This is a genomic window from Amycolatopsis sp. lyj-109, from assembly GCF_046548995.1.
Lineage (GTDB): Bacteria > Actinomycetota > Actinomycetes > Mycobacteriales > Pseudonocardiaceae > Amycolatopsis.
The window spans coordinates 57,672-115,342 of record NZ_JAJPWR010000026.1; the positions used below are offsets into that span (position 1 = coordinate 57,672).

Below are 57,671 nucleotides of genomic sequence, written 5' to 3' on the forward strand. Positions count from 1 at the left end.
GTGCTGCTGGTGCTCTGGGCACTGGCGATGGGGACGGCGGTGGGCCGGCCTGGCGGGCGTCATGGTGATCACCCGCCGCGCGCGGGGCACCCGCACCCGCCGCTGGGCGAAGACGGGCGTCTGGATGCAGGGCCTGCACGGGCTGGAGCACCTGGTCCTGACGCTGTCCATCGACTTCGGCGCGCCCCGGGCGATCGGGCTGTCCACGTTCTTCGGTCTCGTGGCCCCGGGCCCGGGGCTGACCACCTGCCGCGTCTGGTGGCACTTCACCGCTCCGGCCGCTGCCCGCGGTCACCGGGCGGGCGGCGTGACGCAGGTCAGCGTCGGCACCGCCCAGTCCGCGTGGTCCTGCCCGTTGCCGTCACCGCCGTCGCCCACCACCAGGTCGAGGACCTGGGCGCCGGTGACGTCGACGTCGATCGGGACGGCCGGCTGGCCGCCGCGGACCACCGGCGTCGTCACCCGCGTGACGCCGTCGGCCGAGACGCTGAAACTCACGCTGCCGCCGGTGCCGGTTTCGCCGTCGACGCCCACCGAAGCCGTCAGCCGGGTGCACGCGCCCGCCAGGTAGAGCTGGACGTCGCCGGCCGCGTGGACGCCGAGGCCCTGGGCGTAGGCCACCCCGCCGATGGTCATCGGCTTGCCGTCGCCCGCGTTCGCTTCGCCGTTGCTCGTGTCGCGTTCGACCGGGCCCCAGCCGTTCGTGGCGGTCAGGAACGGCAGTGAGCTGACCGCCACCTGTCCCGCGGGCGGCGCCGGGGGAACGGCCCCCACGATCCGTTCCCCGGTCACCGTCCCCGGCCGCCCCGCCTGCCGGTAGGCCACCGCGACCTTCAGCGCGGCGGTGTCCACAGTGGCGGGTGGCGTCACGGTCCACGAGAACGTCGCCGCCTTGCCGCCGTCGATCCGCGGCACCGAAGGCGGCGAGGCGGCACCGATCGTCCACCCGGCCGGCGCGGTCAGCACCGGCTTGATGTCGAACGCCGGAGGCGTACCCGCCGGGACCTGCACGGTCGCCGACGCGGTGAACGCCAGCCCGCCCGACGCGGTGTCCGGCGCGGTCAGCGACACCCCGGCCGTGGGCGCCGGCGGCATCGCGTACCGGGCGGGGTCGTAGCCGGGCGAGGCGTTCTGCCGGACGGTCAGCGGCGAGCGGTAGCTGCCGTAGTTCGTCCAGGCGATGGTGCCGAGGCCGCCGGTGCTGCCGTCGAGGTTCCACACCGCGACCGCGATCGTGTTGCGGCCGTTCGGGTTCAGGATCCCGTTCGGGATCGGGAAGCTGTGCTGCGGCCCGAGGTAGTTGACGTACTGGCCGAGCTGCCAGCCGTTGACGAAGATCAGCGCCCGGTACTGCCGCGCCGGGTCGTCGGTGATCGTCAGGCCGAGGGAGGTGTCCTGGCCGCGCGGCAAATCCAGCTCCGCGGTCGTGCGGTACCACGAGACGCCGGGGGTCGTGTCCTTCGCCGGGAGTGCGGCCGGTGCCCAGCCGCGGTCCGGGAACCCGGGCAGCGACCAGCCCGCGCGTTCGCCGTAGAGACCGCCGGTGTTGAGCGGGCCGCGCACCGGGTCCAGGCCGGTTTCGCCGCCGCGGACGCCCTGCAGCCGCCAGGTCACCGACGTCAGCGCGGCCCCGGTCAGCCGGGCCGCGGTGAGCCCGCGGGCGGCCTTGTTGCCGTTGCTCGCGCCGTAGTCCTCCTCGTGCCCCATGTTCACGGTCAGCACGGAGATCTCGTTGTCGCCCTGGTGCAGCGTCCCGGCCGGGAAGGTGAAGGTGTGCTGCGGGCTGGTCGAGCTGCCCAGGAAGACGCCGTTGAGCCACGCCGAGAAGGCGCCGGCCGGGCCGCCGCTCTGGCTCGACAGGGTGATCCCGGTCTGCTTCCCGTCGCCGGTGAAGTGGCCGCGGTACCAGGTGTTGCCGGTGTGGAAGCCGTAGTCGTCGGCGAAGAGGACGGGTTTCGTGCCGAGTGCCGTCGAGCTGTTGGTGGTCTCCTTGTCCGCCACCGGCCACGCCGAGTCGTCGAAGCCCGGCAGGCTCTCCGGAGACTCCTGCTGGTGCTTCCAGCCGGTGAGGGCGGGCAGGGCGACGGACTTGGCGGCCGGGGCGGTCCCGGTGAGGCTGCCGCTGGACGTCGGCTTCGCCGGCACCCAGGAACCGTTCCACAGCACCGCTTTCGCCGTGCCGAAGACCTCGAACGCGCCGTCGGTGCCGGTGTCGCCGGTCAGCGACAGCACGCCGTACCCCTCGGCCGCCGTCCGCACCAGGTGGGTGCCGCGGACCAGCACCGGGCCGGCCGCGGTGTCCTGGCGCCAGAACGTCGCCGCGGTCGCCTTGTCGGTGAGCAGCAGGAGCAGCGGCCGCGCACCGGGCGCGGTGACGAGCACGCGGGTCAGGCCGTCGTGGGTGTAGTTCAGCCGCAGGTCGCCGCGGGCGGCGTCCCAGGTGCTCGTCGCGGCGCCGTCGAGGACCTGCACCGACGGCTGCTTCGCGAACCGCAGGACGGTCTCGCCGGGTCCGCCGTGGTCGCCGTAGAGCACCGCGACGTCCCGGTTGCCGATGGCCGCGTTCGTCATGAGCTCCGACGTCGAGTACTGCATCCGGGTGGCGCCGAGGTCGTAGCCGGCGACGAGGATCTTCGACTGCCGTCCGTTCAGCGTGATGCCGGTGCCGGGCTGCTGCGGCACGACCGGGTAGTAGTCGGTGCTGGCCGACAGCAGGTCGACCGCGTCCACCACGACGTACGGTCCCGTGGCCTTCGCGTTCTTCTGCCCGGTGACGACGATCTTCAGCGTGTGCGGCCCGGCGGGGAGGTCGCGGACCTCGTAGCCGGTGATCTGGTTCTGCTTGCCCGCGGCGTAGAGGTCGACCGACGAAACTTTGGCGTCGTCGAGGTAGACGTCGGCGATGCCGTGGCTCGGGTCCTTCGACGTCACCCAGCGGATCCCGGTGCCGGTGAAGGGAATGCTCACGCTGTCCCCGGCGACGTTCGAGAACGACTCGGTGTGCTGGTAGTCCCCGCCGGTGTAGTTGACCTCGGGGCCGACGTGGCTCCAGGTGCCGGTGTAGCCGACCTCGGCCGCGCGGTCGTCGTAGGTGTAGCCGGCGTGCGCGGCCAAGTCGAGCGCGACGCTCGTGGTGTTCGTGGCGGTGGACGTCGAGTCGCTGTGGCGCAGGGTGTGGAACTGCGTGCGGGTGTCGGGGTTGATCCGCGCGGTGTCGGTGATGGCCGGGTCGGTCAGCGGGGCGCCGGCGAGGCCGTCGGTCTTGGTCAGCGGGGCGACGGCCTGGGTGAAGTAACCGATCAGCTTGTCCTCGGCGTACTTCGGGTCGAACTGGCGGCCTTCGGTGATCGCCGCGCCGTAGTCGTAGGAAGTGTAGTTCTGCGGGATCGCGCTCCAGCCCCAGGACGTGCCGCCGTGCAGCATGTAGAAGCTCTGGCCGGTGGCGCCGACGGCGATGTTCTGCTTGTAGAAGACGTTCGCGAACTGGTCGTTGATCAGCTGGGCGCACTTCTCGTAGCCGGGGCCGCCCCACGGGTCGAAGGCGCCGCCCTGGAACTCGGCGGTGATCAGCGGCTTGCCGGGGACGTGGTCGTAGCTGATGTCCGGCACGCCGTTCCACTTCGCCGGGTTCGAGCAGTCGAAGCCCTGCGGGTAGGAGTCGGCGGCATCGACGTCGAGCGCGGCGTCACCGGCGTTGAAGGTGCCGTTGTTGTTGCCGACCAGCGGGACGGTGATGCCATCGGCGCGGGCTTTGTCCTCCAAGTGCTGCATGTAAGCACGACCGTCGGCATTGCCGTTGTAGTACTCGTTTTCGACCTGGTAGGCCAGCACGCTGCCGGTGCCGTTGGTGAGCTGGTGGCGGGCGATGATGCGGTCGATCTGCGTCTGCCACTCGTCGGAGTACTTCAGGTAGACCGGGTCGGCGCTGCGGGTGTGGCCGGGCGTGGTGGACAGCCAGGTCGGGAACCCGCCGCCGTCGACCTCGGCGTTGATGTAGGGCCCGGGCCGCGCGATCACGTAGAGACCGGCCTGCTGCGCCACGTCGAGGAGCTTGTCGAGGTCCCGGATACCGGTGAAGTCGTAGACGCCTTGTTTCGGCGAGTGGTAGCCCCAGTCGAAGTAGAGCGAGGTCGCGTTGAAGCCGGCGGCCTTCATCTTCTGGAAGATGTCGAGCCACAGGTCGGGGCTGGGGAGCCGGTAGGAGTGGAACTCGCCGGACCACAGGTAGGTCCGGTTCCCGTCGACCAGGAAGGAATAGCCGTCGTAGGTGACGGTGTGCCCGGCCCGCGCCGCGGGAGCGGGTGCCGCGGCCTGCGCCTGCGGGACGGCGATTCCGGCGAAGGCGAAGAAGAAGGAGAGCAGGACGGTGAACAGCATCCGGCGACGGCGACGGGAGCGCATGCGGGGGCCTCCTGGAGCGGCGGGGACCACAATCGAACACGAACCTTTGCCGACCGCACAGAAGTCGTCAAGATACAACACCAAGATGGATCAGTGCAGGAGTCTTGTTAGCGCTAACACCATGTCCCAAGTGTCGTGAATGAGTCATTGGGGACCTCCCACGTCCCGAATGAGTCATTGAGGACACTCGGGTCAGCGCCGCGCAGTGCTCTCCCGGACGACCAGCTCCGCCGGCACCAGGTGCCGTGCCCCGGCGTCCCCGCCCGCCATCCGCTCTTCGAGGAGCCCGAACGTCCGGCGGCCGACCTCGATGAAGTCCTGGCGCACCGTCGTCAGCGGCGGGGTGAAGTACTCCGCCTCCGGCACGTCGTCGAACCCGGCCACGTGGACGTCTTCCGGCACCCGGATGCCCGCCTCGGTGAACGCGCGCAGCAGACCCAGGGCCATCTGGTCGTTGGCCGAGAACACCGCCTTGAGTCCCCGCTTGCCGACCAGGGCCCGGCCGGCCTCGTAGCCCGACCGCGGGCTCCAGTCGCCGCGGACCACCGCCGGGACGCGCAGGCCGCGCTCCTCCAGGGTTTCGCGCCAGCCTCGTTCCCGGTCGCGGGCCTCCAGCCAGTCCTCCGGACCGGCCAGGTGCCAGACCGTCCGGTGGCCCAGGGACAGCAGGTGCTCGGTGACGCGCCGGGCGCCGTCGTACTGATCGACCGAGATCACCGGCACCGGCGCCGCCTCGCCGCCGCCGACCGCCACCAGCGGGATGTCCCAGGGCGCCGCCGCGAGCGCGCGCCCGGCCGTCACGTGCGGGGCGATCACGACGATCCCCTCCACCGCCTGCCGCCGCAGGCTCTCCACCGCGTCGCCGATCGACGTCCGGCCCGGCCGCGTCACGCTGCAGATCGCGACGCCGTAGCCCGCCTCGCGAGCCGCGTTTTCGATGCCGTAGAGGGTGCTCGCCGGTCCGTAGAGATTGGACTCGAGCGCGACCACGCCGAGCGTGCCGGACCGGCCGGTGACCAGCGCCCGGGCGGCGGTGTTGGGCCGGTACCCGAGCTTCTGGACGGCGGCGAGGACCCGCTCGCGGGTCTCCGGGCGCACCGGCCCGCTCTCGTTGACCACCCGCGACACGGTCATGTGCGAAACCCCGGCCATGCCGGCGACGTCGGCCAGGCTCGGCTGCCGCGGCCCCGGCGGAGAGGTCCTCGTCTGCTCCCCCGGCTTCGCCCGGTCCACCACCCTGGCCCCCTCCACGTCGTACTGCCTCACTCCCGAGACGGTACCGCCGAACCGGCGCTTTCCGGACGCCCCGCGCCGCGTCAGGACCAGCCGAGCGGATGAGAGAGCGCTTTCACGACCGCCGTCACGCGGCGGGCGGCGTTCGCCCAGCTCACGACGGCCGGCTGGGCGCTCAGCACGACCACGACGTACCGGCGGTCGCCGACCACCCCGCTGGTGTGCAGGTCACGGCCGGGGTCGCAGCAGGACCAGCCCTGCTGCACCGCCCAGTCGGTGGCGGTGACCGCCGCCGGGATGCCGAAGAGCCGGTCGAAGCCGTCCGCGCCGCGGCGGGCCGTGCCGCCGAGGGCACGCAGGACGATCTGCCGGGTGGTGGCGGGCGCGGCGTCGAGGAGGTACCGGTAGCACCGCACGACGTCGGCGGCGGTGACGACGGTGCTGCCCCACCGACCGGGATCGGCGGGCGGCCGGATCGAGGTCATGCCGATCCGCGCGGCCCAGCCGGTGACGATCGCGGGCCCGCCCAGCTTCGTCCACAGCCGGTCGGCGATCTCGTCGTCACTGCGCGAAAGCAGCTCCGCGACCACGCCCGCCGGCTCGCCCTGCCGCAGCGCTTCGAACGCGATGAGCAGCTTGACCAGCGACGCCGCCGGATAGGGGGCATCCGGCAGGTGGGAGACGAGGTCCCGGCCGATCCGGCGGTCGTGGACGAGCACGCTGAGCCGCCCGGGCGCGAGGTCCGCGAGCTCGGCGCCGGCGGGCAGGCCCGGCACGGGAATCACCGAGGGCGCCGACGTCGCCGTGGTGGCCACGCTCGTCGTCAGGGCCGGCGGGGTCGTGGGCAGCGGAACCGGCTCGGCCGGGCCGGGCGGCCGCACCGCGGCGGCCAGCGCCGGCATCGCCACCACCGCGGCGGCACACACGCCGGCGAGCAGCATCGCGTTCCCTCTGCGCATACCGGGTGTTGTCCCCAGGACGCCGGACCGTTCCACCACTGTGGCGTGCGTCTCATCCGGACGGCGGCCGGGGACGCGGGCGGCGGGCCGCGACAACCAGTACCGTGACCAGAATCGTCGAACGGCTGGACCGGCCCGACCTCGCCGCACGGGATCCGAAAGAGATCTTCGCGCGGCTCTTCGACGAGTACGCCCCTCCCCTGCGCGGGTATCTCGCGGGCCGGGTGGGCGTGCACGTCGCCGACGACCTCGTGGCGGAGACGTTCGTCGTCGCGCTGCGAAGACGGGCGAGCTACGACCCGGAGAAGGCCCCGATCCGCGGCTGGCTCTACGGAATCGCGACCAACCTGCTGCGCAACCACCTGCGCCAGGAGGTGCGCGGATTCCAGCTGACCGCGAAGGCCGGTGCCGGAGACCGCCCGGCCGAGAGCCACGACACCGCGGTCGCCGGCCGGGTCGACGCGGCGGCACGGCTGCGCGTGCTGGCCGCCGAGCTCGCCGCACTGTCCGAACAGGACCGTGACGTCCTGCTGCTCACGTCCTGGGCCGGTCTCGAACCGGCCGAAGTCGCCGAGGCGCTCGGCGTGCCCGCGAGCACGGTGCGCTCGCGCCTGCACCGCGTGCGCCACCGGCTCCAGGCCCTGCTCGTCCCCACCGAGGAGAACCAGTCATGAACGAGCTCGACGAGACCCTCGAGCTGCTCCACCGCGAAGCCCGCACCGCGCCGGCCGACCTGTCCGCCGCCCGCGCCCGGCTGTTGGCCGAGTTCGACACCGCAACCGTGCACCCCTTGCGCCCGAAGCGTTTTCGCCGGTTCGCGCTGCCGGTCGCGGCCGCCGCGGCGGGGGTGGTGGCGGTGACGGTCGTCGTCGCCCAGCAGCGCCCGGTGGCGCCGGCGCCCGGCCCGGCCGCGGCGCCGCCTGCCGGCTCGGCCGCCACCCCGCCCACCGGCTCGAGCCCGAAGGCGGCGTCCCCGGACGTCCGGCTGATGTCGGCGGTCCAGGTGCTGACGCGGGCCGCGGACCTGACCGTCGGCGCGTCCGACCGGCCCGTCGCTCCCGGGCAGTTCCGCTACGTCGCCGAGCACACGTGGGTGCAGCGCGGCGTCCAGACCGGCGACCGCACGGGCTACACCTACCTGTGGGAGCAGGAGGTCGACCGCTGGATCCCGGCGGACGAGCACGACGTCTGGCAGGAGACGCGCAGGATCCTGGGCACCGGGAAGTTCCTCGGCGGTTCGGTGCCGCAGTCGCAGGCCCCGGAGCCGGAGATCACGGACACCGACCAGGGCCAGTGGCAGGGCCGCTGCGGCGACTTCTTCCCGAAGGCCAAGCCGGCGAAGAAGTGCGGCGACGCGAGCGACTGGGACAGCCCGGCGTTCTACGCGGCACTGCCGCACGATCCGGCGGCGCTGTACGCGAAGCTGCAGCAGCTGACGAAGGGCCGCGGCTCGACGCCGTCGGTGATGTTCCACTTCGGCATCGAGATCCTCCGCGCGGGGCAGATGCCGGCGCAGCTGCGGGCGCAGTGGTACCGGGCGCTGGCGAAGATCCCGGGCATCACGGTCCTGGCGGCGGAGGCCAACCTCGACGGCCGGACCGGCGTCGCGCTGGGGTTGACCGACCGCCACGAGATCCGGCAGCTGATCATCGACCCGGTGACCGGCGGGTTCATCGGCGAGCGCACGATCGCGGGTGCGGAGCCCGATCAGCCGTGGATCAAGCCGGGCACGGAGCTCGGCGCCGGCGCGATCACGACGGCGGTGGCCGGGCGGCTCGGCGAGGTCCCGCCGAAGTAGCACCCCCGCCCGCAAGCGCCCCAAGGCGGCCTTCGGTGCGTCTGACGCACCGAAGGCCGCCTTGGGTGCGTCAGACGCAACCAAGGCCACATTGGGGCGCTTGGGGCCCGGCGAGCCTGCGATGCCGGGCTCAGTTCGCCGTCAGGCGGACGCAGCACGATCCCGGTCGCGGGTCCAGCCGCGCCCGCAACCCCTGCTCCCCCACCCCGGCCAGCATGCCCTCGACCAGGCCCAGGTTCATCTCGCACACCAGCCGTGTGTGCGCCTGGGCCAGCCGGTGGAACGGGCAGTTCGCGAGGGACACCTCGCCGCCGGCGGTACGCGGCTCGAAGCCGTTTTCCTCCAGCGTGCTCACGATGTCCTGGCCGCCGGCGGCCAGGACCGCCCCGTGCTCGCGGGCGCGGCGCGTCAGGATCTCGCGCGGTGAGCCGCCGGCTTCGTCGGCCTCCTCCACCGCCGCCGCCAGGAGGCGGCCCGCCAGCTCGTACTGGCGCTCGGGCAGGGAAATGCTCACCTGCCGGTCCGAGCGCCGGTACAGCTTCGCCGGGCGGCCCGCTCCCGGCCCGGTCCGGCCCGTCCGGCGCTCGTGGCCCACCACCAGCAGCTGCTCTTCCACCAGGCGGTCGAGGTGGAACGCGACCGTCGCGCGGGGCACGCCGAGAGCGGTGGCCACGTCGTCGCGGCTGACCGGCTCCGGACAGCGGACCACGTACTCGTACAACCGGCGCCGGGTCGGCTCGTCGAGCGCCGCGACCGCGGCCAGCGCCTGGGATTCCTGCATCACCGCACTCTAAAACAAATACCTGTTGACGAAAACCCCGGGGAGCTTCTAACGTCAGTCTGACTTGATTTTAGAAGGAGGCACCTCCGTGACCGTCGAACCCGTCAGCCTTCCGGTCCCCCTGCGGCACCTCGGTGTCGTCCACAACCGCGACACCGTCGACCTGCGCGCGGCCGAACGCGCGGTCGCCGACCTGTTGCGGGCGCTCGGGAAGGATCCGTCGTCGGAGCACCTCGGCGACACGCCGCGGCGGGTGGCCCACGCCTACGCGGAAATGCTGCAGCCGCGCGACTTCCAGCTGACGACCTTCCCCAACGACGAGGGCTACGACGAGCTCGTGCTGGCGAAGAGCATCCCGGTGCAGTCCCTGTGCGAGCACCACCTGCTGCCCTTCCGCGGCGTCGCACACGTCGGCTACCTGCCCGGCGAGCGGATCCTCGGGCTGTCCAAGCTCGCCCGCGTCGTCGAGATGTTCGCGCGCGACCTGCAGGTGCAGGAGCGGCTGACCAAGCAGGTCGCGGACTGGCTGCAGGAGCACCTGGACCCGAAGGGCGTCGGCGTGGTGATCGAGGCCGAGCACCTGTGCATGTCCCTGCGCGGGGTGCGGGCGAGCGGCGCGCAGACCGTGACGTCGTCGCTGCACGGCATGCTGCGCGAGGAACCCAAGACACGGCAGGAGTTCTTCGCCCTGACCGGCGTCATCTCCTGATGGACACGTTCGTCGTCGCCGGCGCCGGGCTGACCGGCGCGAAGGCCGCGGAAACCCTGCGCGCCGAGGGGTTCGGCGGGCGCGTCGTGATCGTCGGCGCCGAGCCGGACCTCCCCTACGAGCGACCGCCGCTGTCCAAGGGCTACCTGCTCGGCCAGGACGACCGCGCGTCGGTCTTCGTCCACGACGAGAAGTGGTACGCCTACCAGGGCATCGAGGTGCTGACCGGCCGGCGCGTCACCGTGCTCGACCGCGCGGCGCACGAGGTGGAACTGGCCGGCGGCGAACGCCTCGGGTACACGAAGCTGCTGCTGGCGACCGGGGCGTCGCCGCGACGGCTGCGGGTGCCCGGCAACGACCTCGACGGCGTCCACTACCTGCGCCGGCTCGCGCACGCCGACCGCCTGCGGGACGCGCTGGCCTCGGGTGGCCGGGTCGTCGTGGCCGGCGCGGGCTGGATCGGCCTGGAGACCGCCGCGGCCGCGCGCCACCACGGCTGCCCGGTGACGATCGTCGAGCCCGGGCCGGCCCCGCTGCACGCCACGCTCGGGCCGGAACTGGGCGGCTACTTCGCCGACCTGCACCGCCGGCACGGCGTCGAGCTGCGGTTCGGCACCGGCGTGACGGGCTTCGCGGGCGGATCCGCGGTCTCGGCGGTGCGGACCGACGACGGCGAGATCCCGGCCGACGTGGTCGTCGTCGGCACCGGCGCCCGGCCCGAGACGCAGCTGGCCGCCGAGGCGGGTCTCGCCGTCGACGACGGCGTCCTCGTGGACGCGGGCCTGCGCACGGAGGACCCGGACGTCTTCGCGGCGGGCGACGTCGCGAGCGTGTGGCAGGAGCGCTACGGCCGCCGCGTCCGCGTGGAGCACTGGGCCGCGGCGACGAACGGCGGCCCGGCGGCGGCGCTGGCGATGCTCGGTCGCGAGGTGGTCCACGACGACCTGCCGTACTTCTTCTCGGACCAGTACGACATGGGCATGGAGTTCACCGGCTGGTTCCCGCCCGGCGGCTACGACCAGGTGGTCACCCGCGGGGACGCCGAGGCGTTCCACGCGTTCTGGCTGGCCGGCGACCGGGTGGTCGCGGGCCTGCAGGTGAACAAGTGGGACGAGGGCCTCGACCCGGTGCGCGAGCTGATCCTCGGTGGCCGGACCGTGGACCCGGCCCGGCTGGCCGACCCGGCCCGGCCGCTCACGGACTGAGTGGACGGTGCTCGCGCCGGAAGGCGGCGCCGTTCAGCCGGCCGGCGCGGCACGGCCGGCGAACCCCGCCAGGCCGGTGCCGATCAACTGGGCCGCGCTGTGCACGTCGGCGGTGACGGCGTCGCGGATCTGCGCCGGGGTGTGCTCGCCGTCGAGGCTTCCGCGCAGGGCCGTCGACTGGACACGCCACAGCCCCAGCAGGGCCGTCGCCGCGATCTGGCACCGCGGGTCGTCGCTGCCGCGGCCGGTTCGGGTGGCCAGTGCTTCGGCCGCCACCGCGACGAGCTGCTCGGTCATTTCCCAGTGGTACGCGCGGAGCGCGGGCGTGGACCGGATCATCGCGGTGAACGCCTGGACCCGGGCGCTCGCGCCGGCCAGGTCGGGCTGGGCGGCCAACCAGGACAGGAGGGCGTCCAGCTCGCCGGCCAGGATGTCCAGCACCGCCTCGACCGGAGCGCGGCCGGCCCGGGCCAGAGTGGTGCGCAACGCCGCCGCGGTCGCCTCGGGCCGGTCGAGGATCAGCGCTTCCTTGCTGGGGAAGTGGTTGAAGACGGTCTTCTCCGAGACCTCGCAGGCCGCGGCGATCTCGGCGACGCGGACCGCGTCGAACCCGCGTTCGAGGAACAGGGCGGTGGCGGTGTCGGTCAACCGACGGCGCAGCAGCCGCTTCTTGCGCTCCCGCAACCCTTCCGTGCCGGATGCGCCTGATGTGCCGGACGCGGGTGTCCCCCAGTCCACCGTGGGCAGGCTCATGCGCTCACTGTAGTTACGACCACCGGCCGTTGCACGATAAATTCAGTGACGGTAATATTTCAGTGTGAGCAACTTTCTGCAGTACGCGGGCCTCTTCCTGCTCGGTGTCCTCGCCGGCGAGGAGCTGATCGTCCGCTACGGCCTTCATCCGGCACTGTCCCGGTTGGACGATCATGCGCATCTGGTGGCCCGCCAGGCCTTGGTACGCCGGCTGCGAGTGGTGGTACCGATCGTCATGCTCCCCGCGGCCGCCCTCGCGGCGGCAATCCTCGTGACGGTCGCCGGCCCCGGCCTGGCGCCGAGGTGGGCGGCCCTCCTCGCGATGGTCGCGTTCCTGCTGCTGTCGTTCCTCGGTACGGTGCCGATCAACATCCAGGTCGGCGGCTGGCGCGCGGAGGCGCCCCCGCCGGGCTGGCAGGCCGTGATCCGCCGCTGGGCCCGCATCGACGTGCTCCGCTCGGCGGCGGCGACCGCCGCGTTCCTGTTCGCGATCCTCGCCGTCGCGCAGGCTCAGGCAAGCTGACCGGCCCTGGCCGGTGCGAGTGCGGGCGCCACCCGCCAGGACGAACTCGCCGGCCGCCGACCACTCCGTTGCCGGCGCTAGTCCTCCCGCCGGTGCCGCCCGCGCCGCACTCCGGCAAGCCTGCGGACCCGGGTCGCCAGGTCACCTCGGCGCTCCCGGTGGGCGTACTCCAGCAGGGCCTCGGCCTGGTCCCGCGGCAGCCAGCCGCGGTCCGCGCCCGCCTCCAGGCGCAGCAAGTGGGTCACCAGCTCGCGCGACTCCTCGTCGTGGTCGCCCGCGAGCTCCGCGAACCGGCGGGCCGCCTCCGCCTCGCCGTCGCACCACGCCGTCATCGCCAGCAGCGTCGCCGTGGCCGTCATGATGTCGCCGCGGTGGACGCCTCCCTCTGCCGCCAGGTGCTCCGCCAGCTGGAAGCTGCGCGTGCCGACTCCGCCGGCCCCTTCGTGGCGCACCGCGTCCGCAAGTGCCTTGATCTGCCCCGTGACATAGTCCTGCGTGACATAGTCCCCGCCCGGCAACCCCGCCATGTCGTCCCCTCTACCGCGCACGCCACTTCGTGCGTCACCCGACAGGTGTACTCCATCCGGGGCTGGATACGTCGAACGCCCCACCGGTTTCGTCCGATCAGTCGCGAACTCAGCCCGATCGTCCGGGTTCGGCCCGCCGCTGGGACATGTACACCGCCGCCGAGGTGCGCCGCTCGACGTTGAGCTTGTGCAGCACCGACGAGACGTAGTTCTTCACCGTCTTTTCGGCCAGGAACAGCCGCTCGGCGATCTGCCGGTTGGTCAGGCCCTCCGCCACCAGGTCCAGCACCCGCCGTTCCTGCGGGCTCAGCTGCTCGTACCGCGGGTCGGGGGCCGCGACGTTCTCACCGCGCAGCTTGTTCATCACCGACGCGGTGAGCGTGGCGTCCAGCAGGGAGCCGCCGGCGGCGACCGTGCGGACGGCCTCGATCAGCGACCGGCCGGACACCTGCTTGAGCATGTACCCGGCAGCGCCCGCCATGATCGCGCCGAACAGCGCCTCGTCGTCCGAATAGGACGTCAGCATCAGGCAGGCGGGCGGTGGGTCCACGGTGGACCGGATCTCCCGGCACACCGCCACGCCCTCGCCGTCGGGCAGCCGGACGTCGAGGACGGCCACGTCCGGGCGGGCCTGCGGGATCCGCACCAGTGCCTCGGCCGCCGTGCCGGCCTCCCCGACCACCTCGATGTCGGCTTCGGGTTCGAAGACGGTCTTCAGCCCGGTCCGGACCAGCTCGTGGTCGTCCAGCAGGAACACCGCGATCGTCATCGTCCACTCCCCTGCTCGCCGGTCATCGCCGGCAGCTCCGCCGTCCATTCCAGCCGCGCCCCGCCGTCTTCACCCGCCGCCAGCACGCAGTGGCCGCTCCACCGGGCCGCCCGCGAGGCGAGGTTGGCCAGGCCGCTGATCCGGTCCGTCTCCGCCGGCGGCCCAGTCCCGTTGTCGCGCACCACCAGCGTCAGCCGCCGGCCCAACCGGTCCACGGTGACCTCGACCGACGACGACTTCGCCCCCGCGTGCCGGGCGACGTTCGTCAGCGCTTCCCTCAGCGACGCCATCAGGTCGGAACGAACCGCGTCCGGCACCGCGGCGTCCAATGGGCCGTCGAAGCCGACGCGCGGCTCGAAGCCGAGCGCGTCCCGGGCGTCCACGGCCACCCGCAGCAGTTCCGCGCGGAGGCTGCCCTGCGCCTGCGCGGGCGCCTGGAGCGAGAAGATGCTGTTGCGGATCTCCCGGATCGTGCCGTCGAGGTCCTGGGCGAACCCGGCCACGCGCGCGCCGACACCGGCGTCGGCGATCAGCCTGCTGACGCCCTCCAGCCCCAGCCCGGTCGCGAACAGCCGCTGGATGACCAGGTCGTGCAGGTCGCGGGCGATCCGGTCGCGATCGGAGAACACCGCCAGCTGCTGACGCGCTTCCTGCGCCCGCGAGAACTCGACGGCGAGCGCGGCGTGCCCGGCGAAGGTTTCGGCCAACTGGACGTCGGATTCGGTGAACGGCGAGCGGTCGCGGAACTTCGCGACCACCAGCACCCCGAGGGTTTCCTCGCCGACGATCAGCGGTACCGAGATCGCCGAGTCGAGGTCCTTGATCATCGCCGGCATCGGCCCGGCGCGGTCGCGCTGCTGCTCCTGCACACGCTCGCCGTAGTCGCGGACCACGACCGGGCGCCGGGTGGTGAAGGCCATCCCGGTGGCGGTGCCCTCGGTCGGCACGGTCAGGCCGGTGAGGCGGTCGGCGTCCTCGCCCGGCGGCTCGACGACGTCGAACACGAGCCGGCCGGGACCGTCGGGCCGGGCGATCGCGCCGGCCGTCCCGCCGGCGACGACGCGGGCGCGTTCGGCGACCAGCCGCAGCGTGGCCCGCAGGTCCTGGGCCGCGAGCAGGGCGCGGGTGACGTCGTAGGACGCCTCGAGCCAGCGCTCGCGGCGGCGCATCTGGTCGACGAGCAGGGCCTTTTCGACGGCCATCCCGATGGCCGCGGTGAGCGCGCCGAGCACCTCGCGTTCCCGGCGGGCGAACTCCCCGCCCTCGCCGGGCTCGACGGTCAGCGTCCCGAACGTCTGCGTTCCCGCGCGGACCGGCAGCTCGACGGCGCCGGGACCGAGCGGGCCCCGGCCGTACCCGGCGGTCCCGTTCTCGGCGAGGTCCAGCCGGCCGCGCCGGGCGCCGAGCAGCTCGCACGTCGTCGTCACCGCGCGGTCTAGCAAGGCCGGCAGCTCCAGCTCGCGGGCGATGCCGCCCACCGCCGCCAGGATCGCCGGCATGCTGATTTCGTCCGCCACTTCCCGTCGACCCCGTTGGTTCCGCTCGTCTCCCGGGCCTGCCCCGGGCCGTCAAGGGTCCCACAGGCCACTGCCCGTGTCGGCCCAATCCGGTTCGTCCATCCGGTGGGTCGATGACGGAGGCTCTGCTGTTACGGGCGATCGGGGCTGTTACGGGCGATCGGGGCTGTTACGGGCGATCGGGGCTGTTACGGCGATCGGGAGATCACTCCGCGTGGCACGCGAGGCGGTGACCGCTGATGGTCTCCGCCGGGACGCGCAGGAACCGGTGGCCGGCGCGGGCGGGCGCCGGGCACGGGCAGGTGAGGTCGACGGCGACCGACTCGGTGGCGCGCCCCAGCAGGCTGACGTACCAGCCGGCGCCCAGGTCGGCGGCGAACTCGTCGACCTCGAAGGCGACGACGGCATCGCGCGCGCCCGCGTACAGGGGACTGCCGGGCGGGACGGCGAACACCACGGCGTCCTCGACGACCGTGAAGCGCACCGGACGCACCGCCGGCATCGCCCGGTGGGTGTAGATCACCCGTCCGAGGCTTGCCGTCCGAAGCAAGGCGAGGCACTGCTGCCGGTCCAGCAGCAGCCCGAAGCCCACGTCGTCCACCATCTCGTCCCTGTGTTTCTCCTGCGAATTCCCCGGCCACCAGCGTGATCGGTTCACCCGGTGCGCCGATAGGGCCGTTCGGCCCGGCCACCCGCGACGGCGCCGGCCACGCACATCGAGCCGATCCGGACCAGGGCCGGAAGACCCGGTTCGGGACGGCCGCCCGGCCGGTGCCACGGCCACGCGGAGTGACCTAGCGTCGTGACCGTCGGTTGCCGAGTACACAGGTAGAGGGGGTGAGGACCGATGCCGCCGCACTCCGCCGAGGGGGTTCCCACGCCCACGGCGATGTTCTCCCTCGATCCGGCGCTCGTCCGGTCGGCGGTGCAGGGCAACCGCGCCGCGGTGGCCGGGCTGCTGCGCGCGCTGCGGCCGATCGTCTTCCGCTACTGCCTGGGCCGGCTGCGCACGTGGCAGGACGGGTCGTCGGACGCCGAGGACTGCGCCCAGGACGTGCTGCTCGCGATCGTCCGCGCCCTGCCCGGGTACCGGCACTCACCCGAGGGCTTCGTGCCGTTCGTCTTCGGCATCGCCGCGCACAAGGTGTCCGACTTCCACCGCCGCCGGGCACGCGACCGCACCAGCCCGGTCGCCGAACTCCCGGCCGGCCGCACGGGCGGCGCGGACCCGACGGGCGAGGAGGTCGAGCGCTCCGCGGCGCTCGACTGGTCGTCCGGGCTGCTCGACACGCTCCCGCCGCGCCAGCGCGAGATCCTGGTGCTGCGGATCATCCTCGGCATGACGGCGGAGGAGACGGCCGCCGCGGTCGGCCTCGGCAGCGCCGGCGCGGTCCGGGTCGCCCAGCACCGCGCGCTCGCGACCCTGCGGCGGAGCCTGCTCGCCCACAAAGGCGTGTCCTGACGGCTCCGTCGTGAATGGCACCCGAGACCACCATTCCCGCATTTCACAGCAATTCGCGAGCGAAGTCCGCCCTGTGGGCATTCGCCTGGTCTCACCGGGGGATACGGATCCCGGTTCACTTCGGTTCAAAGTTTTTTCCGCGAGCGTCTCAGGCGAGGAGAACCCGCAGGTCAGAGGCCGCTTTCGCTACGGAAACACGAACCCGGCCTGACGGGTTGTAACTGTCGAAAAGAACTTCTTGCCCGGTGTCAAGCGCCCGTGTAGGTTCCATAACGGAACGATAACCAGCCGGTTGACGGCGCGGCCACGGGCAGGTGGGCGCGCGCAATCCACTGATGTCGGGTCAGTGGACCAGCCGGGCATCGTGCCCTGCCGATTGCACTTGCACCAAAACCCGCAAACAAACCCGTGACAGAACCCCGCCTGTTCGGGACGAGCCTGGGCTCGTACTCGTTCAGTGTCGCGCGTTCCCGCCAGCCCGACACCCGGAGGATTTCCCATGTCCAGCACCCAAGGACGGCATCGCCTTTCCCGCCGGACGAAGATCGCGACCGGCGGCCTCGCCCTCGCGATCGCGGTCGGTGGCATCGTCGTCGCGACGACCACCGGCAACACCGGTGAAGCCAGCGCCGACGAAGCGAACCCCGCGTTCTTCGTCGACATCCTGAAGGTGAAGCCGAACCAGTTCGACCCGCGCCCGGTCAGCGGCGCGGCGACGGGCACGTTCACCGTCGACTGCGGCCGCAACGAAAACCAGCACTTCAACCCGGACAACTTCATCGCCCAGCCCGGCGTCCGCAACGGCGCCCAGCACCTGCACGACTACGTCGGAAACCTGTCGACGAACGCCGACTCGAACAACAAGAGCCTGGTCAAGGCCGGCACCACCTGCCGCAACGGCGACAAGTCCGCCTACTTCTGGCCGGTGGTCCGCATCGACACCGGGGAAGAGGAAAAGAACGAGCCCGCCAAGGTGCCCGACGGCGACCGGGCGCAGGCCGACCGCGAGTCGAAGACCGTCCAGGTCGCGTGCCCGGACGTCGCCAGCAAGTTGCCGGACATCCCGGACCAGGCGATGACCGAAGTGGACAACAACCTGGACCAGCTCGACAACCAGGCCGACGAGGCCAACCAGCGCATCGCCGCGACGCAGGGCCAGGGCGGCCAGGACTTCGTGCGCAACGCGATCCTGAACCCGCTCAAGGATCGCCGCGCGGCGATCATCGACCGGATCGCCATCGCGATCGGCCGGTTCGCGCCGAAGCCGGGCGACCTCGGCGGCCTCGCGCCGTGCGGGACGAAGCCGGGCAAGGACACCGGAACGCCGACGCCGCCCCCGAGCACCACAGCCGGCGGCGCGCTTCCGGGGCAGGACGAGAACAACGAGCTGCCCGGCAACGACGGCAAGATCCTGCGCCCGCAGAAGGTGCAGCTCACCTTCCGCGGCAGCCCGGTCGGGAAGGTCGTGGCCATGCCGCGCTTCCTGCGCGTGCTCTACGGCGACGCGAAGGTGTCGACCAACGGGCTCGCCAACGCCAAGGCGAGCTGGACGTGCACCGGCTTCGAGAACCGCCTGATCGACAAGTACCCGATCTGCCCCCAGGGCAGCAAGGTCAAGCGCGTCCACACGTTCCCGAGCTGCTGGGACGGCAAGAACACCGACAGCGCCAACCACCGCACGCACATCGTGTTCCCGGATCAGTTCGGCCGGTGCGGCAAGGGTTTCAAGGCGGTGCCGCAGCTGCAGATCTCGCTGACCTACGACATCCCGCGGGACATCCAGCTCAAGAAGCAGTACAAAGTGGACGCTTTCCCGCAGGAGAAGCACAACCCGCTGTCCGACCACGACGACTTCGCCAACGTGATGTCGCAGCGGATCATGAACGGACTGGTGAACTGCGTGAACCGCGGGCGGACCTGCCGGGCGTGACCCCGAGGACCGGCGGCGCACCGGGGATGGTGCGCCGCCGGTTCCGCGCGCGAGAATGGCGGCATGGTCACCGGTGACGACGTTCGTGCGTTCGCGTCCACCCTCCCGCGCGCCTACGAGGCGGTGGTGCGCGACCGGATCAAGTTCCGGGTGGGCCAGATCGTGTTCGTGGCACTGTCGGCGGACGAAACCCTGATGGGCTTCGCCTTTCCCCGCGAGCAGCGGGAAGCGCTGATCGCGGCGGAGCCCGCCAAGTTCCTGCTGCCCGAACCCTCGGACATGCGCTTCCGCTGGCTGCGGTGCCGCCTCGCCGCGCTCGACCAGGACGAGCTGCGCGAGCTGGTCCTGGAGGCGTGGCGGATGTGCGTGCCGAAGAAGGTCTGGACCGCTTACGTGGAGACCCACCCGTTCTGACGGCCACCCGATCGACCTCGGTGGTGGCCGGGCCCGGGTGTACCTCCGGCACGGGTCATGAGGAACGCACGGGCCGGGTATGTGCACCGCATTCCGGAAGACGTCACGGTGCACACCCGGGAGCCATATTTGTTCACGTCACCCCGACCCGGTGGCACCACCGGGGAACACCCCACGACCCGTCAGGAGGAACCGCACCGTCGGCCGCATCCGCCCAGTAGTCACAGCCAAGCCGGCGTGCCGCGGCCCCCGCTCCCGGGGCCGCGGCACGGCCATGTCCGGCCCGTTTTCCGAGGGGTTCGCCATGCCTGACGACGTCCGCCCGCAGCTGACCGGGATCGAGATCCACGACCTCGAACCCGAGCTGTGCCTGCTCATCACGCCGAACGGCGGTCAGTTCCCGATCACCGCCCCGGTGCGGGAGTTCCGGGCGTGGCTCGGCCGGTGCGACGGCAGCCGCACCCGCGCGGAACTGCTGGCCGGGAGGAACCCCGACTACGCCGAAGTGCTCGACGTCCTCGAGGCCGACGGCTGCCTGCGCGCGGGCCGGGACGAGGAAGCCGGCCGGCTCGCCGCGACCACGGTGCTGCTCGCCGGGGCGCCCGAGCTGACCGGTCCCCTCGCGGACCTGCTCGCTCCGACCGGCTACGCGCGGATCGAACCGCTCACCGGTCTCGACCACTCCTTTCCGGCGGCCGCCCCGGCGCACGCCATGTACCGCCGGTGGGGCCGGCAGCCGATCGGCTCCCTGGCCCCCGGCCGCTCCGAGCTGCTGGTGCTGCCCCTTCACCGCGACAGGATCGTCGCCGCGTCGAGCCTGCCCCAGCCGTAGCGGGGTTCCAGACCCGGCCAAGTGCGCCCCAATGTGGCCTTGGTTGCGTCTGACGCACCGAAGGCCGCCTTGGGTGCGTCAGACGCACCGAAGGCCACATTGGGGCGCTTGGGCCGGCAGCTTCGCCGGGTCTGCGCGAGCCATTTCCGGGCAAGGGGAAATCACCGGGCGAGCACGGATCCGGAAATCGGGAAACGTCACCGTTTCGGGTATTCGCGTGAGCGTAACGCCGCACCGGGTGCCGGCGACTCACGAGGGTCCGGACCGGGGAGGAAGCATGGCGAAACGTCTGGTGATCTGCTGCGACGGGACCTGGAACAGCCTCCGCCAGCCGGCGCCCACCAACGTCGGCCAGCTCCAGAAGGTGGTCGCGCCTGCCGACCCGGCCGGCACCGAACAGCGGGTGTATTACCACGAAGGCGTCGGCACCGGAAAGCTGTGGGACCGCCTCACCGGCGGCGCTTTCGGCATGGGACTGTCGGCGAACGTGCAGGACGCTTACCGCTTCGTCGCCGAAAATTACGAACCCGGCGACGAATTGTTCTTCTTCGGCTTCAGCCGTGGTGCCTACACCGCGCGCAGCACGGTGGGCTTCATCCGCAACTGCGGTGTCCTGCGCCCCGGCGAGCTCGGCCGGCTCGACGAGGCCTACCGGCTCTACCGCGATCGCGACCGGGCCACCTCCGGCCCGGACAGCCCGCGGGCCCGTGAATTCCGCGCGAAGTACGCCCGTGAAGACCGGACACCCATCCGGTTCGTCGGCGTCTGGGACACCGTCGGCGCGCTCGGCATCCCCCTCAGCGGCGGTCGCCTGATCCACCTGCTGAACAAGCGCTGGCAGTTCCACGACATGGAGCTGACGTCGATCGTGCAGGCGGCGTTCCAGGCACTGGCGGTGGACGAGCACCGCAAGTCGTTCAGCCCGGCCGTGTGGGCACCGTCGAAGGCCTCGAACGGCCAGGTGCGCGAACAGGTCTGGTTCGCGGGCGCCCATTCCGACGTCGGCGGCGGCTACCGGCAGCCGGCCTTGTCGGACCTCGCCCTGCGGTGGATGGCCGATCGCGCCGAGCAGTGCGGGCTCGTGTTCGAAAAGGACGCGTTCGAGTACTTGGCTGCCCGCAACGAATTGGGCGAACTGCATAATTCGCTCACCGCGCTCTTCCGGTGGTTCGGCTCGGCGAACCGCGTCATCGGCCGGGCGGACCCGGCGACGGAGTTCGCGGGATCGTGCGCGGTGCAGCGCAGTGAGCAGATGCAGCCGCCGTACCAGCCCGGAAACCTCCTGGCATACCTCACAAATCCGGCACATCGGATCATGAAAACCTGACCCGGTTGCGGCATTCGGCGTAACTTGCCGGAAGCCTGTCACGCGGACCGGAATGCCGCCGATACGCCTCGCGGGATCTTCGTCATGGGGACGGAGAACACCCGCGAGGGGGGCGGATTTCGTGCTGTTTCCGTTACGGTCCCGTGGCCGGATCGCCGTGGTCACGGTATTGACCGCGGCGCTGGCCACCGTGGTGCCGGGCATCGCTCAGGCGGCGGCGCCACCGGCCGACGACGACTTCGACAATGCTGCCGTCGTCACGGCCTTGCCGTTCACGGCGCAGGAGGACACCGGCGCGGCCACCAAGGCGGCCGACGACCCCGGCTGGTGCAGCGGCTACGCCGCGGCCGGCACGGTCTGGTTCCGCTACACCGCGACGCAGGATGGCCTGCTGCGCGCCACCACGGCGGGCAGTGACCACCGGACACTCCTGTCCGCGAACACGGGCACACGCGGCGGCCTGCAGCCCGTCGCCGACGCCTGCGACTACGGAACCGGGCCGGCCGTCACGTTCCGCGCGACGGCCGGGACGACGTACTCCTTCCTGGTCGCCGGGATCGACGCTCCCGGTGGTGCGCTGTCGTTCGCGCTCGACACGGTGGCCCCGGCGCCCAACGACACCTCCGCGAACGCCGAGCCGGTGACCGCCCTGCCGTTCGCGAGGCACCCGGACCTCTCGGTGGCCGCGGCGGAGACCGGCGAGCCCGAATCGAGCTGCGTGGACGACGAGGGCCAGCCTTCGGTCTGGTACTCCTACACCGCCTCCGGTGCGGCGCAGCCGCTCACCGCGCGGGTCGAAGGCACCGACGCCACCGTCACCGTCTACGCCGGACACTCGGGGGCAGACCTGGCCCAGGTCGCCTGCGCACGGAACAATTCCGCCCGCCCGGCCCTGTTCCGGTCGAGCCCCGGCACGGTCTACGCCATCCGCGTCACCGGCGCGCACCACAGCTACGGGACGTTCACCTTCTCCCTGGCGGAGACGCCGCCGCTGAACCCGGACGTGGAGGTCTGGCCGTCGTCCCCGACGGTGTTCGACAACGTCGGCTTCTCCGCGTCGTCGTGGGAGCAGATCGATCTGCCGCTGGGCGGGACGTGGGACTTCGGCGACGGCACGAGCGCGCCGGTGGGTACCGAGACCGTGTACCACCGCTACACCGCCGACGGCGTCTACTCCGCCACGCTCCACGCGACGTCGCCCGACGGGCGCACCGCGACGGTGACCCAGTCCGTCACGGTGACCACGCACGACGTCGGGATCTCGAAGTTCACCGTCCCGTCCTCGGCGCGGCAGGGCGAAAGCAAGTCGATCACTGTCGACGTGACGAACACGCGGTACGCCGAAACGGTGACCGTCGTGCTCTCCAAGCGGTCCACGAGCGGGACCGAGATCGGCCGGCTGACCCTGCAGGTGCCCGCGCGGGCCACCGGCAAGGTCCGCTTCCCGTTCGCCTACACCTTCACCCCGGACGACGCGGCCGCCGGAAAGGTCGCCTTCCAAGCGGAGGTCCAGCTGGCGTACCCGTCGACCGATGCCTTCCCGGGCGACAACGAGGCGATCTCCATCGCCACGACCGTCAAGCCGCCCGCCACGCGCATCGTCGCCGTCTGACCACTTCCAGGGGGAACCACATGAAACTCCGCCCGTTGCTCGCCGGCCTCGCGGCCGTCACGGCCGCGCTGCTGGCGCCCGGGGTCGCCCACGCGGCGGCCCCGTCCAACGACGACTTCGGCTCCGCCACCGCCGTCACCGCCCTGCCGTTCACGGCGTCCCAGGACGTCCGGGAGGCGACGAAGGCGCCCGACGACCCGACACCGTGCAACACCTACACGACGTGGAGCGTCTGGTACGACTTCACCGCGCCCGCGGACGCCTTCGTCCGGGTGACGCCGTCCAGCACCGGGACGCGGCCGTTCGTCGCCGTCTACACCGGTGACCGCGGGTCGCTGACGCAGGTCCCGGGTGCCTGCCGCACGTGGGACAGCCCCGGCTACGTGACCTTCCGCGCCACCGCCGGGACGACCTACCACGTGCTGTTCGCCCAGCAGTACAACCAGGGCGACCTCACCGCGGAGTTCACCACCGTGCCGCCGGCGCAGAACGACGGCTTCGCGGCGGCCACGCCCGTCTCGGTGCCCGGGGACTACGCCGGCGACCTGACCGCGGCGTCCGCCGAGCCCGGCGAGGTGCGGCCGAGCTGCGACCCCGCCGCGGAGAAGTCCGTGTGGTTCGCATTCACCCCCGACCGCACCCGGTCGGTGAGCGCGCTGGCGATGTACGACTGGGGCCCAGGCATCACGGTGTACCGGGGCACGACGCCGGACTCGCTGTCCGAAGTGGACTGTGTCGCCTCCGGCGACCGCCGGGCCGCCGTGTTCACCGCGGTCGCCGGGCAGTCCTACCGGATCCGCGTCGCCGACGACGTCGAGGCCGCTTCGCCGTTCCAGCTGCGGCTCGACACGGCACCGCCGCTGGCGCCGTTCGTGACGCCGTACCCGAACAACCCCACGGTCTACACCGATGTGACGCTGGTTCCGTATTCGGGCGACAGCCTCAGGCGGGACTTCGTCAGCGGCGAGGTGCGCTTCGGCGACGGCGGGTCGGCCCCCATCACCGGTGCGCCCATCGTGCACCGGTACGCCGCGGACGGCGAGTACCGCATCGAGGTCACCGGGGCGACCGCCGACGGCCGGACCGGCACCGGCTTCGACACGGTGAAGGTCGAAACGCACGACGTGTCCCTTTCGGACTTCGTCGTGCCGGCCAAGGGGCGGGTGGACGACACCAAGCCGATCAAGGTGTCGGTCGCGAACACCCGCCACGACGAGACGGTCACGGTCACCCTGTCGAAGCTGAACGAGCAGGGCTACTACCAGGAGGTCGGGCAGCTGAAGCAGTGGGTGCCGGCGGCCGCGGGCCGCAAGGTCGTCTTCCCGTTCGCGTACACGTTCACCGCGGCCGACGCCGCGGCGGGCAAGGCGGAGTTCAAGGTGTACGCGAGCCTCGACCCGTCCTACCGCGAGGACGCTCGCCCGGCGGACAACGAGCTACGCGGTTCGACCGCGGTCCGGGCGAAGACCGCGATCGCGATGTCCTGACGTCCGTTGTGGACGGACGCGAGCGGGCCCCTGTCCGGGAGAGGTGGACAGGGGCCCGTTCGCGGTCAGGGTGTCAGTGGTTGACCTGGAACCACGGCTGCGACCAGCCGAGGTAGGTCTGGCCCCACTTGCTCTTGATCTGCGCGATCGTCGTCTCGGTGTAGCTGCCGTAGCCGTTGATGTCGTTCGACAGGAACTTGCCGTCGCCGATCGAGATCATCGTGTGGCCGGCACCGCTGCTCTTGAAGAAGGCGAGCCCGCCGGCCGGGACCTGGTAGTCACCCGGGTGCTTGAACGACGACGGGATCTGGGTCCAGTGGATGTAGGCCGTGTTCGAGCCCGAGGCGGTCCAGCCGTAGTTCTGCGCGTTGATCCGGTCGCACCAGCCCTCGTAGGAGTCGAGGTCGTTGGTGTGGATACGGGTCTTGGCGTAGGCCACCGCCTGCGCGCAGGTCTTCGGGTCGCCGGTGCCCGCGGTGGAGCAGGTCAGCGTCGAGCCCGCACAGTCGGGGGCGACCCGGCCGTCGGAGCCGGTGTAGACGTAGGCGTCGCTGACGTAGCCGTCGCCCACCTTGTCCCAGATGTCCGAGGTGCCGTACTTGCCGTCGACCGTGGATCCGTTGGTCTGGCAGGTGATGGTCACCGCGGTGCCTTCGGCGATGCTGCCGACCGAGCTCGCGGTGGCGCTCGGGCTGGACCGCACGGTCAGCGGCGCACCCGAGTCGGTGTGCACCGTGCCGGTGGCCGCGAACGCCGGGCCCGCCCCGACGACCACGATCGCCGCGGCGATGCCGGCCACCCCGGCCATCCGCTTCACGATACCCATGTTCATTGTTCCGTCCTCCAGTTTTCCGGTATGGGGACAGAATGGGGATCGCTGGTACAAGCGCCGTACAAATGGTGGCCGGATTTGTGGAGATGCGGCAAAGCGGACGAAACCCCGGCACCAGGGCGGGGTTTCGTCCGGTTCAGGCAAGATATTCCGCGGCGGCGCGCAAACTGACCCAGGAGCCGCTGAACGTGTCGATCCGCGGACCGTCGCCTGCGGGCCCCGGCACGCCGGTTTCCACCCGGATGAACTCCACAGTGGACAACGCGGCCAGCAGCTGCCGCACCCGCGGGTGCCGGTGTGCCTCCCGCGTGACCACGACGACGCTGGGGAACTCCCGCGCCGCCGCGAGCACCGCCTCGGCGTCGTCCGGGGTCGCGGTCATCGCCCGGGTCCCCGGCAGGAGCTCGGCCAGGTGCGCGCCGAGGCCCCACGGCATCGGCCCGGCGGCGATGGTCGGCTCGGTCTGGACGTCGACCACCAGCGGTGGTCCGGCCAGCCGCGGCTCGCCCTGGACCCGAAGGGCCTTGCGGGCGGCTTCGAGACCGAGCCGCCGATCGACGGGACCGACCTTCGCCGGTGCCGGGTCGGTGCCCAGCGCCGCCGTCCGCTCGGCTGCTTCCGCCAGCCGTTCCAGGGGCAGCTCCCCCGCCGCGACCGCGGCCACGATCGCCGTGACGCACGCGTCCAGGTGCGCGGCCTCGAACGCCGCACCACCCAGGCACAGAGCGTCGGCGCCCGCGGCCAGGGCCCGGACGGCGGAGCGGCCGAGGCCGTCGTGCTTGCCGTACGCGCCCGAGACCGCGCCCATCTCCAGCGCGTCGGTGATCACCGCGCCGGTGAAGCCGAGCTCGCCGCGCAAGACGTCGGTGAGCGCGGTGCGGTTGAGCGTGGCCGGCTCGTCGCCCCAGGCCCGGACCACCAGGTGGCCGGACATCACCGAGCGCACCCCGGCCCGGATCGCCGCGGCGAACGGGACCAGCTCGATCTCGCGCAGTTCCTCGACCGTGCGCGGCAGCACCGGCAGCGCCACGTGCGAGTCCTCGGTCGCCGCGCCGTGGCCCGGGAAGTGCTTCGCGCACGCCGCGACGCCGTACTTCTGCAGGCCGGTCACGTAGGCCGCGACGTGCGGCGACGCCTTCGCCGGGTCGGACCCGAACGCCCGGACGCCGATGATCGGGTCCTCGGCGGCCAGGGTGAGGTCCGCGCAGGGCGCGAGGTTCACCGTGACGCCGCAGGCCGCCAGCCGCTCGCCGAGCGCGGCGGCGACGGCCGTGGTCAGCTCCGGGTCGTCGGCCGCGCCCAGCGCCAGCGGACCCGGCACGAACGACCCGGTGTTCACGTCGAGGCGGGTGACGTCACCCCCCTCTTCGTCGATGCCGACGACCACGCCGTCCCGCTCGCCGCGCAGCTGTGCGGTCAACGCGGCGACCTGCTCGTCGTCGACGACGTTGCGGCCGAACAGCACCACCCCGCCCAGGCCTTCGGCGACCCGGCGGCGCAGCCAGTCCGGCGCGGTCGTCCCGGCGAACCCGGGCAGGAGGACGGCTTCGGCGAGCTTCTCGGGCGAAGACTGCGTCTCGGGCGTGGACTGTGTCTCGGGCGTGAACAACGGGGCTACCCCTTCACGGCGCCGGCGGTCGCGCCGGACACGAGCTTGCGCTGCACGAGCAGGAAGAAGATCAGCGCCGGGATCGCGTAGATGACCGACGCGGCCATGACGCCGCCCCAGTCGGTGGCGAACGCGGTGCGGAACGACGCCAGCCACACCGGCAGCGTCTCCTTCGGCTTGTCCTGGATGAACACCAGCGCGAACAGGTACTCGTTCCACGCGGTGATGAAGCTGAACACCGAGGTGGTGACCAGTCCCGGCCCGAGCAGCGGCAGCGTGACGCGGCGGAACGCGCCGGTCTGGCTGCAGCCGTCGATCATCGCGGCCTCTTCCAGCTCGTACGGGATCCCGTTGACGAAGCCGTAGAGCATCCAGACCGTGAACGGCAGCGTGGTGGCGAAGTAGATCAGCAGCAGCGACGGCAGTGTGTTTAGCAGCCCGGCGTCCCGCATCAGCAGGAACAGCGGGATGAACAGCGCCGACACCGGGGCCAGCTGCGCGACCATGACCAGCACCAGGAAACCGCGGCGGCCGGTGAACCGCAGCCGCGACAGCGGGATCGCGGCCAGGGTGCCGGCGACCAGCGCGCAGAGCACCGACCCGACCGTGACGATCAGGCTGTTCATCAGGTAGACCGGGAAGTTGTCCTTGCCCAGCGCGGTGGCGAAGTTGCCGAACGAGATCGACGTCGGGATCAGGTCGTACTTCGGCGAGAGGATCTGGCCGGGCGATCTCAGCGACGTGACGAACATCCAGTACGTCGGGAAGACGATGGCCAGCGCCACCAGGACGCCGACGACCGACAGCGCGATCCGCTGCGGCAGCGATTTCCTCACTTGAGATCACCTTCCGGGGTCCGGACGAGCAGCTGGATGTACCGGCCGGTGACGATCGCCAGCACGATCAGCATCAGCGTCGCGATCGCGCCCGCCGCGCCGAAGTGGTTGCCCGCGATGCCCTTGAGGTACAGGACGACGGCCAGGGTGGTGCTCCCGCCGTCGGGCCCGCCCTCGCGAATGGCCCAGATCTGGGCGAAGGCGTTGAAGTCCCACAGCACCGACAGGAACGTCACCATGGTGGTGATCGGCCGGATGGCGGGCCAGGTGACCGCCCGGAACGTCTGCCACGCGCTCGCGCCGTCGATGCCCGCGGCCTCGTACTGCTCGCGTGGCACGCCGATGATGCCCGCGTACAGCGAGAACGTCACGAACGGCACGGCCTGCCAGACGATGAGCAGCCCGATCACCGTCAGCGTGCTGGCGCCGCTGGAGAACCACGAGAACCCGATGAAGCCGGGGAAGCCCAGCCGGTCGAGTGTCTTGTTGAGGATGCCGTACTGCTGGTCGAAGATCCACTGGAACACCGTGGTCGTGGCGATCACCGGGGTGGCCCACGCCAGGACCAGCGTCACCTGCACCATGATCCGCACGACCGGGCCGAGGTGGCGCATGAGCACCGCCAGCAGCAGCCCGCCGAGGATGGTGGCGGCCACGATGGCGGCGGTGAACACCAGCGTCCGGACGGTGACCGTCCAGAACTCCGGGTCCGACAGCGTGTTCGTGTAGTTGTCGAACCCGATCCAGACGGTCTTGCCGGAGACGAGCTGGCCGATGTCGAGCTTGCGGAAGCTGATCGCGAGCACCTGGACCAGCGGCCAGGCGAGCAGCACCAGGATGGCCGCCAACGCGGGGAGCAGCAGCAGGTACGGGAGCACCCGGTCGCCGAACCGGCCCCGCCTGCGCTTCTTGACCCGGGTGTCGCGCGGCGATGCCGGCGGGGTCGCCCCCGCCGGCATCGTCACATTCGCGGTCGCGGTCATCCGCCGATGAGCTTGTTCAGCGCTGCGTTGGCGTCGGCGGTCGCCTGGTCCAGGGTCTTCTTGCCGGTCAGGTACGCGGTCAGCATGTCCTTGACCGGGTTCTGGCCGGACTCCACGTCACCCCACTTGGGGCTGGCCGGCACGGCCTTGCCGTTGGCCGAAGCCTTGGCCATCACGCTGCCCAGCGGGTCCTTGTCCAGGCCGGTGAGGTCGGTCGACGTGCCGGGCACGACGCCGGCGGCGGCGAGCTGGCTCTGGTACTTCGGGCTGGAGATCAGCTTGATGTACTCCTTGGCCGCGGCCACGTTCTTGCTGTTGGCCGGGATGGCGAGGTTCGAGCCACCCAGGAAGACCGGGGCGCTCTGGCCGGCGGTCTTGCTCGGGATCGCGAAGGCGCCGGTCTTGCCGGTGAGGCTCGCGTCGGTCTTGGCCGCGGTGGCCAGTTCCCACGGGAGGCCGATCATCATGGCCACCTTGCCGGCGCCGTAGACGGTCGCCTGCTGCGGCTTGGCCTCGTCGGCGTCCTTCGGCGCCTTGGTGCCGGAGGTGTCGACGAGCTTCTTGTAGAAGTCCAGGCCGGCCTTGGCCTCGGGGGTGTCGAGGGTGGCCTTGTAGTTCTTGCCGTCGGCCTTGGCGATGTCCCCGCCGTTGTCCCAGATGAACGACAGCAGCGCGTACCAGTTCTGGCCCGGCATGTAGAGCGCCTGGAAGTCGGGGTCGGAGCCGAACTTCGTCTTCAGCTTGGTGATCGCGTCGATCCACTCGTCGTTCGACGTCGGCGCCTTGGTGATGCCGGCCTGCTCGAACATGTCCTTGCGGTAGATGACCTCACGGTTGGCCGCGTAGAACGGGACGCCGTAGATCTTGCCTTCGTAGGTGCCCGAGTCCGCGAGACCCTTGAGCCACTGGGCGCCGTTGAAGTTGTCCTTGTCGGCGGTCAGGTCGGTCAGCACGCCGTCGTTCGAGGCGAACGCCGCGGTCTGCGTGTTGCCGATCTCGATCACGTCCGGCGGCGCGCCGCTGGCCAGCGCGGTGGTCAGCTTCTGCTGGATGCCGTCCCACTGCTGGACTTCGTACTTGACCTTGACCCCGGGGTGCGCGGCCTCGAACTCCTTGTTGAGCGCGTCGGTCGTCTTCTCCGGCGCGGAGCCGGTCATCAGCCAGACCGTGACGGTCCCGCTCAGCGGTGCATTGCCGCTCGACGAGGCCGCGGTGTCCGAGCCACCGGACCCCGCGCAGCCCGCGGTCGCGAGCGTGAATGCGGCGGCGCCCGCCGCCAGCTTGAGCCAGCGTTTCACTCGATGCCGTCCTTTCCATGCCCGGCCACCGTGGCCGAGCGCCCCAAATGGTGTAGACCAATGTTGGGGTTAGAGTGGTACGTACCACAGGCCCTGTCAAGGCGGTTGCCGGAACGTTGTAAACGCATGCGGCGAGTAGCCGGACGGTTACCCGCACCCGGAGCGACGTGCCAGAAGTCGTCCGGATACGAACGTGTCCCGGACGTTTTTCACCGGCGGGGCACGGGAATCGCCCGCGCCCGCGAAACTCGGCCACGACGAAAACCGCCCCGGGAAAGACTTCCCGGGGCGGTGGAGGCGATCAGGCCGGCGTTTTCACCGGTGGGACCGCGTGTCGGCGGGCGCGGTGGGCGGCCATCCGCACCGGCGCGTTGACCACGCCGAAGCCGCGGTAGCCGCCGATGCGCTGCACCACCTCGAAGAACACTCGCGCGCCGGCGAGCGCGGTGTAGAAGTGCAGGAACTCGCCGTCTTCGTCCCGGTCGTAGAGCACCGAACGCTCCCGCAGCGCGGCGAGTCGTCCCAGCGGCAGGTCCAGCCGGGCTTCGAGGTCGTCGTAGTAGTTGCCGGGGATGTCCAGCAGCGGTGCGCCCGCCGCCCGCATCGCCGTGGCCGCGGCGAGCGCGTCCGTGCAGGCGAACGCCACGTGCTGCGGTTCGGGGACCGCCGGCGCCCATTCGCCGCGGCGGACCACGGCGGCCTCCAGCGTCAGCCGGACCGCCCCCGCCGCCACCGAGCGGCTGCGCACCAGCCCGAACGGCGCCGCGAACTCCGTCACCGGCGACGGCGTCAGCCCGAACACCGAGCGGTAGAACAGGGCCGCCTCCTCGAAGTGGTCGAAGGGCTGCGTGAGCGCCACATGATCGATTCCGAAGACGCCGGCGCCGGCGGCCGTTTCGCCGGTCGGCACGAAGTCGTCCCGCCAGTCGTCCCCGCCGCAGAGGAAGACTTCGGTGCCGTCCGGTGCGGCGACGGCACCCAGGTCGGCTTCCCGCGGCCCGCGGGTCCGCGGCAGGACCGGTGCGAGCAGGGCTTCGGCCCGGCGGGTCGAGCGGGCCTGGTCGGTGCTGGTCAGCGCGACCGCGCCGACCGCGCCGTGCGCCGCACCGCCTTCGTTGACCACCACCCGGGCCTCGCCCTGCTCCCACAGCTCGACCGGCTTGGTGCGGTGCACGCCGGTGCGCGCGAACCCGAGCGAGGCCAGCACCCTGCCCGCGCCCGGATCGGTGACGACCTCGGCGAACGCGTGCCCGGTCAGCGCCGGCGCGCCCGGCAGGGTCACCACGCCCAGGGATTCCTTCAGGGCCAGCAGGGACCGCAGCGCGTCGACCGCGGCCGGGCGCGGGTCGGCCTGGCGGAACACGTCGTTGAAGACTTCCAGCGACAGCGGCCCGCGGTAGCCCGCGGCGAGCACGTGCCCGGTGAACGCGGTCAGGTCGAAGTCGCCTTGGCCGGGAAAGAGCCGGTGGTGCCGGCTCCACGGCAGCACGTCCATCGGCAGCCTGGGCGCGTCGGCGAGCTGCAGGAAGAAGATCTTGTCGCCGGGGATCGCGCGGATCGGTGCCGGGTCGTGCCCCTTGGAGAGGATGTGGAAGCTGTCCAGGCAGACGCCCAGCGCGGGGTGCGCGGCGCGGCGGACGATGCGCCAGGCGTGCTGGTAGCCGCTGACGTGCCGGCCCCAGGCCAGGGCTTCGTAGGCGATCCGCAGCCCGCGGGTCGAGGCCAGCTCCGCCAGCGCCCGCAGCTGCTCGGCGGCGAGTTCGTCGTCGTCGATCGCCTCCGGCGAGACCGACGAGCAGACCAGGATCGTCTCGGCGCCGAGCTCGGCCAGCACATCGAACTTGCGCGCCGCGCGGCGCAGGTTGGCCCGGTGCAGGTCCGGCGGGACGGCTTCGAAGTCGCGGAACGGCTGGTAGAGGTCGATCGACAGGCCGAGGTCGGCGCAGCGGCGGCGGATCTCGGCCGGGCTCGCCGGGGACACGATCAGGTCGTTCTCGAACAGCTCGACGCCGTCGAACCCGGCCGCGGCGGCCGCGGCGAGCTTGTCTTCCAGGGTGCCGGACAGGCAGACGGTGGCGATCGCGGTGCGCGGCTCAGGCGGCACGGGCGGCCTCCCCTTCCAGGGCGTCGAAGTGGCGCAGCATCCGGGCCGGGTCGGGCTCGGCGCCGGTGAAGAGCCGGAACGATTCGGCGGCCTGCAGCACGACCATGCCGCCGCCGTGCAGCACCCGGCAGCCGCGGGCGCGGGCCGCGGCCAGCAGCGCGGTTTCCAGCGGGCGGTAGACGATGTCGGCGACCCAGAGCCGCGGGTGCAGCAGCTCGGCCGGCACCGGCGAGCCGGGGTGGGCGGCCATCCCGGTCGGGGTGGCGTGCACGAGGCCGTCGGCGCGGTGGATCGCGGTCGGGTCGCCGGTTTCCGCCCGGCCCGGGCCGAACCTCCGTTCGAGCGCCTCGACCAGGTGGGCACTCCGGTCGCCGTCGACGTCGTGGACGGTGAGCCGCCCGGTGCCGAGCGAGAGGAGCGCGTGCGCGACCGCCGCACCCGCTCCCCCGGCGCCCAGCAGGACGACGTCGTCCATCCGCACGTCCGGCAGGCCCCGGCTCAGGCTGCGCGCGAACCCCGTCGCGTCGGTGTTGTGGCCGACCGCGCGGCCCTTCTCGAAGACGACGGTGTTGACCGCGCCGAGCGCTTCGGCTTCCGGCGAGAGCTCGTCCAGGTGCGCCACGACGGCCTGCTTGGCCGGGTGGGTGACGTTGAGGCCGTCGAACCCGGCGAGGCGGGCGGCGGCGAGGACGTCGGCGACCGGGCGGCGCAGCACGTCGAGGTCCAGCAGCCGGTAGACGTAGCGGAGGCCGAGCTCGTCGGCCTCGCGTTCGTGCAGTGCCGGGCTGGCGGACGGCCCGATGCCCGTGCCGACGAGTCCGATCAGGTAGCTGGTCACGCGTCACCCTTCGGCCGCTAATGTACGAACTAGTACGTTCACGGTAGCGCGGCGTCCGCCCCGACGGAAGGGCTGGACTAGAGTGGGTGTTCACCTGCAGCGGAGGGAGCCCGGTGGCCGCACCATCGTCGGAGGCCGAGCGCCAGCGCGACAAGGAACGGACCCGCGCCGACATCCTCGCGGTGGCCACCCGGGAGTTCGCGGACAAGGGCTACACCGGCGCCCGGGTCGACGAGATCGCCGCCCGCACCAGCACCACCAAGCGGATGATCTACTACTACTTCGGCGGCAAGGAACAGCTCTACATCGCCGTGCTGGAGCGGGCGTACTCCGCGCTCCGGGCCTCGGAACAGCAACTCGACGTCGAACACCTCGAGCCGGAGGACGCGCTGCGGCAGCTGGCCGCGCTGACGTTCGACCACCACGAGGCACACCCGGACTTCATCCGGCTGGTCAGCATCGAGAACATCCACTACGCGGAACACCTGTCGCAGTCAGAGATCCTGGCCGGACTGGCCGACCCGGCCCTCGGCGGGATCACGCGAATCCTCGAGCGCGGCCGGAAGGCCGGCCTGTTCCGCGAGGACGTCGACGCGCTCGACGTCCACATGGTCATCAGCTCGTTCTGCGTGTTCCGGCTGGCGAACCGGCACACGTTCCAGGCGATCTTCGGCCGCGACATGCTGGACCCGGCCCGCCGCGAGCACTACCGCGCGATGCTGGGCACCCTGCTGATCGAGTACCTGACCGCGCGCTGAGCTCCGCGCTCCCCCGGCAAAAAGGATCTCTTGACACCCGGGGTCCGGTCTCGCACTCTTTATTAACTAACTAGACCGTACATTGCTTCCCCGCCGACTCTGCGCAACGAAGCACGGACGTCAGGAGATCGTGCCCGTGACCGGATCGATGCCCCGCAAGGCGGCGCTGGCCGCCTGGATCGGCAGCGCGCTCGAGTACTACGACTTCTTCATCTACGGCACCGCCGCCGCGCTCGTGTTCGGCAAGGTGTTCTTCCCCGCCTCCTCCCCCGCCACCGGCACCCTGCTCGCGCTGGCCACCTTCGGCGTCGGCTACCTCGCCCGGCCGGTCGGCGCGTTCGTCCTCGGCCACGTCGGCGACAAGTTCGGCCGCAAGCGCGTGCTCGTCTTCACCCTGCTGCTCATGGGCTTCGCGACGTTCTGCGTCGGCTGCCTGCCGACGTACGCGAGCGTCGGCGTCCTCGCGCCGATCCTGCTGGTCGTTCTCCGCCTGCTGCAAGGACTTTCCGCGGCCGGCGAGCAGGCGGGCGCGAACTCGATGTCCCTGGAACACGCGCCGGAGCACCGGCGCGCCTACTTCACCAGTTTCACCTTGAGCGGCACGCAGGCCGGCCAGATCCTGGCCACCGCGATCTTCCTCCCCGTCGCCGCGCTGCCGGCGGAAGACCTGCTGACCTGGGGCTGGCGGCTGCCGTTCTGGGGCAGCGCGCTCGTCGTGGTCGTCGGCTTCGTGATCCGGCGCAAGCTCGACGAGACGCCGGTGTTCGCCCGCACCGAGGTCGCGAAACTGCCGGTGGCGCTGCTGTTCCGCCACCACTGGGTGGACGTCCTGCGCGTGATCGTGGCGGCGACGATCGCCTCGGTGAGCACCATTTTCACGGTGTACGCGCTGAGCTACGCGGTGAACACGATCGGCCTGGCCCGCACCCCGATGCTCTGGGTCGGCGTGCTGGCGAACGTCGTCGCACTGGCGGCGATCCCGCTGCTGGCCGGGCTCGCCGACCGCGTCGGGCGCAAACCGGTGTTCATCACCGGCTGCCTGGCCTGCGGCGTCCTGATCTTCCCGTACCTGTGGTCGATCTCGATCGGCTCGTACGCGCTGCTGTTCGTCCTCGGCATCGTGCTGTTCGGGGTGGCGTACTCGGGCGTGAACGGGGTCTGGCCGTCGCTGTACGGCGAGATGTTCAGCGCCCGCGTCCGCCTGTCCGGCATGGCGATCGGCACCCAGATCGGCTTCGCGGTGGCAGGCTTCGCCCCCAGCGTCGTGGCGGCGATCGGCTCGGGCAAGGACGACTGGCTCGGCGTCGCGATCTTCACCGCGGTGGTCTGCGTGGCGGCGGCCCTGGCCGCGGCGACGGCCCGCGAGACCTACCGGGTGCCGACGGCGCACCTGGGCGGCGCGGCACCCGCGGCACCGTCCACAGTGGTCGCGTCCGCCGTGGACGGTTAGCGGCGAAGGGCTCGTGAGTGAGAACCAGTGTTCTGGCGAACGGCCGTTCCCGCCCCGACCTACGTTGTCAGTCGGGGCAGGAACGGCCAACTCACGCACCGGAACGGCCAACTCGCCGCGGTGCGGGTGAGTTGGCCGTTCCGGTTGGTGAGTTGGCCGTTCCGGGCGGTGAGTTGGCCGCCGGGGGGGGGTGTTGTTGCCGGGGCTGGGGTGCGTTCCCGGCCGGCGCAGACGCCCCGCGCCGTAGGTAGGCAAGTGACAGCTGGCGCTGACACTGTTTCTCACTCACGACCCGTGGTGCTCGCGGTCAGACCTTCGGGGCCGGGGTGTCCACCGCCTTCACCCGCTCCAGCAGCAGCTGAGCGACGTCACGCACGTCGACGTTCTCCGCCTTCTGCTCGCTCTGCCGCTGGACCAGGCCGTCCGTCAGCATCACGCGGCAGAACGGGCAGCCCGTCACGATCGTCTCCGCGTCCGTGGCGATCGCCTCGTCGACCCGCTCCAGGTTGATGCGCTTGCCGATCTGCTCCTCCATCCACATCCGGGCGCCACCCGCGCCGCAGCACAGGGCCCGGTCCGCGTGGCGGGGCATCTCGGCCAGCGAAGCGCCCGTTGCCCCGACCAGCTCGCGCGGGGGCGTGTAGACCTTGTTGTGGCGCCCGAGGTAGCAGGGGTCGTGGTAGGTGACCTTCGGGCCGTCCTCCACCGGCTTGACCGGGGTCAGCTGACCGCCGCGGACCAGGCGGTTGAGGAGCTGCGTGTGGTGGACGACCTCGTAGTGGCCGTCCAGGTCCGGGTACTCGCGGCCCAGGGTGTTCAGGCAGTGCGGGCAGGTCGTGACGATCTTGCGCAGGCGCGGCTCGCGGCCCTCGAACACGGCGTTCAGCGTCTCCGCCGTCTGCTGGGCCATCATCTGGAAAAGGAACTCGTTGCCCGCCCGGCGTGCCGGGTCACCGGTGCAGGACTCCTCCTTGCCCAGCACCACGTACTTCACCCCGGCGATGTGCAGGAGCTCGGCCGTGGCGCGGACGGTCTTGCGCGCCTGGTCGTCGAACGCACCGGCGCAGCCGACCCAGTAGACGTACTCGACGTCCTCGGCCAGCTCGCCGTCGAACACCGGGACGTCGAAGCCGAGGTCCTTGGTCCAGGCGAGGCGCTCCGCGTTGTTCTGGCCCCACGGGTTGCCCTTGGTCTCCAGGTTCTTGAACAGCCCGCCCAGCTCGGTCGGGAACGCCGACTCGATCATCACCTGGTAGCGGCGCATGTCGACGATGTGGTCGACGTGCTCGATGTCCACCGGGCACTGCTCGACGCACGCGCCGCAGGTCGTGCACGACCAGAGGACGTCCGGGTCGATGACGCCGCCGTCGGCCTCCGGGCCGACCAGCGGGCGTGCCTCTTCGTGCTCGGTGCCCGCCAGGATGTAGGGCGCCTCTTCGAAGAGGTTGTCGCGCAGGTTCATGATGACGAGCTTGGGCGACAACGGCTTGCCGGTGTTCCACGCCGGGCACTGCGACTGGCAGCGGCCGCACTCGGTGCACGTGGCGAAGTCCAGCATGCCCTTCCAGGTGAAGTCGCCGATCTTGCCGCGGCCGAACGTGTCGTCCTCGCCCGGGTCCTCGAAGTCGATCGGCTTGCCGCCGGACTCCATCGGCAGCAGCGGGCCGAGCGCGTCCGGCAGCCGCTTCGCCGAGACGTTGATCGGCGCCACGAAGATGTGCAGGTGCTTGGAGTAGAGCACGATCGACAGGAACACCAGCATGACGCCGATGTGCAGCATCAGGCCGACCGTCTCGAGGACTTCGGTGGTCGAGTGGCCGAGCGGTTCGAGAAGGTTCCCGACGCCGAGGGAGACGTACGCCCCGTTGTCGTACGGGAAGTTGCCGGACGCCGAGGAGGCCCCGCGGAAGAAGAACATCGTCCACACGACGTTGAAGATCATGAAGAGGATCAGCCACGCTCCGCCGGTGTGCGACCCGTAGAAGCGCGACGCGCGGTCCTTGCGCGCGGGGGCGTTGCGGATCCGGATCACCGTGAACACGCCCAGCGAGACGGCCACCGCGACGGCGATGAAGTCCTGCAGGAACCCGAGCACCGCCCAGTGACCGATCCACGGGATGGCGAACTTCTCGTCGAACAGCGCGCCGTAGGCCTCGAGGTACACCGAGGCGAGGATCACGAAGCCCCAGAACGTGAAGAAGTGCGCCAGGCCGGGCACCGACCACTTCAGCAGCTTGCGCTGGCCGAACACCTCGCGCACCTGCGCGAAGACCCGGGCGCCGAGGTCGTCGGACCGCTTGGCGTCGGGCTGGCCGGCTTTGATCAGCCGATACAGGAAGGCCACGCGCTTGCCGGCGACGGCGAGGCCGACGACGGTCATGAGCAGACCGAGGATGAGACGAACGAGCACGAGTCCTCCGCGTCGTGATGGAAGGACCGGCTCAGTGCGAGCCGGTGTAGTACCGGCACGCCTTGCACGCGTACCGCATCTTCGCGATCCGCCAGTGCTTCCGGTACAGATCGAGGTCGGGCGAGCGCCGGACGCCGAGGCGCTGGTAGCGCCCGGGCCGCCGGCCGGTTTCGTACTGCTCGGTCGCGCGGCCGAGGTGGGCGCGCCGCAGCACGCACCCCTGCGTCCGGCAGCGGCCGAGCACCGTGCGGCAGAACCGGTGCAGCAGCACGAGCTCGCCGGTCACTTCTTCGACCACGCCGTAGCCGGGGTGGTCGCCCGGCCCGGCGAGCCGCACCGGCAGCCCGCAATACGCGCATTTGAGCGTGCAGGGAAGGCAGCCGGTGAGGTGCCGGATCCGCAGGTCGCGCCGGTCTTCGGAGCCGGGTCCTCGGACGCGCGACGCCATGAAGCCTCCCGGAACGACTGTGATCGGCACCACTGCCTGCTACTGGAGGGTAATGAGGAGGTCACTTCACGCGACAGGACTGAACGGATCAGTTTCACTGCTCCGTTCGGCGCAATTCATGCAGGAAGGATCACCTTACTGTCCGTTCCTCGGACATCTCAGCTCGCGAAGCGCACGTACGGAACGGACGACACGCGTGCTCAGCCGGACGACACGCGTGTTCAGCCGGACGACACACCCGAGGCCGGGCGGCTTTTCGTGTCGTCCCTCCAGGTACGCGTGTCGTCCGGCCGGGTACGCGTGTCGTCCGGCCGGGTACGCGTGTCGTCCGGCAGGGATCGATCAGCAGGCGGGCAGGCCGCCCGGCAGGGCGGGGAACGCCGGGCCCGAAAGCAGGTCCGCGCCGCGGTGCTGCCACCACGCGGCCTCGTCCGGCGTCCGCACCCCGTCGACCGACACCGCCGCCCCGGTCGCGTGTGCCGCGTCGATCAGCGCCGACAGCGGCCCGGTCACCAGCGGGTGTTCCCGCTTGGCGGCCAGGCTCGCCGCGATCCGGACCGCGTGGGCCGGGAACTCCGTCAGGCAGGTGACGTCGACGAGGCCGTGGATCTCCGCCCGGACGCCGATTTCGCCCAGCACCTTGAAGTTGTCCGCCGCGTCGCCGGTCTCGGCGGTCAGGGCCGCGGCCGGGAAGCCGGGACGCAGGCGGTCCGGGGCCAGGCCGGTGTCACCGAGGACCCGGCGGATTTCGCCGACCAGCTCCGGGTCCGCGGCCTGCTGCGGCGTCAGTTCGACGACCAGCGGCACTTCGGGCCCGGACGCCGCCAGCCGCTCGGCCGCCGTGCGCAGCAGCCCCGTGCCCAGCGACAGCGCCAGCCCGCTCTCCGTGGCCAGCCGCACGCACGTCTCGTGCGGCAGCATGCCGTCGGCCGGGTGGTTCCAGTGCAGCCGCGCCTCGACGCCCTCGACCGAACCGCTCGTCGCCGACACCAGCACGCGGTAGCGGACCTCGATCTCGCCGGTCTCCCACGCACCCGCCATCGACGCCGCCAAGCCGAAGTCGTGGCGGTCGCGCCGGTCCAGTTCGCGGTCGAACAGACCCCACTGGTTGCCTGTCCGCTGGGCGCGCCGCAGGGTCAGGTCGGATGCCTGGAGCAGTTCCGCCGGCGTGATGTCGCGCGGTGGGCGGTGGACGACGCCGATGGCGGCCGACACCGCGACCCCGCGCCGGCCGTCGACGTACTCCGCCTCGGCGAGCTCGTGGGTGATCCGGCGGACGAGCGTCACCACGTCCGGGGTGTCGGCCGTGTTCTGCACCAGCACGCCGAATTCGTCGCCGCCGAGGCGGGCCACGAGCGACTTCTCCGCGTCGAACACCATCTTCAGCTTGGCCGCGACACCGCGCAGTACCCGGTCGCCGAGGTCCTGGCCGAGGCCGCCGTTGATCTGGGAGAAACCGTCGAGGTCGAGGTGGAACAGGGTGACTCCGCGGGCCGGGTCCGCGTCGCGCAGCAGGGTTTCCAGGCGGGTGCTGAAGAACTGCCGGTTCGGGAGCCCGGTGAGCACGTCGTGCAGGGCTTGGTGGCTCAGCCGCCGCTGCAGCAGCGACACCTCGGTGTCGTCGTCGACGATCGTGAGCAGTTGCCGGGGCGCGCCGAGCGCGTCGCGGATCACCGACGCGGCGAACGTCGCCCACATCGGTTCGCCGTCCTTGCCGATCAGGCGGCGGCCGGCGCGCAGCCGGTGCAGCCGGCCGGCCACCAGCTCGTCGTAGCTCTGCTGCAGCTGCTCGACGTCCTCGGGGTGGACCAGGTCGAACAGGGTCATCGCGGCGATTTCCGCCGGTGTGCGGTTGAGCGTCTTGGCCAGCGCCGCGTTGGCGCGCAGCACCCGCCCGTCCAGCTCGGTGAGGGCGACGCCGCTGGCCGAGCCGGCGAACACCTCTTCGAACTGCGCGCGGGAGATGACCTGCTTCTGCCGCGTCTCCTGTTCGACTTTCAGCAGCGCGCGGCTCAGGCCCTCCTGCCGCTTCTGGATGTCCTCGCGGAGCATCTCGCCGTACCCGGAGCTGAGGGCGCCGAGCACCAGCACGGCCCGCTCGGCCAGCTGGTCGGCCCCGCGCAGCTCCGGTTCGCGCAGCAGTGCTTTGCCCAGCACCTCGAGAGTGCGGCGCAGGCTGTCGGCGCCGACGCACCGCAGTTCGACGAGCCGCCCGCCCGCGGCCGCGGCCGCGGCGAGATCCGGCGGATCGCTCGCCACCGCTTCGAACAGCCGCCCGGCCAGGCCGGCCAGCTCGCGCTCGATCTCCTCGGGTGTGTGCGGCAGGTACGCCGTGGTGCTGATCAGGTAGCCCCACTTGCGCGCGAGCGCGTCGAGCCGTCTCGCCGCGCGTTCGGCGGACGGCTTCTTCCGCGGGGCGTCGCCGCGGGGATGAGGAGCAGTCACCTCAGGCTGTCCAAGGGTTCAGTGCATACACCGGTTCGGGTCAATCGATATATCTTGGCCCGGAATTGTGCGACGCGCACGGGTTCAGTTTCGTCCGATCGAGTGATAACCCTGCGGAGCGATACCCAGGCGGTCCTGCAGCCACGATCGGGTGGCACTGCGGTATTCGCCGGCGTTTTCGTGCAACGCCAAGGAATGGCCCGCGCCGGGCAGCACGTACGTCGACACCTTCGACGGGTCGGCGTAATAGGGCGCTTCCTGTGCCCGGAGCACCGCCGCGTCGGAACAGTCACGCAACGCCAGCACCCCGCAGAAAAGGATGTCCTTTTCACCGACCACCTGGAAAACCGGTGCGGTGATTCCCCACGTCGCGGGCAGCACGATACCGAACAACGCGACCGTGCCCATCCCGGGGACCGAAACCTGGTCCTTCGTCGCCTCGTCGGCCGCGATCACGGCGGGGTCGGCGTCGCCCGCGGCGTAGAACAGCCCGGCGCGCGCGCCCGGCCTGGTCGTGAAGTAGAGCGGGTCACTGCCCAGCCTGGCCAGCTGACCGTCGAGCAACGCGGGCTGCAGGCCGAGCGCCGCGCCGAGGGCGAGCACGGGCAGTGCCGGCAGGTGCGTGATGCCGGTGAGGATCACGCCGTCGACGTCGCGGTACGTGGACGCCTCCACGGCGACGATCCCGGAGCCGACCGAGTGGCCGACGATGACGACCTTCGCGAACGGGACCCCGCCGACACGGCCGGCGCGCAGGTGACCGACCACCTCGTGCATGGACTCGGCCGCGGCCCAGACCGACAGCGGCAGGCTCAGCGGCCGGCTGCTGCGCCCGGCGCCGAGCTGGTCGGCGGCGAAGGTCGCGTAGCCGTGCGACGCCATGTCGCGCTGGTAGGAGTAGCGCTGCGGCTCGTAGGGCAGGTCCCAGTACGCGCTGTTGTACGTCCCGCCGTGCACGAGCAGCTGGACCGTGTCCGGGACGCCACCGGCGGGCAGGCACAACCGGCCGTGCACGAGCGCCGGCGCCCCCGGCACCAGCGGTGGCAGGCCGGGGCCGGTGACCGGGAGATCGGCGTCGCTGCAGGAGATCGCGGCGGCCTCGGCGGGCACCGCCGCGGTCAGCGAAGCGAACAGGACACCGCAGGCGAACAACGCCGACGTCAGCTTGAGCGGCCGTCTCAAACCGCACTCCCCTTCCGGACCGAACCAGCTGAAAGACCTCGGAACACTACACCCGGTAGTGGAATCGGTACCGTCAGGTCCGGCGGGGCACCACGGTCATCGGCAGCCGGTTCGGCTGCATGGTGGCCTTGAGCTGCGCGTACACCTTCTTGCCGGGCACCGGGACCAGGCGCCAGCGCGCGCCGATGGTCGCGGCCACGATGCCGATCTCCGTCGGCGCGAAGACGTGCCCGGGGCACAGCCGGGCGCCCGCGCCGAACGGGATGTAGGCCCCCTTCGGCAGGTCCGCGGAGCGGCCGGGCGCCCAGCGGTCCGGGTCGAACCGGTCCGGTTCGGGGAACCAGCGCGGATCGCGGTGCAGCGTGTGCTGGCTGACGGCCACCTCGCTGCCCGCGGGGATCGCCACCCCGCCGAGTTCGACGTCCTCCCGTGCCCGGCGCATCAGGATCAGCGGCGGGGTGCGGCGGACGATCTCGTTCACGATTTGCTGTGTGTAAACCAGATCCGCCAGGTCCTCGAAGCGGGCGGGCCGTCCGGCGAGGACTTCGTCGACTTCGGCGTGGAACCGCCGTTCGACTTCCCTGTGCTGCCCCAGCTCGTGGAAGAACCAGGCCAGCGCGACGGCGGTGGTCTCGGCACCGGTGGTCAGGATGGTGATGACCTCGTCGTGCACCTGGCGGTCGGACATGCCCTCGCCGGTGTCCTCGTCGCGGGCCAGCAGCAGCATCGAGAGCAGGTCGCCGTGGTCGGCGCCGTCTTCGCGGGCCGCGACGACGGTTTCGCCGATCACCTCGCGCAGGCGGGTGGCCGCGGCGTCGAACCGCCGGTTCGGCGGGATCGGCAGCTTCTCGACGAACTTCGGGGAGAACGCCCGGATCAGCACGTACTTGAGCATGACCGGGATCGAGTGCCGGATTTCCGCCAGCGCTTCGTCGCCGAGCGCGGTGGAGAACAGCGTCTGCCCGGCGATGGTCAGCACCAGGTCCTGCATTCGCCGGTCGAACTCGACGACTTCGCCGGGCCGCCACGAATCCACCAGCTCCCCGGCCAGCTTCGTCATGGTGTTCTCGGCGTAGCCGGCGATCCGCGTGCGGCCGAAGGCAGGCATCACCAGCCGGCGCTGGCGGCGGTTGAGCTCGCCGTTGGACGTGGCCAGGCCGTCGCCGAAGAGCGGGCGCATCTTGTCGAAAACCAGGCCCTTGTCGAACTTGTCGGCATCGGTGGCCAGCACCTGCCAGGCCAGCTCCGGGGTGGTGACCACGTGCACCGGCAGCGGACCGAGGTGGAGTTCGACGACTTCTCCGTACGCGGGCAGGGAAGTGAAGAACTTGAGCGGGTCGCGCAGCAACGGCACGGTGTGCCCGAGCAGGGGCCGCCGGCCGGGAACGGGACGCGCGTTCGTCATGGCCTCGTCTCCCTCGTGACCGGGCCACCTTAGCCGGGCACCGGGCGCCCCGAGTGCGAGTCCACACGAACGGATGAGGGGGCTAAGCTTCGCCCCCGCAGTGTCCGAGAGGCGCAGCGTCCGCGAGGGTGGGAGGTCCCGTGACCGGAGAACCGAGCTGGGTACCGCCGGAGATCGACACCACGGTGCCGAACCCGGCCCGGGTGTACGACTTCTGGCTCGACGGGGACCACAACTTCGCCGCCGACCGGGCGCTCGGCGAGCAGATCCTCAAGATCATGCCCGGCGTCCGCGACGCGGCCCGCCTCAACCGCGCCTTCCTGCGCCGCGCCGCCCGGTACCTGGTCGACGCCGGGGTCCGGCAGTTCCTCGACATCGGTTCCGGCATCCCGACGGTCGGGAACCTGCACGAGATCGTCCAGCAGGCCGACCCGGCGTGCCGGGTGCTGTACGTCGACCGCGAGCCGGTGGCGGTCGCGCACAGCGAACTGCTGTTGCAGGACAACGAGAACTGCGCGGTACTCCAGGCCGACCTGCGCGACGTCAACGACATCTTCGATTCGGAACCGGCGCGGCGGTTGCTCGACCCGTCGCAGCCGACGGGTGTGTTCATGTTGCTGCTGCTGCACTTCGTCCCGGACGAGTGGGACCCGACCGGCATCCTGGCCCGCTACCGCGACCGTCTCGCCCCGGGCAGTTTCCTGGCCGTCACGCACGTCGCGGCCGACTCCGGGGCGGAGCGCCTCGGCGAGGCGGTCGAGGTCTACAAGACCGGCCAGAACCAGCAGAACCAGCCGTTTCCCCGCACGCACGACCAGGTGCTCCGGTTCTTCGAGGGGTTCGACCTCGTCGAACCGGGCCTGGTCGGCTGCGCGATGTGGAACCCCCAGGGCGTCGGCGACATGTCCGACGACCCGTCGATCAACTTGCTCCCGTACGCGGGCGTGGGCCGCAAACCGTGAAGTCTGCCGCGGCTCGTCGTGAGTGGTAATTCGGGTTCTAACCCGAATTACCACTCACGACAAGCTGCGGCAGACCTCCTCACCGCAGCGAGAACGTCGCCAGGTTCACCGGGCCGTCGAACGTCAGGTAGACGTCGTGGCGGCCGGTGACCTTCGCCAGGGCCGCGGTCACCGTCGCGTAGGCGTACCGGTCGCCGGTCGAGGAGACCGGGACCGTGCCCAGCACGCGACCGGTCGGTGAGTCGAGCCGGACCGTGATCCGCGTCGACGCCGTCGCGGACACCGAGGCCGAGAACGACGCCGGGCCGTTCAACGCCACGTTGCGGTACGCCACCCAGCTCCCGGCCACGCCCGCGACCGAGGTGCCCGAAACCTTCGACGTGTCCGTCAAGGTCGTGCCGGAGTAGTCGTCGAAGTTCTGGGCCTGGGTCGGACGGCTCAGGTCACGCGGCAGGGCGCGCTCCCCCGGCACGTAGACCGGCTGCGGCGCCGACAGTTCGGAAGCGTTGCGGCCCACCGAGAACTCGTAGACCCCCGCCGCCACCACGGACCGGCCCCGCGAGACGTCCCAGGATGCCAGGTCCGCCACCGGCACCTCGAACCGCAGCGTGCGGGTCTGCTTCGGCGCCAAGGTCACCTTCGAGAAGTCCCGCAACCGCTGCACGCCGGAGTTCTTCGAGTAGAGCTGGACGACGTCGCTGCCGGCGCGGGCGCCGGTGTTCGTCACGTCGACGCTCACCCGGACCTTCCCACCGGACTGGACCGTGCGGATGTTGTCGTAGCGGAAACTGGTGTAGCTCAGCCCGTAGCCGAACGGGAACAGCGGCTTCCCGCGGTAGTACTGGTAGGTCATCCCGGTCTTGGCGATGTCGTAGTCCAGGATGCTCGGCAGCCCGGCGTCGGAGGCGTACCAGGTCTGCGTCAGCCGCCCGCCCGGATCCTGGTCGCCGAAGAGCACGTCGGCGACGGCGTGCCCGGTCTCCTGACCGGCGTGGCTGGTCCACAGGATGCCGGGCACCGACAGGGTGTCCCAGCCGGTCGTCGGGTAGCTGTTCTCCACCACGACGATCGTGTGCGGGTTCGCCTTCTGCACCGCCTCGATCAGCGCGCGCTGCGCCGGGGCGAGCTCGGTGCTCGTGCGGTCGTTGGCCTCGCGGCCGTTGATGAACGGCATGCTGCCGACCACGACCACGGCGGTGTCCGCGTCCTTGGCGGCGGCGACCGCGCTGCCGACGCCGCTGGTCAGCACGTCACGGCCGAACCTGGTGGCGTGCGCGGCGTCCGGGGAGGAGATCGTCAGTACCCCGTCGGCGCCGACGACGGCGAACTTGTTCGGGCCGAACCACGGCTCGTTCACCTCGTTGCCCGCGTACTCGAGCACGTAGCTGCCGTCGGGCTGGGCGTCGAGCTTCAGCTGCTGCTGCACGAACCAGCCGGCCGGCTGGTCGACGTCGTTCACCAGCGCGCCGCCGGAGTAGCTGAGGAACTTGCCGTTCGCGGCCGCGCGCAGCGTGTTCTTGCCCGCGCCCCAGTCGTAGACGTCGAAGGATTCGGCGGTGCCCGCGACGGTCCCACCCGCGGTCACCTTGCCGGTGGTGCTCGGTGCCGTCAGATACCGGCCGGTGGCGAGGTCCTTCAGCGCGATCCGGTCGACGCCTTCGGACGACGCGACCGTGCCCGCCGAGCCGAGCCGCTCCTTGATGCCCTGCACCGGGGTGACCTTGTACTGCATCGCACCGGCGTACCAGTCTTCGTACAGCGTGTTCGAGAGCGGGCCGACGACCGCGATCTTCGTGTTCTTCGCGGCGTTCAGCGGCAGCGCGCCGCCGTTGTTGCGCAGCAGCACCATCTGCGCGTCGGCGGCTTTGCGCGCCAGTGCCTGGTGCTCGGGCGAGCCGATGACCGCCGGGGTGATCTTCGCGTACGGGTTGCGCCCCGGCGGGTCGAACTCACCGAGCCGGAACCGCAGCGAAAGCAGGTGCCGGTCGGCGTTTTCGACGTCGGCCATGGTCAGGAAGCCCTTGGCCAGCGCCTCCTTGACCGCGGCGGCGGTGATCGAGCCGTCGGTGTCGTTGTCGGTGAAGCTGTCGAGCCCCGCCTTGATCGCCGCCGCGTCGCCTTCGGCCTTGGTGGGGTAGTACTTCTCGGAGTTGACCAGGTTGGACGGCGCGCCGGCGTCGCTGACCACGGCGATGTCCTGCGGCGCCCACTTCCGCAGCGCGCCGTCGAGGTCCGGGCTCACGTGGTTGGGCCGCCCGTTGACCAGGTTGTACGACGGCATCACGGCGTTGGCCGCGCCCGCCTGCAGCGGGATCTTGAACGCCTGCTCGTCGTAGTCGTGCAGGATCTTCGGCGGCACCGAGGAGCTGGTGGTGTCGCGGTTGACCTCGTTGTTGTAGGCGAGGAAGTGCTTCAGCGTCGGCGCGGCCTGCAGGTACCGCGGGTCGTCACCCTGCATGCCGTGGCCGTAGGCGGTCGCGAACTCGCCGGTCAGGTAGGGGTCCTCGGAGTAGCCCTCTTCGTTGCGGCCCCACCGCGGGTCGCGCAGCAGGTTCACCACCGGGGCCCACAGGTTGAGGCCCCAGAGCGTCGGGTTGCGGGCGTTGAAGCCGCGCGCCTCCTGCCCGACAGCCGCGCCCACCTGCTTCACCAGCGCCGGGTCCCAGGTGCTGGCCAGGCCGATGGCCTGCGGGAACACCGTGCCGTCGGCTTTGACGACGGCACCTTTGTTGTCGTAGTCGGTCGACCAGGCGACGCCGTGCAGGGCTTCGGTGCCGGTCTTGAAGATCCCGATGCCGAGCCGCGGGATGGCCGGTTGGTACTGGTGCAGCAGCGAGATCTTCTCGTCCGCCGTCAACCGGGACAGCAGGTCGTCGATCCGCGTCGCCAGGGGCAGCGACGGATCGCGGAAGGGTGGTGGCGGCGCCGCGAGTGCCGGCGACGAAGCCAGCAGCAGGGTCGCGGCCACCGCCGGGACGAGGGCACGGCGGAAGAGGGACAAGCGCACGGACGGCCTCCGAATCGTCGAATCGTTTCGACGGCGTGGCGCGGAACATTCGCGTCGAACGGCGGGGAACCCGACGACTATTACAGCCGGGTGAGCAACAGGTCAAGAGTCACTGGGAACGCTCCCAGAGGTCACGGCCAGACGCCGCCCTAGCGGCCCTGAACAGCAAAAAGAACGTTCAACAGGGACTTTCGATCATTTCGACGGAGGCGCCCGTTGTCGAATACTCGTCGAATACCGGCAAACGGCGAATGATGCTTGTGTTTCGGGCGGGTGTCACTTACCTTCGTGCCATCGTCGATGCGCTTCGACAGTCCCTTCTCCTCCCCGCCCTCAGGAGGCCGCCCGTGGTCACGATCAACGACGTCGCCAATGCGGCCGGGGTCGCGCCCAGCACGGTGTCGTACGTGATCAGCGGCAAACGCTCGATCTCGCCGAAGACCCGGCGGCTGGTCGAGGACAGCATCCGCAAGCTCGGCTACCACCCGCACGCCGGGGCGCGGGCGCTGGCCAGCAGCAAGACCAACGTGCTCGCGCTGGTCGTGCCGCTGCGCACGGACCTCAACGTCGCCGTCGTGATGGAGTTCGTCGCCTCGGCCGTCACCGCGGCCCGCGCGCACGACCACGACCTGCTGCTGCTCACCAAGGACGAGGGACCCGCCGCGCTGCAGCGGGTGGCGTCCTCGGCCATCGCCGACGCGCTGATGGTGATGGACATCGAAACCGCCGACCCGCGGGTGCCGATGCTGCTGGCGCTCGACCTGCCCGTGGTGCTCATCGGCGTGCCCGACCACCCGGCCGGGCTGAGCTGCGTCGACCTCGACTTCACCGCGGCGGCCTCGGCGTGCGTCGCGCACCTGGCCGAGCTGGGGCACCGCTCGATCGCGCTGATCGGCCCGTCCCCGGCCGTCTACCGGCGCGGGACGAGCTACGCGACGCGGTTCCTGCGCGGGTTCGACGAAGCCACGAAGACCCGGGACGTGCGCGCGGCCTCCCACGCGTGCGCCCACTCCTACGAGGCGGTGAGCGCCTGTCTCGACGAGCTGCTCGCCGCCGATCCCGGCCTGACCGGCCTGGTCGTGCACAACGAGGCCGTGCTGCCCGGGCTGCTGTCGGACCTGCGCCACCGCGGCCTGCGGGTGCCCGAGGACATCTCGGTCATCGCCGTGTGCCCGGACAGCATGGCCGAGCAGCACGTCGTCTCGCTGACCAACGTGGCCATCCCGGCCGAGGAGGTCGGCACCCAGGCCGTCGAAATGACCATGCGCCGGCTCGCCGGCCACTCCACCCCGGAGGTCCGGCTGCTCGGGCCCCGCCTCACCCGGCGCGACAGCACCGCCGCGCCGCGCGCCTAGTCCCCCCGGTTCTGCTCCGCCGCCGAAGGAGAATCATCATGCCCGTAGTCCGTCGCGCCCTCGTCCTGACCGCGAGCGCCACGAGTGCCGCGCTGCTGGCTGCCTGCAGCCCCAGCCCGACGGCCCCGGCCGCGCCCGGAGGCTCCGACGCCCCGGCCGCCACCTCGATCACCGAACTCGACTACTACGCCGACGAGCAGGGGTCCGCCGCCTGGCAGAAGATCCTCGACACCTGCGCCGCGCAGACCGGGATCAAGATCGAGCGCCAGAAGGTGCCGACCAACCAGATGCTGCCGAAGGTCCTGCAGAGTGCCAGCTCGAAGACCCTGCCGAACCTGCTCTTCACCGACAACCCCACGCTGCAGCAGGTCGCCGCCACCGGCGCGCTGACCCCGCTGACCGACTACGGCATCACCACCGACGGCTTCTACCCGAGCATCGTCAAGGCCGGGACCTACCAGGACAAGCTCTACGGCGTCGCTCCCGGAGTCAACGGCCTCGCCCTGATCTACAACAAGGACCTGCTGCAGGCCGCGGGCGTCGAGCCGCCGAAGACGTGGGACGAGCTGAAGGCCGCCGCGGCGAAGCTGACCAAGGACGGCAAGTACGGCCTGGCCTTCTCGGCCATCCCGTCGGAAGAGGGCACCTGGCAGTTCCTCCCGTTCTTCTGGAGCAACGGTGCCGAACTGTCCCAATTGGACTCGCCGAAGTCGGCGCAGGCGTTGCAGTACGTCACCGACCTGGTGAACTCGGGTTCGGCGTCGAAGTCCGTGGTGACCTGGAACCAGAACGACGTCGCCGACCAGTTCGTCGGCGGCAACGCGGCGATGATGATCAACGGCTCGTGGAACATCGCCCGGCTCGACGAGCAGAAGTCGCTGCACTACGGGGTCGTGCCGATCCCGGTGCCGCAGGCCGGCGGCAAGCCGGTGGTCGCCCTCGGCGGCGAGGTCGGCACCGTGCCGGTGACCAGCGGGCCCGCCCAGCAGGCCGCCGGCAAGGTGCTCTCCTGCATCCTGTCCGAGCCGACGATGGTCGAGTGGAGCAAGGCGCACGCCTACATCCCCTCGAAGACGGCCGTGGCGGAGAAGTTCGGCAAGGACCAGCCGGCGATGCAGGCGTTCGTCGACGAGGTCGGCACCGCCCGCTCCCGCACCGCCGAGCTCGGCGAGAAGTACCCGAAGGTCTCGCAGGCGCTGGCCGACGCGGTCCAGGCGGCACTGACCGGCAAGACGCCGATCGACCAAGCCCTCAAGGCCGCCCAGCAGGCGAGCGGCTCGTGACGGTCGCCGCCGCCCCGACGGTCTCGGCGCCGCCGCACGCGGACCGGAAGTCCCGCCGGGACAACCGGTTCGCCGCGTGGGCGTTCCTGCTGCCGGCCCTGGCCTACATCATCGTGTTCTTCGGCTACCCGCTGGTCGCGAACCTGGTGATGAGCACGCAGAACTACACGGTGAAGTCGTTCTACACCGGCGAAGCGCCCTTCGTCGGCATCGCGAACTACTCCGCCGTGCTGACCAACCCGCTGTTCTCGACGGCGGCGCTCAACACCGTGCTGTTCACGGCCGGATCGCTCGTCTTCCAGTTCGGCATCGGGCTGGCGCTCGCGGTGTTCTTCAACGGCCGGTTCCTCGGCAGCGCGCTGCTGCGGTCGCTGCTCCTGCTGCCGTGGCTGCTGCCGCTGGTGGTCAGCGGTGCGATCTGGCGCTGGATGTTCGACCAGGACCACGGCGTGCTCAACGCGGGCCTGCGGTTCCTGGGCTTCGACGCGGTGCCGTGGCTGAGCAGCACGAGCTGGGCGCTGCCGGCGGTGATCCTCACCAACATCTGGGTCGGCATCCCGTTCAACCTGGTGATCCTGCACGGCGGGCTGCGCGCGATCCCGGCGTCGCTCTACGAAGCCGCGGCCCTGGACGGCGCCGGGGCGTGGCAGCGGTTCCGGCACGTCACCTGGCCGCTGCTGCGGCCGGTCACCGGGATCGTGCTCATGCTCGGGCTGGTCTACACGATCAAGGTGTTCGACGTGATCATGGTCGTCACCGGCGGCGGGCCGGCCAACGCGACCCAGACGCTGACCACGTGGTCGTACCGGCTGTCCTTCCAGGACTTCGCGTTCGGGCAGGGCGCCGCGGTCGGCAACGTCCTCATCGTGGTGGCCACGCTCTTCGGGCTGCTGTACCTGCGTTCGGCGAAGGCGACCCTGGCGGAGGCGGCATGAGGACTGCTTGCAGGTCCGAATCATCAGACACCATGCCTGCCGACGCGAAGACACTGCCGCGGCTTGCCGCGTCCGAAAAGGAGGCGGCATGAGGACTGCTTGCAGGTCCGAATCATCAGACACCATGCCTGCCGACGCGAAGACACTGCCGCGGTTTGCCGCGTCCGAAAAGGAGGCGGCATGAAAACGGCGAAATGGCCGCGGACCGTGCTCGGCGTGCTGATCGTCGCGGTGCTGCTGTTCCCGCTGTACTGGATGGTCAACGCCTCCCTGCAGCCCAGCGGCGCACTGCTGCGCCCGGACCCGGCGTTCTTCCCCGTCGGCGGCACGCTGGACGGCTACCGCAAGGCCATCTCGACGCAGGGACCCAACCTGCTCTCCAGCGTCGTCGTCGCGCTCGGCACGGTGCTGGTGTCGCTGCTGGTGGCGGCCCCCGCGTCGTACGCGCTGGCCCAGCTGAAGGTGCGCGGCGGCGCAAGCCTGGTGTTCGTGCTGCTCATCGTGCAGATGATCCCGGGCATCGTGATGGCCAACGCGCTCTACACCGTGTTCAGCAACCTCGGCCTGATCGACAACTACCTCGGGCTGGTGCTCGCCGACTCCACCGCGACCATCCCGTTCGCCATCCTGCTGCTGCGGGCGTTCATGATCTCCGTGCCGAAGGAGCTCACCGAAGCGTCCCGGGTGGACGGTGCGGGGTACTGGCGCACGTTCCGCTCGATCATCCTGCCGGTCAGCCGCAACGCGCTGGTCACCGCCGGGCTGTTCTCGTTCCTGTTCGCCTGGGCGGACTTCCTGTTCGCCGTCACCCTGACCACCGGGCAGTCGTTCGAGCCCATCACCGTGGGCATCTACCGGTTCGTCGGCAACCAGTCCGCCGACTGGAACGGGATCATGGCCACCGCCGTCCTCGCCGCGATCCCCGCGGCCGTCCTGCTGGTCGTCGCCCAGCGCTACGTCGTCGCCGGGCTGACCAGCGGCGCCGTCAAAGACTGAATTTCTTCCAAGGAGACCTCGTGATCGTCACGACCGAAGACGGCCGCTCGCTCGAAGTCCGCGTGCGGCACGAGGTGCTGCGCATCGAGCCGTGGGGCGACGGCAGCCTGCGCGTGCGCGCCGGACAGCACCGCATCCTCGACGACGTCCCCGGTGCGCTGCTGCCCGCGAAGCCGTCCGCCGCCACCGCCTCGGTCGAGGGGCGGACCGGCCGGGTCGTCAACGGCGCGCTCACCGCCATCGTCGAGATCGCCGACACCGACACCGGGATCGACGCGCAGCTCAAGTTCGTCCGCACGGACACCGGCGAGGAGCTCCTCTCCGAGCAGCGTGCGCACTTCTGGTGGCCCGGCGCGCGGCTGTTCATGCCCTCGCGCAACGGCTACGGCCGGCTGGAACAGCGTTTCAGCGCCTACGACGACGAGCGGCTCTACGGGCTCGGGCAGCACACGCACGGCCGGCTCGACCAGAAGGGCCTCGTGCTCGACCTGGTGCAGCGCAACGCCGAGGTGTCGGTGCCGTTCCTGCTGTCCAGCCGCGGCTACGGGTTCCTGTGGAACAGCCCGGCCGTCGGCCGGGTCGAGCTGGCCGCCAACGGCACCCGCTGGGTCGCCGACGACGCCCGCCAGCTCGACTACTGGATCACCACCGGCGACGGCCCGCGCCAGATCCTCGGCCACTACGCCGACGCGACCGGGCACGCGCCGATGCTGCCGGAGTGGGCGGCCGGGTTCTGGCAGTCGAAGCTGCGCTACCGGACGCAGGAAGAGCTTCTTTCCGTCGCCCGGGAGTACCACGAACGCGGGTTGCCGCTGTCGGTGATCGTGGCGGACTTCTTCCACTGGACGCACCTCGGCGACTTCAAGTTCGACCCGGCCGAGTGGCCCGACCCGGCCGGCATGGTGCGCGAGCTCGCCGGACTCGGCGTCAAGCTCATGGTCTCGGTGTGGCCGTCGGTGAACCCGCTTTCCGAGAACTACCAGGAGCTGCACGAGCAGGGGCTGCTGGTGGCCGCCGAGAGCGGCGTCCCGGCGCACGCGCCGTGGAAGGACAAGGGCTTCGGCGTCGAGATGCCGGTGGCGTTCTACGACGCGACCAACCCGGAAGCCCGGCGGTTCGTCTGGAGCAAGGTCAAGGAGAACTACTACGACCTGGGCGTGCGCGCGTGGTGGCTGGACGGCGACGAGCCGGAGATCCAGCCCGGCCACCCGCACAACCTGGGCTTCCACGCCGGCCCGGGCGCGGAGGTGTTCAACCTCTACCCGCAGGCGAACGCGCAGACGTTCCACGACGGCATCCGCGCCGAGGGCGACGACGAGGTGGTGCTGCTGTCCCGCTCGGCCTGGGCGGGCAGCCAGCGGTTCGGGGCGGCGCTCTGGTCGGGTGACGTCGGGGCGACGTGGGCGTCGCTGCGCGCGCAGGTGCGGGCCGGGCTGAACGTGGCCTTGGCGGGCATCCCCTGGTGGACGACGGACATCGGCGGCTTCCACGGCGGCGATCCGGACTCGCCGGAGTATCGCGAGCTGATGGTGCGCTGGTTCCAGTACGGCGTGTTCTGCCCCCTGTTCCGCCTGCACGGCTTCCGCGACCCGCGCCCGGCGTTCGGGCCGGAGATGACCGGCGGCCCCAACGAGGTCTGGTCGTTCGGCGAACCCGCGTACGAATCGATCACGGCGTCCCTGCGGTTGCGCGAGCGGCTGCGGCCGTACCTGATGGACCAGATGCGGGTGGCCCACGAGCAGGGCATCCCCCCGATGCGGCCGGTGTTCGTCGACTTCCCGGCGGACCCGGTGGCCTGGGACGTGGACGACCAGTTCCTGCTCGGGCCGGACGTGCTGGTGGCGCCGGTGCTCGAGCCGGGCGTCACCAGCCGGCAGGTGTACCTGCCCGCGGGAGCGACGTGGACGGACGCAGCGACCGGGACCCGGCACGACGGCGGCGACCGGGTCGAAGCGCCGGCGCCGGCGGACCGGATCCCGGTGTTCCTCCGCGACGGGGCGGACCTGCCGATCAGGCCCGAGTGAGCCCGGCCCACCGCTGAGGCTCGGGCTCGCCGGGCGCCCAGCCCGGCGGCCAGGTCCGGACGACGCGAGCGTCCGTCCGGACCCGGGCCCCGGTGAAGTCGAAGCCGTCCGCCGTCGCGGCCGTGAAGTCGGCGGGGCCGCTGAAGCGCGCCCGGGTGAAGAGCGCGCCGGCGGCGAACCGGCTGCCGGAGAAGAGCGTGCGGCCGCCGAACCCGGTCGCCTCGAAGGAGACCTCGTCGCCGAAGCTCGCCGCGGTGAAGTCCGTGCGGGCCGAGAACCGGGCGCCGTCGAACCACACCGGGCCGCCGGCAGCGGCACCGGCGAAGTCGGCCGTCCCGGTGAAGGTCACCTTTTCGAAGTCGGCGCCCGTCCCGAACCGGACGCCGCCGAAGAAGGCGTGGCGGGCGAAGCACGAACCTTCGAAACTCACCAGGCCCGTGAAGGCCGCCTGGCCGAAGCGGGCATCGCCGACGAACCGCACGGCGTGGAAGCGCGCGTCGCGGACCTCGCAGCCCCGCAGGTCCATGTCGTGGAGCACCATCGGCTTCGGGTGGAGGTCCATCCCCGGCCAGAACTGCGGTGACCCGCGTCGCAGCCGCCGCAGCAGCACCGGCCAGAGCTTCGCCTGCCAGTCCGCGGACTGGGGCCACCCGTAACCCAGCTGGACGAAGAATTGGTCGACGAACTCCTGGCGCAACGCGGGATCGCGGTCCGCGAGGTCGGCGAATTCGAGCATTCCCGCCAGCCGCACGTCGAACTCGTCGGCCATCAGCTGCCGTTCGACTTCCTCGTCCACGCACTCCGGCGGCGCCGACGGGACCAGCACCTCGGCGGGCCGGTCGCGGCGGAGCAGCAGCCAGGCCGTGACCGCGCCGGACACGGCACCGATCACGGCCAAGACGGCGAACGGCGTGACGGTGGACATACCCGGAATTCTCCCGGCAGTGGCCAGCGATTTAAAGTGGACCTGCGAGTCCAAAGCTGACCCCGAAGAGCGCGGCAACGCGCCAGCGGATCGTCGAGGGCGCCGCGGCGGAGATCCGCGAGCGCGGCGTCGCCGTCACGACGCTCGACGACGTCCGGTCGCGGACGGGGACGAGCAACAGCCAGCTCTTCCACTACTTCCCGGACGGCAAGGAAGAGCTGCCGGGCGCGCAGGCCGTGGTGACCGAGCTGCTGCGCCGCTGGCAGGACGAGATCGAGGCGGGCATCCGCCACCTGCAGCGGGACGGCGAGGTCGGCGCGGACCTGGACGCCGGACGAGCGGCGGCCGCCCTGCTGGCCGGCATCCAGGGCGGCGTGGTGGTGATGCTCTCGACCGGCCGCATCGACCACCGGGAAGCGGCCCTCGACGTCGGTATCGGGAACCTGCGGGCGAGCGGGAACCGGTGAGCCCGGTTCCCGCTCCCTCCGATCAGGCGGACTTGATCGCGGAGATCTCGAACTCCAGCGTGACCTTGTCGCTCACCAGCACGCCGCCGGTCTCGAGCGCGGCGTTCCAGGTGACGCCGTAGTCCTTGCGGCTGATCGTGGTGGAGCCCTCGAAGCCGATCCGGTCGTTGCCGAACGGGTCCTTCGCGGAGCCCTCGAACTCGAACGGAATGGTCACCGAGCGGGTGACGTCCTTGATCGTCAGGTCGCCGGTCACGTCGAAGCTGGTCTCGCCGGTCTGCTTGATCTCGGTCGAGGTGAAGGTGATCTGCGGGTACTCGTCCATCGACAGGAAGTCGTTGCCCTTGAGGTGCCCGTCGCGGTCGGCGTTGCGGGTGTCGATGCTGTGGGCCTGGATGGTGACCTGGGCCGACGACTTCTCCGGCGCGTCGCCGTCGATGGTGGCGGAGCCGGTGAACTCGTTGAAGCTGCCACGCACCTTGGTCACCATGGCGTGCCGGGCGACGAACCCGATCCGCGAGTGCGAAGGGTCGAGGGTGTATTCGCCGGTCAGCTGGGGGTAGGTGGTCGCGCTGGTCATCGCTGTACTTCTCTCCTCGTAGTGGCGCCCCCCGGTGATTGAGGGTTCAACGACACTGTACTCACTTTTACTGGTTGCGCAAGCAAGCTTTCTGTAGAGTGGCCCGCATGGGTGATCTGTCCGATCTCGACCTCGACGAAGCCGCCTTCTGGCGGCCGCTGATGCGCATCATGACGGCGCTTCCGCGCGCGCTCGAGGACCAGTTCCTGCCCGAGACGGGCCTCGCGATCACCGACTACGGCGTGCTGGTCGCCCTATCCGAAGCACCGGACCACCTGCTCCGCATCTCGGCGCTGGCCGCGACCACCGGGCTGTCGCTGAGCCGGATCAGCCGCGTCGTCGACGACCTGACCCGCCGCGGCCTGGTCGAGAAGCGGCGCTGCGCGGAGGACGGCCGCGCGTCCAACGCCGTGCTGACCGACGCCGGATTGGCCAGACTGGAGGCGGCCTACCCGGGCCACCTCGCCCGCGTGCGGGCTTCGGTGTTCGACCACCTGAGCGCCGAGGACATCCGCACCGCCGGGCCGGTGCTGGCCCGGCTGGCCGCGGCGCTGGACACCGCTCCCCCGACCGACGACTGCTGAGGACGCCGATGACCGACAAGGGCGAGTACAAGCGGGACCTGAACTACCTCCCGGACCGCATCACCGCCGACGGCCGCGACGGCTGGCCGGTCGAGCCGGACCGCTACCGGCTGGTGGTGGCGCGGGCGTGCCCGTGGGCGAACCGCGCGGTGATCGTGCGGCGGCTGCTCGGTCTCGAGCCGGTCCTTTCGATGGGGATCGCGGGCCCGGTCCACGACGAGCGCAGCTGGAGCTTCGACCTGGACCCGGACGGCCGGGACCCGGTCCTCGGCATCGAGCGCCTGCAGGAGGCGTTCTTCAAGCGCGACCCGGACTACCCGCGCGGCATCACGGTCCCGGCGTTCGTCGACGTCCCGAGCGGGCAGGTCGTCACCAACGACTTCGCGCAGATGACGCTGGACATGTCGACGGAGTGGACGGCCTACCACCGGTCCGGCGCGCCGGAGCTGTACCCGGAGAAGCTGCGGGACGAGATCGACGACGTCGCGCAGAAGGTGTTCACCGACGTGAACAACGCGGTATACCAGTGCGGGTTCGCCCGGTCCCAGGAGGCGTACGAGCACTCCTACCGGAAGCTGTTCGCCCGGCTGGACTGGTTGTCGGAGCGGCTGGCGGACCAGCGCTACCTGGTGGGCGACACGATCACCGAGGCCGACATCCGGCTGTTCACCACCCTGGTGCGGTTCGACGCGGTGTACCACGGTCATTTCAAGTGCAACCGCCAGAAGCTGGCCGAACTGCCGGTGCTGTGGGCGTACACGCGCGACCTGTTCCAGACGCCGGGGTTCGGCGACACGATCGACTTCGCCCAGATCAAGGAGCACTACTACGTGGTGCACAAGAACGTGAACCCGACCGGGATCGTGCCGCTGGGCCCGGACCTGACGGGCTGGCTGACCCCGCACGGTCGCGAGGAACTGGGCGGCCGCCCGTTCGGCGACGGCACCCCGCCGGGCCCGCCGCCCGCCGGCGAGAGGGTGCCCGCGCTCTGAGTTCTTGACTACGGTGATCACCATGGAACGCTTGCGCGATCGCCGGGTCCTGGTCACCGGCGCCGGTTCCGGCATCGGCCGGGCCACCACGCTCCGCCTGATGGAGGAGGGTGCCCAGGTCATCGGCACCGACGTCTCCGAAGAGGGTCTGCAGGGCACCCAGGAAGCCGCCCGCCTCGGCGGCCTGACGACGTACGTCATGGACGTGGCCGACGAAGCTTCGGTGGCCGCCGGGGTGAAGTCGGCGGCCGACGTCCTGGGCGGCCTCGACGTGCTGGTCAACGCGGCCGGGATCCTGCTCGCGTCGCACACGCACGAGACGTCGCTGGAGCTGTGGAACCGGGTGCTGGCGGTGAACCTGACGGGCACGTTCCTGGTGACGCGTGCGGCCCTGCCGGCGCTGCTGGCGTCCGAAAACGGGGTGGTGGTGAACTTCAGTTCGACGTCGGCGTCGTTCGCCCACCCGTACATGGCGGCGTACTCGGCGAGCAAGGGCGGGATCCAGGCGTTCACGCACTCGCTGGCGCTGGAGTACGGCAAGCAGGGCCTGCGAGCGGTCAGCATCGCCCCAGGCAGCGTGAAGAGCGGCATCACGGACTCGGCGGCCGCCTGGCTCCCCCAGAACATCGACTTCTCTCTGTTCGGGCGACTGCTGCCGATCCTGCCGACGGACCAGACGACGGAGGTCGGCAACGCGGTGGCGGGCCCGGAGACGGTGGCGGGC

General features: G+C 71.1%; 48 protein-coding genes and 1 pseudogene (1 of these 49 only partly in view). 25 read left to right on the top strand and 24 right to left on the bottom strand.

The features are described 5' to 3' along the window. Window positions 1-61: 61 nt before the first annotated feature. Window positions 62-214 (top strand): annotated as a pseudogene (locus ACLJQF_RS39620) (DUF6008 family protein); the annotation flags it as partial. 77 nt (window positions 215-291) lie between these two features. Here the strand turns inward: ACLJQF_RS39620 and ACLJQF_RS39625 are convergent. The 3 genes from ACLJQF_RS39625 to ACLJQF_RS39635 all read right to left on the bottom strand — a co-directional run bounded on the left by ACLJQF_RS39625 (window position 292) and on the right by ACLJQF_RS39635 (window position 6,593). Next, entirely contained in the window at window positions 292-4,401 is a 4,110-nt protein-coding gene (locus tag ACLJQF_RS39625; protein ID WP_410615427.1) for a beta-galactosidase, read from the bottom strand. 192 nt (window positions 4,402-4,593) lie between these two features. Then, complete coding sequence (locus ACLJQF_RS39630) at window positions 4,594-5,637, bottom strand: LacI family DNA-binding transcriptional regulator (RefSeq protein WP_410615484.1); 1,044 nt, start codon at window positions 5,635-5,637, stop codon at window positions 4,594-4,596. Between the two features lie 80 nt (window positions 5,638-5,717). Beyond that, window positions 5,718-6,593, bottom strand: a complete 876-nt coding sequence (locus ACLJQF_RS39635) for a hypothetical protein (protein WP_410615428.1) — start codon at window positions 6,591-6,593, stop codon at window positions 5,718-5,720. Between the two features lie 104 nt (window positions 6,594-6,697). On the opposite strand from ACLJQF_RS39635, the gene ACLJQF_RS39640 reads away from it, so the two are divergent. Further along, the gene (locus tag ACLJQF_RS39640) at window positions 6,698-7,267 is read left to right on the top strand and encodes an RNA polymerase sigma factor (protein WP_410615429.1); all 570 of its coding nucleotides are present in this window, start codon (window positions 6,698-6,700) and stop codon (window positions 7,265-7,267) included. Continuing rightward, on the top strand, window positions 7,264-8,391 hold the full coding sequence (locus tag ACLJQF_RS39645; RefSeq protein WP_410615430.1) for a CU044_5270 family protein: 1,128 nt from the start codon (window positions 7,264-7,266) through the stop codon (window positions 8,389-8,391). Before ACLJQF_RS39640 ends, ACLJQF_RS39645 begins: the two co-directional genes overlap by 4 nt. 130 nt (window positions 8,392-8,521) lie before the next feature. Here the strand turns inward: ACLJQF_RS39645 and ACLJQF_RS39650 are convergent, their stop codons facing one another. Further along, window positions 8,522-9,172: a helix-turn-helix transcriptional regulator gene (locus ACLJQF_RS39650; protein ID WP_410615431.1), complete on the bottom strand. Its 651-nt coding sequence runs from the start codon at window positions 9,170-9,172 to the stop codon at window positions 8,522-8,524. 88 nt (window positions 9,173-9,260) lie between these two features. Here ACLJQF_RS39650 and folE point away from each other — a divergent pair, with 88 nt between their 5' ends. Together folE and ACLJQF_RS39660 are read left to right on the top strand one after the other, a co-directional pair. After that, the gene (gene folE, locus ACLJQF_RS39655) at window positions 9,261-9,881 is read left to right on the top strand and encodes a GTP cyclohydrolase I FolE (RefSeq protein WP_410615432.1); all 621 of its coding nucleotides are present in this window, start codon (window positions 9,261-9,263) and stop codon (window positions 9,879-9,881) included. After that, complete coding sequence (locus ACLJQF_RS39660) at window positions 9,881-11,086, top strand: NAD(P)/FAD-dependent oxidoreductase (protein WP_410615433.1); 1,206 nt, start codon at window positions 9,881-9,883, stop codon at window positions 11,084-11,086. Before folE ends, ACLJQF_RS39660 begins: the two co-directional genes overlap by 1 nt. Before the next feature lie 33 nt (window positions 11,087-11,119). Here ACLJQF_RS39660 and ACLJQF_RS39665 read toward each other — a convergent pair whose 3' ends face one another. Continuing rightward, window positions 11,120-11,839, bottom strand: a complete 720-nt coding sequence (locus tag ACLJQF_RS39665; protein ID WP_410615434.1) for a TetR/AcrR family transcriptional regulator — start codon at window positions 11,837-11,839, stop codon at window positions 11,120-11,122. A gap of 64 nt (window positions 11,840-11,903) precedes the next feature. On the opposite strand from ACLJQF_RS39665, the gene ACLJQF_RS39670 reads away from it, so the two are divergent. Continuing rightward, window positions 11,904-12,362, top strand: coding sequence for a DUF1772 domain-containing protein (locus ACLJQF_RS39670; protein WP_410615435.1), 459 nt, complete (start codon window positions 11,904-11,906; stop codon window positions 12,360-12,362). A 77-nt stretch (window positions 12,363-12,439) separates the two neighbouring features. On the opposite strand, the gene ACLJQF_RS39675 is transcribed toward ACLJQF_RS39670, so the two are convergent. The 4 genes from ACLJQF_RS39675 to ACLJQF_RS39690 all read right to left on the bottom strand — a co-directional run bounded on the left by ACLJQF_RS39675 (window position 12,440) and on the right by ACLJQF_RS39690 (window position 15,779). Further along, window positions 12,440-12,889 (bottom strand): hypothetical protein, encoded by a 450-nt coding sequence (locus ACLJQF_RS39675; protein WP_410615436.1) that lies wholly within the window; start codon window positions 12,887-12,889, stop codon window positions 12,440-12,442. A 109-nt stretch (window positions 12,890-12,998) separates the two neighbouring features. After that, window positions 12,999-13,658 carry a response regulator gene (locus ACLJQF_RS39680; RefSeq protein WP_410615437.1) on the bottom strand — a complete coding sequence of 220 codons (660 nt, stop codon included), beginning with the start codon at window positions 13,656-13,658 and terminating at the stop codon, window positions 12,999-13,001. Beyond that, the gene (locus ACLJQF_RS39685; RefSeq protein WP_410615485.1) at window positions 13,655-15,157 is read right to left on the bottom strand and encodes a GAF domain-containing sensor histidine kinase; all 1,503 of its coding nucleotides are present in this window, start codon (window positions 15,155-15,157) and stop codon (window positions 13,655-13,657) included. The genes ACLJQF_RS39680 and ACLJQF_RS39685 overlap by 4 nt, the downstream gene beginning before the upstream one ends. 223 nt (window positions 15,158-15,380) lie before the next feature. After that, on the bottom strand, window positions 15,381-15,779 hold the full coding sequence (locus ACLJQF_RS39690) for a pyridoxamine 5'-phosphate oxidase family protein (protein ID WP_410615438.1): 399 nt from the start codon (window positions 15,777-15,779) through the stop codon (window positions 15,381-15,383). Between the two features lie 243 nt (window positions 15,780-16,022). Between ACLJQF_RS39690 and ACLJQF_RS39695 the strand changes: the two genes are divergently transcribed. The 7 genes from ACLJQF_RS39695 (at window position 16,023) to ACLJQF_RS39725 (ending at window position 24,239) form a co-directional block, all read left to right on the top strand. Next, window positions 16,023-16,637: a sigma-70 family RNA polymerase sigma factor gene (locus ACLJQF_RS39695; protein ID WP_410615439.1), complete on the top strand. Its 615-nt coding sequence runs from the start codon at window positions 16,023-16,025 to the stop codon at window positions 16,635-16,637. A 499-nt stretch (window positions 16,638-17,136) separates the two neighbouring features. Beyond that, the gene (locus tag ACLJQF_RS39700; RefSeq protein WP_410615440.1) at window positions 17,137-18,567 is read left to right on the top strand and encodes a DUF1996 domain-containing protein; all 1,431 of its coding nucleotides are present in this window, start codon (window positions 17,137-17,139) and stop codon (window positions 18,565-18,567) included. Window positions 18,568-18,630: 63 nt separating this feature from the next. Continuing rightward, the gene (locus ACLJQF_RS39705; protein ID WP_410615441.1) at window positions 18,631-18,981 is read left to right on the top strand and encodes an MmcQ/YjbR family DNA-binding protein; all 351 of its coding nucleotides are present in this window, start codon (window positions 18,631-18,633) and stop codon (window positions 18,979-18,981) included. A gap of 304 nt (window positions 18,982-19,285) precedes the next feature. Further along, window positions 19,286-19,813, top strand: a complete 528-nt coding sequence (locus tag ACLJQF_RS39710; protein ID WP_410615442.1) for a hypothetical protein — start codon at window positions 19,286-19,288, stop codon at window positions 19,811-19,813. Between the two features lie 277 nt (window positions 19,814-20,090). Further along, window positions 20,091-21,140, top strand: a complete 1,050-nt coding sequence (locus ACLJQF_RS39715; protein ID WP_410615443.1) for a DUF2235 domain-containing protein — start codon at window positions 20,091-20,093, stop codon at window positions 21,138-21,140. Between the two features lie 157 nt (window positions 21,141-21,297). Next, entirely contained in the window at window positions 21,298-22,752 is a 1,455-nt protein-coding gene (locus tag ACLJQF_RS39720; protein ID WP_410615444.1) for a PKD domain-containing protein, read from the top strand. Window positions 22,753-22,772: 20 nt separating this feature from the next. Continuing rightward, window positions 22,773-24,239: a hypothetical protein gene (locus tag ACLJQF_RS39725; RefSeq protein ID WP_410615445.1), complete on the top strand. Its 1,467-nt coding sequence runs from the start codon at window positions 22,773-22,775 to the stop codon at window positions 24,237-24,239. A 73-nt stretch (window positions 24,240-24,312) separates the two neighbouring features. Here ACLJQF_RS39725 and ACLJQF_RS39730 read toward each other — a convergent pair whose 3' ends face one another. From ACLJQF_RS39730 to ACLJQF_RS39760, 7 genes are all read right to left on the bottom strand, one after another. Further along, window positions 24,313-25,071, bottom strand: coding sequence for a hypothetical protein (locus tag ACLJQF_RS39730; protein WP_410615446.1), 759 nt, complete (start codon window positions 25,069-25,071; stop codon window positions 24,313-24,315). 136 nt (window positions 25,072-25,207) lie between these two features. Then, window positions 25,208-26,680 (bottom strand): glycoside hydrolase family 3 protein, encoded by a 1,473-nt coding sequence (locus ACLJQF_RS39735; RefSeq protein ID WP_410615447.1) that lies wholly within the window; start codon window positions 26,678-26,680, stop codon window positions 25,208-25,210. Window positions 26,681-26,685: 5 nt separating this feature from the next. Beyond that, on the bottom strand, window positions 26,686-27,516 hold the full coding sequence (locus tag ACLJQF_RS39740) for a carbohydrate ABC transporter permease (protein WP_410615448.1): 831 nt from the start codon (window positions 27,514-27,516) through the stop codon (window positions 26,686-26,688). Beyond that, a complete protein-coding gene (locus ACLJQF_RS39745) occupies window positions 27,513-28,499 on the bottom strand; it encodes a carbohydrate ABC transporter permease (protein ID WP_410615449.1) in 987 nt (328 codons plus the stop codon). Before ACLJQF_RS39745 ends, ACLJQF_RS39740 begins: the two co-directional genes overlap by 4 nt. Continuing rightward, window positions 28,496-29,797, bottom strand: a complete 1,302-nt coding sequence (locus ACLJQF_RS39750; protein ID WP_410615450.1) for a sugar ABC transporter substrate-binding protein — start codon at window positions 29,795-29,797, stop codon at window positions 28,496-28,498. Before ACLJQF_RS39750 ends, ACLJQF_RS39745 begins: the two co-directional genes overlap by 4 nt. Window positions 29,798-30,098: 301 nt before the next feature. After that, the gene (locus ACLJQF_RS39755; RefSeq protein ID WP_410615451.1) at window positions 30,099-31,901 is read right to left on the bottom strand and encodes a TIM barrel protein; all 1,803 of its coding nucleotides are present in this window, start codon (window positions 31,899-31,901) and stop codon (window positions 30,099-30,101) included. Beyond that, entirely contained in the window at window positions 31,891-32,739 is an 849-nt protein-coding gene (locus tag ACLJQF_RS39760; protein ID WP_410615452.1) for a shikimate dehydrogenase, read from the bottom strand. Before ACLJQF_RS39760 ends, ACLJQF_RS39755 begins: the two co-directional genes overlap by 11 nt. A gap of 113 nt (window positions 32,740-32,852) precedes the next feature. Between ACLJQF_RS39760 and ACLJQF_RS39765 the strand changes: the two genes are divergently transcribed. Together ACLJQF_RS39765 and ACLJQF_RS39770 are read left to right on the top strand one after the other, a co-directional pair. Continuing rightward, entirely contained in the window at window positions 32,853-33,497 is a 645-nt protein-coding gene (locus ACLJQF_RS39765; protein ID WP_410615453.1) for a TetR/AcrR family transcriptional regulator, read from the top strand. 136 nt (window positions 33,498-33,633) lie between these two features. Then, window positions 33,634-34,947 carry an MFS transporter gene (locus ACLJQF_RS39770; RefSeq protein ID WP_410615454.1) on the top strand — a complete coding sequence of 438 codons (1,314 nt, stop codon included), beginning with the start codon at window positions 33,634-33,636 and terminating at the stop codon, window positions 34,945-34,947. Window positions 34,948-35,254: 307 nt separating this feature from the next. On the opposite strand, the gene ACLJQF_RS39775 is transcribed toward ACLJQF_RS39770, so the two are convergent. From ACLJQF_RS39775 to ACLJQF_RS39795, 5 genes are all read right to left on the bottom strand, one after another. Then, entirely contained in the window at window positions 35,255-37,357 is a 2,103-nt protein-coding gene (locus ACLJQF_RS39775; RefSeq protein ID WP_410615455.1) for a (Fe-S)-binding protein, read from the bottom strand. A 31-nt stretch (window positions 37,358-37,388) separates the two neighbouring features. Beyond that, on the bottom strand, window positions 37,389-37,805 hold the full coding sequence (locus tag ACLJQF_RS39780) for a hypothetical protein (RefSeq protein WP_410615456.1): 417 nt from the start codon (window positions 37,803-37,805) through the stop codon (window positions 37,389-37,391). Window positions 37,806-38,147: 342 nt separating this feature from the next. After that, a complete protein-coding gene (locus ACLJQF_RS39785) occupies window positions 38,148-40,250 on the bottom strand; it encodes a diguanylate cyclase domain-containing protein (protein WP_410615457.1) in 2,103 nt (700 codons plus the stop codon). Window positions 40,251-40,334: 84 nt separating this feature from the next. Continuing rightward, window positions 40,335-41,432, bottom strand: coding sequence for an alpha/beta hydrolase (locus ACLJQF_RS39790; protein ID WP_410615458.1), 1,098 nt, complete (start codon window positions 41,430-41,432; stop codon window positions 40,335-40,337). 73 nt (window positions 41,433-41,505) lie between these two features. Continuing rightward, window positions 41,506-42,837 (bottom strand): cytochrome P450, encoded by a 1,332-nt coding sequence (locus ACLJQF_RS39795; RefSeq protein ID WP_410615459.1) that lies wholly within the window; start codon window positions 42,835-42,837, stop codon window positions 41,506-41,508. 140 nt (window positions 42,838-42,977) lie between these two features. Between ACLJQF_RS39795 and ACLJQF_RS39800 the strand changes: the two genes are divergently transcribed. Further along, window positions 42,978-43,799, top strand: a complete 822-nt coding sequence (locus ACLJQF_RS39800) for an SAM-dependent methyltransferase (RefSeq protein WP_410615460.1) — start codon at window positions 42,978-42,980, stop codon at window positions 43,797-43,799. A gap of 79 nt (window positions 43,800-43,878) precedes the next feature. On the opposite strand, the gene ACLJQF_RS39805 is transcribed toward ACLJQF_RS39800, so the two are convergent. Further along, complete coding sequence (locus tag ACLJQF_RS39805; RefSeq protein WP_410615461.1) at window positions 43,879-46,806, bottom strand: glycoside hydrolase family 3 C-terminal domain-containing protein; 2,928 nt, start codon at window positions 46,804-46,806, stop codon at window positions 43,879-43,881. 347 nt (window positions 46,807-47,153) lie between these two features. On the opposite strand from ACLJQF_RS39805, the gene ACLJQF_RS39810 reads away from it, so the two are divergent. The 5 genes from ACLJQF_RS39810 (at window position 47,154) to ACLJQF_RS39830 (ending at window position 53,399) form a co-directional block, all read left to right on the top strand. After that, entirely contained in the window at window positions 47,154-48,161 is a 1,008-nt protein-coding gene (locus ACLJQF_RS39810; protein WP_410615462.1) for a LacI family DNA-binding transcriptional regulator, read from the top strand. Between the two features lie 38 nt (window positions 48,162-48,199). After that, entirely contained in the window at window positions 48,200-49,444 is a 1,245-nt protein-coding gene (locus tag ACLJQF_RS39815) for an extracellular solute-binding protein (RefSeq protein ID WP_410615463.1), read from the top strand. Next, entirely contained in the window at window positions 49,441-50,379 is a 939-nt protein-coding gene (locus tag ACLJQF_RS39820; protein WP_410615464.1) for a carbohydrate ABC transporter permease, read from the top strand. The genes ACLJQF_RS39815 and ACLJQF_RS39820 overlap by 4 nt, the downstream gene beginning before the upstream one ends. Before the next feature lie 180 nt (window positions 50,380-50,559). Further along, a complete protein-coding gene (locus tag ACLJQF_RS39825; RefSeq protein ID WP_410615465.1) occupies window positions 50,560-51,375 on the top strand; it encodes a carbohydrate ABC transporter permease in 816 nt (271 codons plus the stop codon). 20 nt (window positions 51,376-51,395) lie between these two features. Continuing rightward, the gene (locus tag ACLJQF_RS39830) at window positions 51,396-53,399 is read left to right on the top strand and encodes a TIM-barrel domain-containing protein (RefSeq protein ID WP_410615466.1); all 2,004 of its coding nucleotides are present in this window, start codon (window positions 51,396-51,398) and stop codon (window positions 53,397-53,399) included. Here the strand turns inward: ACLJQF_RS39830 and ACLJQF_RS39835 are convergent. Then, the gene (locus tag ACLJQF_RS39835) at window positions 53,386-54,324 is read right to left on the bottom strand and encodes a pentapeptide repeat-containing protein (protein WP_410615467.1); all 939 of its coding nucleotides are present in this window, start codon (window positions 54,322-54,324) and stop codon (window positions 53,386-53,388) included. The two genes, ACLJQF_RS39830 and ACLJQF_RS39835, sit on opposite strands and share 14 nt — an antisense overlap. Window positions 54,325-54,380: 56 nt before the next feature. Here ACLJQF_RS39835 and ACLJQF_RS39840 point away from each other — a divergent pair, with 56 nt between their 5' ends. Continuing rightward, the gene (locus ACLJQF_RS39840) at window positions 54,381-54,791 is read left to right on the top strand and encodes a TetR/AcrR family transcriptional regulator (protein WP_410615486.1); all 411 of its coding nucleotides are present in this window, start codon (window positions 54,381-54,383) and stop codon (window positions 54,789-54,791) included. A 22-nt stretch (window positions 54,792-54,813) separates the two neighbouring features. Here the strand turns inward: ACLJQF_RS39840 and ACLJQF_RS39845 are convergent, their stop codons facing one another. Continuing rightward, on the bottom strand, window positions 54,814-55,371 hold the full coding sequence (locus ACLJQF_RS39845; protein ID WP_410615468.1) for a YceI family protein: 558 nt from the start codon (window positions 55,369-55,371) through the stop codon (window positions 54,814-54,816). Window positions 55,372-55,478: 107 nt separating this feature from the next. Between ACLJQF_RS39845 and ACLJQF_RS39850 the strand changes: the two genes are divergently transcribed. The 3 genes in view from ACLJQF_RS39850 to ACLJQF_RS39860 are tightly spaced (at most 22 nt apart) and all read left to right on the top strand, a layout consistent with a single transcriptional unit that may run on beyond the window. Then, window positions 55,479-55,955, top strand: a complete 477-nt coding sequence (locus tag ACLJQF_RS39850) for a MarR family winged helix-turn-helix transcriptional regulator (RefSeq protein WP_410615469.1) — start codon at window positions 55,479-55,481, stop codon at window positions 55,953-55,955. A gap of 8 nt (window positions 55,956-55,963) precedes the next feature. Continuing rightward, window positions 55,964-56,947, top strand: coding sequence for a glutathione S-transferase family protein (locus ACLJQF_RS39855; RefSeq protein ID WP_410615470.1), 984 nt, complete (start codon window positions 55,964-55,966; stop codon window positions 56,945-56,947). A gap of 22 nt (window positions 56,948-56,969) precedes the next feature. Then, on the top strand, window positions 56,970-57,671 hold the 5' portion of the coding sequence (locus tag ACLJQF_RS39860; protein ID WP_410615471.1) for an SDR family NAD(P)-dependent oxidoreductase. It continues 81 nt past the right edge of the window; only the first 702 of its 783 coding nucleotides appear in the window; the start codon lies at window positions 56,970-56,972; its stop codon lies beyond the right edge, outside the window.

What these genes read in the sequence shown, in the direction of transcription:
- ACLJQF_RS39625 (WP_410615427.1), bottom strand. Translation starts at nt 4,401, where the DNA reads ATGCGCTCCCGTCGCCGTCGCCGGATGCTGTTCACCGTCCTGCTCTCC.
- ACLJQF_RS39635 (WP_410615428.1), bottom strand. Translation starts at nt 6,593, where the DNA reads ATGCGCAGAGGGAACGCGATGCTGCTCGCCGGCGTGTGTGCCGCCGCG.
- ACLJQF_RS39645 (WP_410615430.1), top strand. Translation starts at nt 7,264, where the DNA reads ATGAACGAGCTCGACGAGACCCTCGAGCTGCTCCACCGCGAAGCCCGC.
- ACLJQF_RS39650 (WP_410615431.1), bottom strand. Translation starts at nt 9,172, where the DNA reads ATGCAGGAATCCCAGGCGCTGGCCGCGGTCGCGGCGCTCGACGAGCCG.
- ACLJQF_RS39660 (WP_410615433.1), top strand. Translation starts at nt 9,881, where the DNA reads ATGGACACGTTCGTCGTCGCCGGCGCCGGGCTGACCGGCGCGAAGGCC.
- ACLJQF_RS39665 (WP_410615434.1), bottom strand. Translation starts at nt 11,839, where the DNA reads ATGAGCCTGCCCACGGTGGACTGGGGGACACCCGCGTCCGGCACATCA.
- ACLJQF_RS39675 (WP_410615436.1), bottom strand. Translation starts at nt 12,889, where the DNA reads ATGGCGGGGTTGCCGGGCGGGGACTATGTCACGCAGGACTATGTCACG.
- ACLJQF_RS39680 (WP_410615437.1), bottom strand. Translation starts at nt 13,658, where the DNA reads ATGACGATCGCGGTGTTCCTGCTGGACGACCACGAGCTGGTCCGGACC.
- ACLJQF_RS39685 (WP_410615485.1), bottom strand. Translation starts at nt 15,157, where the DNA reads ATGCCGGCGATCCTGGCGGCGGTGGGCGGCATCGCCCGCGAGCTGGAG.
- ACLJQF_RS39690 (WP_410615438.1), bottom strand. Translation starts at nt 15,779, where the DNA reads ATGGTGGACGACGTGGGCTTCGGGCTGCTGCTGGACCGGCAGCAGTGC.
- ACLJQF_RS39695 (WP_410615439.1), top strand. Translation starts at nt 16,023, where the DNA reads ATGCCGCCGCACTCCGCCGAGGGGGTTCCCACGCCCACGGCGATGTTC.
- ACLJQF_RS39700 (WP_410615440.1), top strand. Translation starts at nt 17,137, where the DNA reads ATGTCCAGCACCCAAGGACGGCATCGCCTTTCCCGCCGGACGAAGATC.
- ACLJQF_RS39705 (WP_410615441.1), top strand. Translation starts at nt 18,631, where the DNA reads ATGGTCACCGGTGACGACGTTCGTGCGTTCGCGTCCACCCTCCCGCGC.
- ACLJQF_RS39710 (WP_410615442.1), top strand. Translation starts at nt 19,286, where the DNA reads ATGCCTGACGACGTCCGCCCGCAGCTGACCGGGATCGAGATCCACGAC.
- ACLJQF_RS39715 (WP_410615443.1), top strand. Translation starts at nt 20,091, where the DNA reads ATGGCGAAACGTCTGGTGATCTGCTGCGACGGGACCTGGAACAGCCTC.
- ACLJQF_RS39725 (WP_410615445.1), top strand. Translation starts at nt 22,773, where the DNA reads ATGAAACTCCGCCCGTTGCTCGCCGGCCTCGCGGCCGTCACGGCCGCG.
- ACLJQF_RS39730 (WP_410615446.1), bottom strand. Translation starts at nt 25,071, where the DNA reads ATGAACATGGGTATCGTGAAGCGGATGGCCGGGGTGGCCGGCATCGCC.
- ACLJQF_RS39745 (WP_410615449.1), bottom strand. Translation starts at nt 28,499, where the DNA reads ATGACCGCGACCGCGAATGTGACGATGCCGGCGGGGGCGACCCCGCCG.
- ACLJQF_RS39780 (WP_410615456.1), bottom strand. Translation starts at nt 37,805, where the DNA reads ATGGCGTCGCGCGTCCGAGGACCCGGCTCCGAAGACCGGCGCGACCTG.
- ACLJQF_RS39795 (WP_410615459.1), bottom strand. Translation starts at nt 42,837, where the DNA reads ATGACGAACGCGCGTCCCGTTCCCGGCCGGCGGCCCCTGCTCGGGCAC.
- ACLJQF_RS39815 (WP_410615463.1), top strand. Translation starts at nt 48,200, where the DNA reads ATGCCCGTAGTCCGTCGCGCCCTCGTCCTGACCGCGAGCGCCACGAGT.
- ACLJQF_RS39825 (WP_410615465.1), top strand. Translation starts at nt 50,560, where the DNA reads ATGAAAACGGCGAAATGGCCGCGGACCGTGCTCGGCGTGCTGATCGTC.
- ACLJQF_RS39835 (WP_410615467.1), bottom strand. Translation starts at nt 54,324, where the DNA reads ATGTCCACCGTCACGCCGTTCGCCGTCTTGGCCGTGATCGGTGCCGTG.
- ACLJQF_RS39845 (WP_410615468.1), bottom strand. Translation starts at nt 55,371, where the DNA reads ATGACCAGCGCGACCACCTACCCCCAGCTGACCGGCGAATACACCCTC.
- ACLJQF_RS39850 (WP_410615469.1), top strand. Translation starts at nt 55,479, where the DNA reads ATGGGTGATCTGTCCGATCTCGACCTCGACGAAGCCGCCTTCTGGCGG.
- ACLJQF_RS39855 (WP_410615470.1), top strand. Translation starts at nt 55,964, where the DNA reads ATGACCGACAAGGGCGAGTACAAGCGGGACCTGAACTACCTCCCGGAC.